We start from the raw sequence: 57,105 nt of genomic DNA on the forward strand, positions 1-57,105 counted from the left end.
GGCGGTGATGTGTGTGTCCGACCTTTCGGCCTTCGGCGCGCTGATGGAATGCGTGCGGCGCGGCATCCGCGTGCCCGAAGATGTCGCCATTGCCGGCTTCGGCGCCTATGACCTTGCCGAGCAGTCGGTGCCGCCGATCACCACCATCGATGTCGGCGCGCATGAGATCGGCATCCGCGCCGCCGAGCTGGTGCTCGACCTGCTCAATGGCCGGCGCGTGGCCGGGGATAGGGTCGTTGTCGGCATGACGCCGAAGGTGATCGTGCGGCAAACCGCCTGACAACAGGGAAATGCAAACGGCCGGCGAGATGATCACGGGCCGTGTTCTGCAGCCTATCCGGAGTTTCGGTCAGCCTATTTGCCCCAGATCTTCTTGTACTGGTCGCGGTAGCCGTTGCCCGGATCGAACCGGTTGTCCGGCCCGCCGTCGAATTCGACATTGTCCGACGTCACAACATGCAGCGGCGAGATGTAGCCAGACCATTTCTCGCCGGCCATGGTGCGGTTGAGCTCATCGACGAGCTGCCAACCTTGCAGGTTCAGGGGTTCGGCAACCGTCACCTTCTGGAACTGGCCGGAGCGGATGCGCTGGTAAGCCGATTCGGAACCGTCGCCCGCCGCCACGTTGATCGGAGCGTCGGTGCCGGACTTTCCGGCCGCCGCCAGTGACGGTCCCATGAAGTCGAAATAGAGGTCGTTGATCGCCAATGAGTGAGTCCACTGGTCGCCGTATTTCTGCAGCAGCGAGGTGGTGAGCTGCGGCATGCGTTGCGAGGTCTCGGCGATTGGCGTGTCGACATATTCGAGCACTTTGCCGCCGAGATCCTCGATTTCCTTCTTCATGCGGTCGGCCTTGGCGATGGCGATCTGGTAGGTCGAGTCGGTGAAGATGATGACGCCGGGCTTGCCCTTGGCGTCGACAAAAGCCCAGTCGGCGGCAGCCTTCGACACTTCCATCGGATCGGTCGAGACGTTGGCGATGATGCCGAGATCGTCGATCGGACCGACCGTCGGCGCCGCATGCCATGCCGCCATCGGAATCTTGGCCGCCCTGGCCTGCTCCAGCGCCGGCTTCTGCTCGACGGCATCGAACCCGTTGATAATAATGCCGTCGGGATTGAGCGCCAGCGCCTGGCCGAAGGCCGCGGTGCGGCCGCCGATGGAGCCGGCGCCGTCAAGTGTCTTGACGGTCCAGCCGAGGGCTGCCGCTGCTTCCTCGACGCCCTTGGTGACGCCAAGGATGCCGCCGTTCTTCATGTCGGCGCCAAGCACCACGATCGTCTTGCCGGCCGCGCCCTTCGGTCCGGTCGTCGGGCCATCCCATTTGTCGACCTTACTGGCATATTTGCCGACCACTGCCTTGGCGTCGGCCATCGGGTCGGCCCGGGCGGTCGAGGCGATACTGAGCGCCAGGCAGGCGACGCCGAGCTGAAGGACTGTTCTGCGATGCATGTTTCTTCTCCCATCAAGCATTGTCGGTTTTCTTTGTTGGTTGGTGCGCGGGTGATTGGCCGGTGGATGGCGGCGGCACGACAGCGCCGCGGCGGCGCTGCGCGTAGCCGGCGATGCCGATCGCCACGAGCAAGGTGACGCCGTTGAAGAGCGGCTCGACCCAGAACGAGCCACCGAACTGCTGGATGCCGGAAATGCCGGCGGCGAGGATGACGACGCCGATGATCGTCCCCCAGACATTGACGCGGCCGGGTTTGATGGTGGTCGATCCCAGGAAGGCGCCGACCAGCGCCGGCAATAGATATTCAAGGCCGACGCTGGCCTGGCCGATGCGGAGCTTGGAGGCGAGCAGCACGCCGCCAAGCGCCGTCAGCGCGCCCGAGGCGACGAACGCGCCCATGACGAATTTCTGCACCGGTATGCCGTTGAGCGCTGCAGCCTTGGGATTGGCACCGATGGCGTAGAGGTAGCGGCCGATCGGCATGTATTCGAGCACAAGCCACATCACCAGTGCCAGGACGATCACGTAGTAGCCAGTGATCGGCAGGCCGAACAGCATCGTCCCGTTGAGGGCGAGGAAGCCTTCGGGAAGCACGCCGACGACCTGCCGGCCGCCCGTGTACCACATCGCGAGTGCATAGAGCACGGTGCCGGTGCCGAGCGTGGCGATGAAGGAATCGATGCGTGCCACCTCGACCAGCAGGCCGTTGATGAAGCCGGTGACGACGCCGAGCAGCAGGACGATCAGCACCGCGATCGGCCAGGGGATGCCGAAGGCGGTCTGCAGGCTGATGGCCAGGATATGCCAGAGCACGATGCCGTAGCCGACCGTCAGGTCGATGCGGCCCGAAGCCATGGGGATCATCGCCGCCAGCGACAGCAAGGCGATGATCGCCTTGTCGGAGACGATGGAACGCAAATTGAGCAGCGTCGGGAAGGTGCGCGGCAGGAGCAGCGAGAACAGCAGGATGAGCAGCAGCGTCAGGATCGGCAGGCCGTAGACCGGCAGGTAGCGCGCCGCCCTCTGGCCAAAGCTGAGCCCGGAGAGTTCCGAGCGGGTCGGCTCCAGCGCAGTCGATTTGATCGAGTTCATGGACACTCCTCAGGCGGCTTCGGACACGGAGGCGGCATGGATAAGCGCCGCCGTCGTCAAGGCATCGCCGGCCAGTTCGCGCACGACGCGGTTGTGCGAGAAGACGAGCGCGCGATGGCAGATATGCGCTACTTCCTCGAAATCGGTGGAAACGACGACGACCGCCAGCCCGGCTTCGACAGCTGCCGCGATCAGCCGATAGATTTCGGCCTTGGCGCCGACATCGACACCCGCCGTCGGATCCTCGGCGATCAGCAGCTTGCGACCCGTCGCCAGCCAGCGGCCGACGACCACCTTCTGCTGATTGCCGCCGGATAGCGCCTCGATCGGCAGGTGCGGGTCGTTCGGCCGCAGCCCGAGCCGGGTACCGAGCTCCTGCGTCAGTTCGCTTTCCCGCGCCGGCGTCATGAAGGAGAAAAGCCCGCGGCCGACGGCGGACGGGTTGAGATACATGTTTTCGCGCACGGACAGCGACAGCGCTACCGACTCCTCGGTGCGGTCGCGCGCAATCAAGCCGACACCGGCGGCAAGGGCCGCACCGACCGAGGACAGGTCGAGGCGTTTGCCGTCGAGTAATACAGTGCCGTCGAAAGGCTCGGCGCCGAACAGCGCGCGGCCGACGGCCTCCTGTCCAGCACCACGCAGGCCAACCAGTCCCAGAAGTTCGCCAGACCGCGCCTCGAAGTGGACCGGTCCGACATTGCCGCAGCGCAAATCCTCGACCTTCAGCCGCTCGGGTCCGTCCTGCCAGCGCGACTTGGCGAACATCTGGTGCGCCGGGCGGCCGACGATGAGATCGACCAATTCCTGCGGCGTCGTCTCGGCGACCGGCTTGACCGCCACCATGCGGCCGTCCCGCATGACGGCGACCCGATCGGCGATGCGGAACACTTCATCCAGGCGGTGCGAGACATAGATCATGCCGACGCCGCGCTCGCGCAACGGTCGCAGTGCCTGGAACAGGCGTTCGACCTCATCCGCGGGCAAGCTTGCCGTCGGCTCGTCGAGTACCAGCACGTCGGCTTCGGTAGCGAGCGCGCGGGCGATGGCAACCAGCGATTTCTCGGTGCGCGAAAGATCCTGGACGCGCGTCGCCGGATCGAAGGCGCAGCCGACCAGGGCCAGGGCGCTCTCGGCACGACGCTCGGTGTCGCGCCAGTCGATCAGGCCCGAGCGGCGCGAGAAACCCTGCGCCATGCCGACATTCTCGGCCACCGTCATCCATTCGATGAGCCCGAGATCCTGATGGATGAACGCGACCTTTTGCGGCAGGTTGGGGCGAGGCGGGCGGTGATGATAGTCCTCGCCGCGAAAGCGGATCGCGCCCTGGTCGCGCTTGTAGATGCCGGCCAGCGTCTTGATAAGAGTCGATTTGCCGGCGCCGTTCTCGCCCAGCAGCGCAACGATCTCACCCTCGTGGATGTCGAGCGAGACCGACTTCAACGCCAGCGTGCCCCCGAAGCGCTTGGAGATGTCGATGAATTCTATGAGCTTGGGCCGCATCCATGGCCCTCCCAAGCCAAACAAACGGATCTGAATTGGCACTGATGTTATCGCTAACATTTTTGCGGGTCAAGTCTTGAAAATGGCTCGCCCCGAAGGCTATCGATAGCTCCGGTTTCGCGGAGGATGAAGCATGTTCGGAGACACAGAGGGCACTGGCTTCGAGGTTCTCGACGAGCGGTTCGAGAGCTGTTTCGTCGGCCATGTGGCGGTCGAGCGGCTGTGGACGGGCGGGCGCTGGCTGGAAGGTCCGGCATGGTTCGCGGCCGGGCGGTATCTGGTTTTCTCGGACATCCCGAACGACCGCATCATGCGATACGACGATACCAACGGCGTGGTCTCAGTGTTTCGTGCGCCCTCCAGCAACGCCAACGGCAACACAGTCGACACGGAAGGGCGGCTGGTTACCTGCGAGCATCGCGCGCGACGCGTCACCCGCACCGAGCATGACGGATCGATCACGGTGATCGCCGACCGTTTCGAAGGCAAGCGGCTGAACTCGCCAAACGACGTGGTGGTGCGATCGGACGGCACTGTGTGGTTTTCCGATCCGCCCTATGGCATCGCGACCGACTATGAGGGCGACCGCTCCGAGCAGGAGATCGAGGGCTGCCACGTCTACCGCGCCGACCCCCTAACGGGCGAGGTGGCGCGCGTCGTCTCGACGATGGCCAAGCCAAACGGTCTCGCCTTCTCGCCGGACGAGGCCATCCTCTATGTCGGCGACACCGGCATCACGCACCAGAAGGACGGGCCGCGGCACATCCGCAAGTTCGCCGTCGAAGGTGCGACGCTCGGGGAACTCGGCGTTTTCGTCACCTGCAGCGCTGGCCTGTTCGACGGGTTCAGGGTGGATACGGCCGGGCGTGTGTGGGCGGGCGCCGGCGACGGCATCCACTGCTTCGATCCCGACGGCACGCTGATCGGCAAGATCCGTATTCCGGAGACAGTGGCGAACCTCACCTTCGGCGGCGCCAAGCGCAACCGCCTGTTCATCACTGCGCGGCAGTCGCTCTATTCGGTGTTTGTCGTCGCCAATGCGGCAGCACGAGCGTGAGTTGGAAGAGAGGGATGTTTTGCGATGAAGTCAGACGCCTACGCGCTGCTTCCTGCGAGCTTGAGCCTGTTCCGCATGCGCTTCCCGCACCTGCGGCCTGGCGCTTACCTCGGGCACACCCACGTCCCACCAGGCGTCGCCTGGTGTCCAGGTGAAACCATCGGACACCAGCGTGATGACCGTCGTCCGGTCCGTTCCGAGTGCCCAATCGACGGCTTGCGGGAGGTCCGCGAGGCTGTCGACACGCCGGGTGAGCGCGCCCATCGATTCGGCGTGCTTCACAAAATCGACGCTGAACGGCTCCTTGACACGGCAATCCTTGATCAGGTTGTTGAAGGACGCCGCGCCCTTGGCATTCTGGAGACGATTGATGACGGCGTAGCCGCCATTGTCGCAGACGATCACCACCATCTTATGGCCCGACAGGACCGTGGAATAAATGTCTGAGTTCATCATCATGTAAGTGCCGTCACCGATCATCACGATCGGGGTTCGCGTGGGATCGGCCAGCGCGGCGCCCCAGCCGGCGGCAATCTCGTAACCCATGCACGAGAAGCCGAATTCACAGTCGAACGTATTGGGCGACTTGACGCGCCAGTTCTTCATGACCTCGCCCGGGAGGCCGCCCGCGGCCGTGATGACCAGGTCGCGCTCGCCTGCGCGTTCATTCACTATGCCGATGACCTGGGCGTAGCTGGGAACGGGCTGGTTGGTCGGCTGCTGATACCCGTCCAGCGCCTTGTTCCACTTGGCGAACTCTATTCGGCCCTTCTCGGTCCATTCGCGTGGTGCTTGCCACTGTGCGAGTGACTGCCCCAATTCGCTGAGCGTGGCGAGAGCATCGCCTACCACGGCCAAGGCACGATGCTTGGTCGCGTCCCAGCGGGCAGCGTTGATGGAAATGAATTTGGCGTCCGTTGCGAAAGCGCTCCAGGAGCCGGTGGTGAAGTCCATCAGCCGGGTGCCGACGGCAACGATCACGTCCGCTGAAGCGGCAAGCGCGTTAGCCGAGGTTGAGCCGACGATGCCGATTGGGCCGACATAAGCAGGATGATTGTGGCTTACGGTACTTTTGCCGGCGATCGTCTCACACAACGGAATGCCGTGGATGAGGGCCAGGTCGGCCAACACCTGCTCGGCGCCGGAGTAACGGGTGCCGCCGCCAGAAATGATCAGCGGGCGCTTGGCTGCCTTCAGCAGCTTCACCGCTTCAGCCAGCCGATTGGCGTCGGGGCGTGGTCGCGGGATCGCGTGCACCGTCTCTGCGAAGAATTCCTCTGGGTAGTCCCAAGCCATCTCCTGCACGTCCTGCGGCAGTGCAATGAATGCCGGACCGCAATCGGCCGGATCCAGCATGGTGGCTACTGCCTGGGGGAGGGAGGAAATTATGCCTTCAGGATGGACGATGCGGTCCCAATAGCGGGTCACCGCCTTGAAGGCGTCGTTGACGTTGATGGTCGGATTGCCGAAATGCTCGACCTGCTGCATGACTGGGTCGGGGCGGCGATTGATGAACGTATCGCCAGAGAGCATCAGCACCGGAAGACGGTTCGAATGGGCCACGCCGGCGGCAGTGACCATGTTGAGGGCGCCCGGGCCGATCGATGTTGCGGCCACCATGATCTGGCGGCGGCGCTTGGCTTTTGCGAAACCGATCGCCGCGAGGGCCATCGACTGCTCATTCTGCCCGCGCCACGTGGGCAACCGATCCTGGACCGCTTCCAGCGCTTCCGATAGGCACGTCACGTTGCCGTGGCCGAAGATGGCGAAGACGCCCGGAAAGAGCGGAACTCTCTCCCCGTCGACGATCGTGAACTGATTGCAAAGATAGCGGACCAGGGCTTGCGCCATGGTCAGACGGACGACTGACATTTGATTCCTCCGGGCATCGCGGCAACTCATGCCGAATGATGAATTCAATTCTTATTGCAAATTTTGATTTTTTGCAAGCGCCATTGCAGAAGGTAACGCAGACTCGGACCACCGGTTTTCAACGTGTAATTTCAACACTGGTAAACCAAGGGCAAAAAAGCCATCATGCAACGAAAATTGCAAGGATGTCGGTCGTGGAAGAGAAAGTCAAAGCCCCAAAGGACTACGAGGAACTCATCCGCTTGATCCACGATCGGTATGAGCAGATGAGTAAGTCATACCAGAAGATAGCGTTGTATCTCACGCAGAACCCGAATGATGTCGCGGTGCGATCCGTGAACGCGATCGCTGAAAGCAGCGGCGTTCACGCATCGAGCTTCGTGCGCTTTGGCCAGGCACTGGGCTATGAGGGTTTCAAGGATCTGCAAACCCTTTTCCAGAAGCGATTGTCCACCGCGGCGCCCGGCTTTGAGGCGCGCATCAAGGCGCTGGAGACGGAACTGGGGGCGCGAACCGACCGCAGCGAATTCGCTTTGATGCACGATCTGGTGGTCCGTGACATCGCCTCGCTGCAGGAGATGCTGACAGCTATCCCGCCGGAGGACTTGGCCGAAGCGGTCAATCTTCTGGAGAAAGCCGACGTCATATATTTGATCGGGCAATTGCGCTCGGCGCCAGTGGTGGAACTCCTGCGCTACATATTGACGATGCTGGGTAAGCGATGCACGTTGCTGGACCCTGGCGGCGGGCTGGCCACGCACATGGCTCGTGCGATCCGCCCGCAGGATGTGCTTTTCGCGGTGTCGTTTCGCTTCTATGCAAACGAGGTCGTGAATGTTGTGGAGGAGGTTGCCAGCAGGGGCATTCCCATCGTGGCGATTTCGGACAGCACCCTGTCGCCGCTGACCAAGGGCGCACGCGTGCTTTTTGCTGTCCCAGAGCACGAATACACGTTTTCAAGATCGCTCGCGGCCCCGATGTGCCTTGCTCAGGCGCTAACCGTGGCGCTGGCGGCGCGCTTGCAGAACAACGGCATTGACCCGCGTATCCCGATAGTCACCGGGCAATAGCCCTCTTACCTCGCCGGTCGGCTTCCAGTGCTATTTTTGCCCCTTACCATGGCAGAGATACACGCGGTGGCAGCATAAGTTCAATTGCAGAGCAGGCAGACAATGCGCTCTGCTCTCGCAATGAATTTTGCAGATCGGTTCTCTCCTAAAAGAAAATTGAAAGCGAATTGACTCACAGTTCGTTGCAGAATATGCATGATCTGCAATTATCGTTGCGGATCGATCTAAGGAGCACCGCTGGCTTAAGCGCGGGGCAATCCTTTTCTTTTGCCATCGAATATCGGGATAGTGGCTTCAAGACCGTAATGAGAGGCGGAGAGATTCCCCGGGGAGATCGGGGATTCCGGTTCAATCGGTGCAGCCGGACACCAATAGGTGGAGGAGTGACACAATGAAGAAACTGATTTTGGGCGTCGCCTTCGCGGCGCTGATGAGTTCATCGGCCATGGCCGCCAAGATCGGCGTCTCGATGGCCAAGTTCGACGACAATTTTCTCACCGTGCTGCGCAACGGCATGATCGAGCAGGCCAAGGGCATGAGCGGCGTCGAGCTGCAGGTCGAGGACGCACAGAACGACGTCGCCAAACAGCTCGACCAGATCAAGAACTTCGCCGCTTCGGGCGTCGATGCCATCATCGTCAACCCGGTCGACACCTCGGCCACCCAGGCGATGTCGGATGCGGCCGCCGCGGCCAAGATTCCGCTGGTCTATGTCAACCGCGAACCGGTCAACGTCGACAAGCTGCCCGACAACCAGGCCTTTGTCGCTTCCAACGAAGCTGATTCCGGCACGCTCGAAACCAAGGAAGTCTGCCGCCTGTTCAAGGAAGCCGGCAAGAAGGAAGCCAATGTCTATGTGATCATGGGCGAGCTTTCCAACCAGGCCGCCGTGCAGCGCACCAAGGACATTGAAGAGGTGATCGCCACGCCGGACTGCAGCTTCATCAAGATCATCGACAAGCAGACCTCGAACTGGGATCGCGACCAGGCCCAGAACCTGATGACCAACTGGCTGTCGACCGGCAAGAAGTTCGACGGCGTCATCGCTAACAACGACGAAAGCGCCATCGGCGCTATCCAGGCGATGAAGGCCGCCAACATCGACATGAAGGCAGTCGTCGTCGGCGGCGTCGACGCCACTCAGGACGCGCTTGCCGCCATGCAGGCCGGCGACCTCGACGTAACCGTGTTCCAGGACGCGGCCGGCCAGGGCGCGGGTGCGCTGGATGCGGCACTCAAGCTGTCCAAGGGCGAGAAAGTCGAACACAAGGTCTACATCCCATTCCAGTTGGTGACCCCCGCGAACATCGACAAGTTCCTGAAAAAGAACTGAGGTAGCAGACCGCTAGATAGGGGGCGGCGCTTAAGCTCAAACAACAACAGCGCCGCTCCGCCTTTCTCCTGTCGCGCGACCGCGACGGGAGGGCGATCTCGGCTGGCGGGAGGATCAAAGACGTGGCACAGACATCTCACGGCGTCGGCGGGGTCAGCTATGACGCCAAGAAGCGCACATGGCCGGCCGAATTCAACGTCTTCCTGGCGCTCGTCATCCTTGTCGTCATCTTCGAACTGATCGGCCGCATCTTTCTCGGCGACAGCTTCCTGTTCAACACCCGCAGCGACGTCTCCGGCATCTTCAACGAGGCCCGCCTGCAGATCATCATCCTGCAGGTGTCGATCGTCGGCATCATCGCCATCGGCGTCACGCAGGTGATCATTACAGGCGGCATCGACCTGTCCTCGGGCTCGATCGTCGGCGCGACCGCCATGATCGCCATGAGCTTCGCCCAGGTCGCGACCGTCAACGGCAACCCGAATCCCAAGGCGATGTTCCTGGCGCAGGGCTGGACCGACCTTCCTGTCATCGTGCCGGTGCTGGTGGCGATCGGCTGCGGCCTGCTCGCCGGCTTCGTCAACGGCGCGCTGATCGCCTACACGCGCATTCCGCCCTTCATCGCCACGCTCGGCATGATGGTGACCGCGCGCGGCATCGCCAAATGGTGGTCCAAGGGCCAGCCGATCTCGTTCCCGACAGACAGTTTCGCCGCGATCGGCAAGGGCCTGATGCCAGTCATCATCTTCCTGTCGCTGGCGGTGCTGTTCCAGCTGATCATGACCTACACCAGATATGGAAAGCATTGCTACGCGATCGGCTCCAATGAGGATGCCGCGCGCATGTCGGGCATCAAGATCGCCAACCACAAGATCCTCGTCTACGTCATCGCTGGCATACTCGCCGCGCTCGCCGCCGTGGTGCTCTCTTCCAAGAATCTCACCGCCCAGGCCGGCATGGGCGTGATGTATGAACTCGACGCGATCGCCATGGCGGTCATCGGCGGCGTTTCGCTGTCGGGCGGCCGTGGCTCCATCATCGGCACGGTGATCGGCTCGCTGATCTTCGGCGTCATCATCTCCGGCTTCACCTTCCTGCGCCTCGACGCCTACTACCAGGAGATGGTCAAGGGCGTGATCATCGTCGGCGCGGTCGTTCTCGATCAGTGGCGCCAGCGCATGCGGGCATTGAGGGCTTGACCATGTCAGATATCGTCCTGAAGACCGAAAACCTAACCAAGCGCTATGGCGGCGTGCATGCGCTGGAAGGCGCCAACTTCGAGCTGCGTAAGGGCGAGCATGTCGCCATCATGGGCGACAACGGCGCCGGCAAGTCGACCTTCGTGCGCCAGATCACCGCCGTCGAGCAGCGGACCAGCGGCCAGGTCTGGTTCGACGGCAAGGAAGTGAATTTCGCCGGCCCGATCGAGGCGCGCGAGGCGGGCATCGAGACGGTGTTCCAGAATCTGGCGCTGGCCGACGATCTCGACGTGCCGTCGAACCTGTTTCTCGGCCGCGAAAAAGTACTGTTCAATCTGGGGCCATTCTCCATCCTCGACCGCAAATACATGCGCAAGGCGACCGAAGCCGCGCTGGTGCGCACGGCGGTGAAGATCCCCAATCTGTCCAACACCATCCGCCACATGTCGGGTGGCCAGCGCCAGTGCGTGGCGATCGCTAGGACCGCGACCTTCGCCTCCAAGCTGATCATCATGGACGAGCCGACGGCCGCACTCGGCGTGCAGGAGACGGCGCAGGTCGAAAACATCATCCGCACGCTGAAGGACAATGGCGAGCCGCTGATCCTGATCAGCCACAATATGCGCCAGGTGTTCGACCTTTGCGATCGCATCGTGGTGTTCCGGCGCGGCCGCATCGTCGCCAATCTGCGCAAGGAGAATACCGACGGGCAGGACATCGTATCGTACATCACCGGCGCCAAGACCGGCGAGGCGGAGTTGCAGGCCGCCTGAGAATGGAAAAGACGTCTATGCCGCAAGAACCCCTGGCGCCGGCATCGACCAGATGGCGGCGCCCGGACCTTGCGTGAACTCGTTATGACGCAAGTCGGTCAGTCCGTCTGTTCATGGGTCAGCCCTCGACAGTGTAGCCCGCCGATGCCATGACGCGCAGCAGCTCGCGATGGCCGATCCTGGCCATTTCCAGCGGCGGGTTCTTGATCGGGTCCTGCTCGGCCTCGACGACAAACCAGCCTTCATAGCCGTGGCCGGCGAGCCGTTTGACGATGGCCTCGAAGTCGAGCGAGCCATCGCCCGGCACGGTGAAGGCGCCCTTGACGACCGCATCGAGGAAGCTTTCGCGGGAGCGATCCAACCCGTCGATGACGGGCTGGCGCACATCCTTGGTGTGAACGTGGCTGATGCGATGGTGGTGATTGTCGATCACGCGCAGCACGTCGCCACCGGCAAAGGCCATGTGGCCGGCATCGTAGAGAAGGGGTAGCGCCTCACCAGAATGCTCCATCAACAGGTCCACGTCCTGCTCGGATTCGATCGGTGCCGCCATGTGGTGATGGTAAGCGATTGGCATGCCCTGCTCGGCGCACCATTCGGCGAAAGCGGTTATCTTCCGGCCATAGGCCTTGATCTCCTCTTCGCTCAGGCGACGACGGGTGGCGAGGGGCGCCGAGCGGTCGCCCTGGATTGTGCCCGCGGTCTCGCCATACACGATACAGGGCGCGCCCACGGCCTTGAACAGCGCCATCTGTTTGGCAATGCGGTCCTTCTCGCGGGCAATGTCGCCATCAAGCAGCAAGCCCGAGAACCAGCCCCCGCAGACTTTCATGCCATAGGTGTCGAGGATCGGTCCGAGCACGCCTGCATCCATCGGGAATCGGCGCCCGGTCTCCATGCCGGAAAAGCCAGCCTCCCGCGCTTCGGCAAGGCATCCCTCGAGCGAAATGTCACCACTCAGTTCCGCAAGATCGTCGTTCCACCACGCGATCGGCGCGATGCCAAGCTTGGCTTTCATGCTCTAATTTCTCCTTCCACAGAGGACGCAAATGGCTGCGTTGCGATCTATTATGAAATGTCTATTGACAAATCAATAGATGCTGCAATGATTATTGCAATACGGTTTTAGGGAGGACTGCGCCAACTCGCGCAGGGCACGCGGTCCATCGGATATGCCGAGGATCAGCGCCGCCGGAGGGTGCTCCAAACGGAGTGAAACACCCGTCCCGCAATGCCGGAATCTTGTGACCGCCGCGCTGTCTGCGTGGCGTGTCTCGTGCTGTTTTCAGGATGCTCAGATGTATGGCGACTACGGACTTTTCATCGACGGAGCCTGGCATTCAACGGGCGGAGGAGGCCTAACCCCGGTATTCAGTCCGGTTACCGAAAGGGCGCTCGGCGAGGTAGCTTGCGCGAATGGGGAGGACACTCGCGACGCACTCGAAAGTGCCCAACGGGGGTTTCGTTCATGGAAAGCCAAATCCGCCTTCGAGCGGGCTGATGCCCTGCATCGCATTGCCGATGAAATGCTGCGCCGCAAGGACGAAGGGGCGCGGATGATCTCCAGCGAGACCGGCAAGCCGCTGGCGCAGTCTGAGCGGGAATGGGCTCTCGCGGTCGATCAATTCCGCTGGCACGCCGAAGAGGCGCGTCGCATCTACGGGCGTGTCATCGAGAGCCGTGTCCCGGGCGGGCGTTTCGAGGTCCTGCATGAGCCTGTCGGCGTCGCCGCGGCCTTCACGGCCTGGAACTTCCCCGCAGCACTCGTGGCCCGCAAGGTCGCGCCGGCGCTGGCCGCAGGCTGCTCGATCGTGGTGCGTCCCTCGAGCCAAACCCCGGGCACGGCCATGGTCATGATTGACTGCATGCGAGCGGGCAACCTGCCTGCGGGCGCGGTCAGCCTGCTGGTCGGTCCGACGGATGCCACCTACACGCCCATCATGGCGTCGAAAATAGTCCGCAAAGTGTCCCTGACCGGCTCAACGCGGGTCGGTCAGCAGATGATCCGCGATGCCGCCGATACAGTCAAAAAGGTCTCGATGGAGCTGGGCGGCAACGCGCCGCTGATCGTCTTCGACGATGCCGATCTCGAGACGACACTCGGTGTGGCCGTGCCGACCAAATATGCCAATGCCGGCCAGGTCTGCGTCACGCCCGACCGCTTCTTCATCCATGAAAGCCTGCATGACAAATTCGTTGAAGGGTTCGTCTCCCGGGTCAAGTCGCTGAAGCTTGGCGATGGTCTCGACCCCTCGGTGCAGATGGGGCCGCTGATCAACGGCAAACGGCTCTCCGACATCGAGGCCGTAGTCGCGGAGGCCGAACGGCAAGGGGCAACGATCGCCGCTGGCGGCCGCCGTGCGGCGACCTTCAACGCCGGGCATTTCTTCGAGCCGACGGTGCTGACCAACGTCAGCGACGACATGGCGGTCTTCGCCGAGGAGAATTTCGGTCCGGTGGCGGCGATCACCTCGTTCTCCAGCGACGACGAGGCGCTGCAGCGCGCCAACACCTCCGATATGGGGCTTTCGGCCTATGCGTTCACGCAAAGCCCGAAGCGTGCACGCCGGGCGATTGCCGAGCTGAAGGCTGGAATGGTCGGCATCAATAGCTTCGCACTTGCTGCCTCGGAGGCGCCGTTCGGCGGTACCAATTTTTCGGGCATGGGCAGGGAAGGGGGGATCGAGTCGATCACAGATTACCTCGATACCAAGCTCGCCCAGGTCGTTTTCTAAGGGTTGCCGCCATGATCCCCAATACCCTCAAGAAGCTCTGGGCCGAAGGCCGTCCGACCATCAATGGCTGGCTCTCCATAGGCAACTCATTCACCGCCGAGATCATGGCCGCGCAAGGTTATGACAGCATTGGCATCGACCTGCAGCACGGTGCGCTAGACTACAACGCCATGCTGCCCATGCTGCAGGCCATGCGTGCCTCGGGCGTCACCCCGCTGGTGCGCGTCCCCTGGCTTGAGCCGGGCATCATCATGAAGGCGCTGGACGCGGGTGCCTACGGGATCATTTGCCCGATGATCAACACCGCGGAGGAAGCCGCACGATTTGTCTCCTGTGTGCGCTATCCGCCGGCCGGTCAGCGCTCTTTCGGGCCAACCCGCGCCAATTTCGCGGTCGGCGCCAACTATGCAACGGAAGCCAATGGCGAAATCCTTGCCTTCGCGATGGTCGAGACCGCAGACGCGATGGCTAATCTCGATGCGATCGCGGCCACGCCGGGACTCGACGGCATTTATGTCGGGCCGGCCGACCTGACCTTCAGCCTGCACGGCGGTCGCCTGCCTCCGGCCTTCGATCGCGAAGAGCCGGAAATGATCGAGGCTTTGCAAGCCATTGTGCGGGCCTGCCGCAAACACGGCATTCGCGCCGCGCTGCACTGCGGCACTCCCGAATACGCCGGGCGCGCCGTGGCATGGGGCTTCGACATGACCACCGTCTCCAATGACGTGCGTTTACTCGCCGGCGCCGCAGAAACCGCCGTCAAGCGGTTCAGGGCCCTGATGGCTGGAGCCTCAGCCAAGAGCGTCAACGCCAAGGGGGGCTACTGATGCCTCACGTGCTTGTTGCCGGCAAACTGCATCCAAGCGGTATAGCCCTGCTCGATCGGACGCCAGGCGTAACCTACGACTATGTCGAGGAGGTTTCCGAGCCAAGCTATGCCTCGCTGATCGGCAAGGCCGATGGGCTGGTCATTCGCACCCAGCCGCTTTCCGCGCCGACGGTCGACAAGGCACGCAACCTCCGCATCGTCTCGCGGCATGGGGTCGGCTACGACTCGGTTGATCTGCCGGCGCTCAATAAGCGCGGGATCGCGCTGGCGGTCGTCGGCGATGTCAATTCGGTCTCGGTGGCTGAGCACGCCATGATGCTGCTGTTAGCTGCCAGCAAGCGCACGCTGCGCGCCGATCGGGCCGTCCGCGAAAAAGGATGGAACTGGCGCAACAAGCTCGAGGCGTCAGAACTTGCGGGCAAGCGGCTGCTCATCCTGGGTTACGGCCGGATAGGTCGGCATCTTGCCCGCATGGCTGCCGGCTTTTCTATGGAGGTTGAAGCCTACGATCCGTTTCTCGAAAAGATTGGCTGGCCGGATGGTCCGGTGAGGCCGGCCTGCGACCTCGCCGCTGCGCTGGGCCGTGCCGACGCGATATCCGTGCATGCGCCCAAAGGCGAGAGGCCGTTGATCGGTGCCCGTGAATTCGAGCTCATCAAGCGTGGCGTCGTCCTGATCAATACCGCCCGTGGTGGCGTGGTCGAGGAGCTCGCTCTGATTGAGGCGCTGCGAACCGGCACGGTTGCGGCCGCGGGCCTCGATGTTTTCGACCAGGAGCCGCCAACGCCGGACAACCCGTTGCTGGCGATGGATCAGGTCATCCTCACGCCCCACATCGCCGGTCTTACCGTTGAATGCGGGGAACGCATGGCGCTGTCGTCGGTCAAGAACGTCCTCGATTTTTTTGAAAGCAAGATCGATCCCGCGCTGGTCGTCAATGGGGCCGAAATCAATGGGAAATGAGAAGCCCAAGCTGCGGGTCGGGCTGATCGGGACCGGTTTCATGGGCAAGACCCATTCGTTTGGATTCGCCGCAGCGGAACGTGTTTTCGATCTTCCGTTCGAGCTCGAGCTTCATACCATCGCGGACCGTACCGAAGAACTTGCCGGCGCAGCCGCGCGGACGCTCGGCTTCAAGAACGCTACCGGAGATTGGCGCCGCCTTGTCGGCGATCCGGACATCGATCTCGTCGACATCACCGCGCCAAACGCGTTCCACCGCGAGATGGCGCTGGCCGCTATCGCCGCCGGCAAGCACGTTTATTGCGAGAAACCGCTTGCTCCGCGTGCAGCCGAGGCCGCCGAGATGGCAAATGCTGCCGTGGCTGCCGGCGTGCGCACCCAGGTCGGGTTCAACTACCTTTGCAATCCGATGATGGCCCTGGCCCGTGAACTCATCGCGACCGGTGAGCTTGGCGAAATCCGCAGCTATCGCGGAATCCACGCCGAAGACTACATGGGCGATGCTGAAAGTCCCTTCACCTTTCGCCTCGACCCGGTTGGGGGCGGTGCGCTGGCCGATCTCGGCAGTCATGCCTTGGCGACCGCCGAGTTCCTTCTCGGCCCGATCGAGCGCGTTCTTGGCGACGAGGTCACCGTCATCAACAGTCGTCCGGACGGCAAGGGCGGCCGTACCGCCGTCGAGGTCGACGACATCGGCCGGGCTTTCTTGCGCTTCGCCAGCGGCGCCACCGGCAGCATCGAGGCGAGTTGGGTGGCGAGCGGCCGCAAAATGCAGCACGATTTCGAGATATATGGCTCGAGAGGTGCGCTGACCTTCAGCCAGGAGCGCTTCAACGAACTGCAATTCTACACCAATGCGGACGCCGGTCGAGTTCGCGGCTTCCGTCGTATTGAGGCCGGGCCTGATCATCCACCCTATGGGCTGTTTTGCGTGGCCCCCGGCCATCAGCTTGGTTTCAACGATCTCAAGGCCATCGAGGTCGCGCTGTTTCTCGAAGCTATCGCCGGGATCCGCGCCGAGCCATTCAGCTTCCGCTCCGGACAGCGCATCCAGGAACTTGTGGAAGCGATCCATACCTCGGCGACTGCAGGCCGTTGGGTCAGCACAGTTTGATGGCAATTTCGAATGCGGCGCCCGGGCGGTCGCCGAAGAACTTCATTCGACGGGCTTGCGCGTTTTGCAGGGCAGGAACTTTATCCTGTGGGCGTCGCACGTAGCCAGAATCCATGAGATAGGTGGTATCGGCGCGTCCTATTTTGCCGATACAGGATGGATCGCGCGAAGCCGGATGACGGCGAATCCAATGCCGCCCCGAAGCGATTCATGCGTTTTTGCAAGGAATATTGCTCGATCGCAAAGTTTCGGTATTGTGGGTGATCGAAAAAGGATCAGGCATGGACCACTTACGATCGAAGCCTCAGTCTGCCGGCGAGTTGATGACTATCTTGAACTCAGCTCAGGATAACATGGGCAGAGGCGGGCGTCGCGTGGCGAATTTCTTCATCGCGAACCTTGGCGAGACAGCCCTTCTGTCAGGTTCCGAGGTTGCCAGTCGCTGCGGCGTGAACGCATCCAGTGTGGTGCGTTTTGTCCAGACCTTGGGATTTTCGGGCTACCGGGAATTTCAATCAGTTCTCCAACAGCATCTGTCCGCCTCAATTGTGGAAGCCAGGCAGTCCGGCGCGGGTGGAATTACCTTGCCCGAGATTTCAAAACCGCTTCGTCTCGTTCTTCTTGCCGACTCAGGACGATCGTTCAACGAGGCTGCGGAAGCCGCCGCCAAGAACTTCAGCGCGCAATATGCATCGACTGAGATCGAAACGGAGTCGTATGCTTCATACGACGTCCAGCCTGAGGACTTTGCGCGCCGGATCGAGAGCGCGGCTGAAAAGTCCGATGGCATTATTCTGGTCGCCAGAGAGCATCCAGCAATCAACGATGCCGTGAGGGCGGCCACTGGACGGGGCCTCCCGGTGATCTGCCTGACCACCGATCTCCCTTTGTCAGGTCGAGTAGCCTATGTTGGCTCGGATCAATATGTGTCGGGGGCTACGGCAGCCTGGCTGTGTGGCCGAATGCTCCCGCGTGGGACTGCCGGCAAAGTCCTATTTGTTTGCAGCGTGCCGTTTCGCTGCCACCAAGATCGGGAGCAGGGATTCCGGCACGTCCTGCGATCCGAATTCTCAACCCTCGCTATCGATGAGAGGGTGAGCTCCAATGAGAGTATTGAGGTCATATACGAGGCAGTCCGGCGATACATCGCAAAGAGCGGTCCGCCGGCAGCCATCTACAACGTTTCAGGGGCCAACCTCGGGGTTGGGCGCGCATTGGAGGCTGAAGGTCTCAGTAATTCGACCGTCTTTGTCGGCCACGAATTGAACGCGAATTCCCGCTCTCTGCTCGAGCGGGGAATCATGGATGTGACGATCGGCCACGACTTCGATCGCGAAATTGCGCTATCGGTAGATTGCATACGGACGGCGCGCCAAGGCATCCAGCCTGTAAATCGAATTACGCAAAGCCAGGTTTTTACCCGCTTCAACTGCGCCACCTTCTGATTGATCGCAGTGTTCTGCGGCGAGTTAGGATGATTGGCGACGAAGTGGCGAATCCTTCTGTCGCCAGGTCGCCTCTCTAGATGGCCAGCTTGGCGACAGGCGTTGGAGGGGCGAAGGGGTAGGCGCCCCAGACCGACTGGTCGAAATTGATCACCGAGCCAGTCATCATCCCGGCATCCTCCGAAGCCAAAAATGCGACGGCCTTGGCCACCTCCGCAGGAGCCAACAGGCGCTCAAAAGGTTGTTCGGCCGCAGCCTTTTCGAGCCAATTTGCGTCTGCGCCGTGATACTCGCGCTGGATGCGATCCTCGCCGTCGGAAGCCATCCAGCCGATATTCAGCTGATTGACCCGGATCTTGTTCCGCATCGTTGCAAACGCCGTGTTGCGCGTCAGTGTGGCAAGAGCACCCTTGGAGGCGCAGTAGGATGCGATAAACGGCTGCCCGGCGAGCGCTGATGTAGAGCCAATGTTCACGATCGCACCTTCGATACTGTCTCGGACCATCCGTCGAATTGCTTCCTGCATCAAGAAAAAGGGAGCGCGCGTGTTGATCGCGAACATCCGGTCGAAAAGCTCCTCGCTCGTGTTGAGGATGTCACCACGGTCCGTAAGGCCGGCGGCATTTACCAGGATATCGACGCGCCCAAAGGCCGTATCCGCGGCCTCAATCACCGTCCGGCAATCGGCCACATTCGCCAGATCGGCCTGAACGAAGCGCACGACGCAGCCCGTTTTAGCCTCAATCGCTGCAGCGACGGCGCCGCCCTTGTCGGCGTTGCGCCCACAGGTGACAATTCCGGCCGCGCCCGCGTCTGCGAGATGCATGGCGATCGCAGCGCCCAGTCCCTGCGTCCCGCCGGTGACCACCGCGAATTTCCCATCGACTCTGTTCATTTTCAAGGCCTCCTCGGTCTGCAATGAATTTTGCAGAAGAAATCAATGCGGAATTAGTATTGACACACGTGCGGAAATGCAAGATATTTTGCATCGTGCACGCAAAGATTGGTGCTTGGCTTGCACGATAGGCCGCAGGGAGGAAATTGATGTTGCGTATCGCCGTGCTCGGCTGTGGCCGAATTGGTCAAATGCATGCTGCCAATGTCGCGCGGCATCCCCGATCCACGTTGGCGGCGGTATTTGATGTCAATTCAGAGGCGGCCGAAAAGGTCGCGGCGGCTCAAGGCGTTAAGGCCGCGGCCAGTGCAGAGGAGATTTTCGCCTCCGACACGGTGGACGCCGTTCTGATCGCCACGGCAACTCCCACCCACGCCGACTACATAGAAATGGCAGTCGCTGCGGGTAAGGCGGTGCTATGCGAGAAGCCGATCGACCTTAGCCTCGCCCGCGTCGAGGCGTGCGCCGCCAACATCGGCAAGACCAAAATCCCGATCCAACTCGGCTTCAACCGTCGTTACGATCCTGGGCACAGCGCAGCGCGAACTGCGATGCTGGCCGGCGATATCGGCGAACTGCACCAGGTCGTTATCACGTCCCGTGACCCCGCGTTGCCTCCAAGAGCCTATCTGGAGGCTGCGGGTGGGCTGTTCCGCGATATGACGATCCACGACTTCGATTTGGCTCGCTTCATGCTTGGCGAAGAGCCGACCGAGGTCTTCGCGCTAGCCAACGCACTCATCGATCCGGCGCTCGGAAAGGAACTCGATGAAGTCGACAGTGCGATGTTCATCCTGAGGACCGCGTCGGGCAAGCAGTGCCACATCAACAATTCGCGCACGGCGGTCTACGGCTACGATCAGCGCGTTGAGTTGATCGGGAGCGCCGGTATGCTTCTTTCCGACAACCGCAAACCCCACGAATTGCGACGCTTTACCGGCACGGCCGCCGAGGCAAGCCAGCCGTACCAGTTCTTCTTCCTAGAGCGCTACCTGGAAGCCTTCATGGCGGAGATCGACGGGTTCGTGGACTGTGTGGAGAAAGGCGCCGTTCCGCTGGCAAGTTTCGAAGATGGGCGCCGTGCGCTCATCCTGGCGGAAGCGGCTTACAAATCCATGAAAGAGGGACGTTTGGTGCGCGTCTCCGAGGTGGCTGCATAAGCATTCGGCGGCGGATCCGCAGGAGGATGAAAGATCCGCGCAGTGGGAGGAGTGGCGTTTGGTGAAGTATGGGCTCGCACGGATCGTCGTGTCGGGAAATGACCGAGACCGGCCCCGCGATGGCGCGGGCATCTTGGCTCCGCCTTCCTTGCGATCACGATCGAAGGAGAATCCCGACAGCGTGCCCGCACTCCAACTTCTCCAGCAGGGCTTCTTTCAGTGCTGCCGGCACTGCAATTGCATTTGCGCGTGACGACATCGCGAACGGTGTCTCATCGCAAGGTCGAACCTTTCTGTGGTGAGCACAGAAGGCCTAAGCGGTGTCAGGCCCCGCTCAACGGGCAGTCGGACCGCGCAACAAAAGGAGGAACCAATGAAATTTCCAAGTCTCCCCATTTCTCGCCGCAGGGCCGCCAGCACAGTGGCTTTCGGCGCGCTGTTCCTTGCAATAACCGCTGGGACCGCGCTTGCCGAATACAAAGCCGCGGACGTGAGGATCGGTTTCACCCCGAAGTTTCTCAAGGATGATTTCCAGACCCTGATGCTGGATCTCTCGAAGAAGGCCTTCGATGCAAAAGGTTTCACCCTGGTCGGTGCTCCTGATCCGAATGGCGATATCGCTGCCGAAGTCGATGCGCTCCAGAACCTGATTGCCAACGGCGCAAACGTTCTGGTCTTCGCTCCCATTGACGCAGCCGGAATCGTTCCCGCGGTCAAGAAGGCGAATGACGCCAACGTCCTCGTTTTCTCGATCGATGACGCCCCCGCGGGCGGCAAAGTGACGGCAACGGTGCGCGCGGACAATGTCGACGCCGGCGTTCAAGGCGCCAAGGAGATGGCCAAGCGCCTGCAGGCGAAGCCGTGCTGGACCGATAACAGCTGCATCGTGCTTGAGCTACAGGGTGCCCTGACCACACCAAACGGCCGCGATCGATCCGATGGTTTTTCCAAAACGCTGCATGAACTCGCGCCCAAGGTAAACCTGATACAGCGCCCGACCGAATGGACTGCCGATATGGCGGCCGATGCTGCGCAGAACGTCCTCACGCAGAATCCCTCGTTGAGCGGCATCTTCATGGCGTCCGAACTCATGGCCTCGGCCGTGAACGCGCAGCTCACCAACGGCGGCAAGGGCGCTCCGGTGGGTGACCCGAACTCGGTGATCCGCATCGCAATCGATGGAACGCCTCAAGGGCTTCAGCTGATCCGCAGCAAGGCCCTCGACGCGACGGTGTCACAGCCCCTGAGCGCCTATGCGACCAAGACGGCCGAGCTGATCGAACTCGTCTCCAAGGGTGGCAAGATCGAGATCGGGCCACGTGACGACGGCCAGGTCATCGATACACCCGTTGGACCGCAGTACCAGCTCAAGGCGACGCTGGTGACAGCCGACAATGTGGACTCACCTGATCTGTGGGCGAACAAGATCGGCAAGTAAGCAGGACCCAAGGGGAGGAGCCGAAGATCATGGACAACGCGCGACCCATCGTCGAGATGCGTGACATCGCCAAGACCTTTGGCTCGACCCGGGCTCTTCGCGGCGTGAATTTCACCGTCATGCGTGGTGAAGTTCACGCCCTGTTGGGCCGCAATGGCGCGGGAAAGAGCACGCTCGTTTCCACCTTGAGCGGATATGTTTCGGCCGATACCGGATCGATCAGAATCGGAGAGGTCGAGGTAGAAGCGGTCGGCCAACACTATGCGCCCAGCATTCGCAAGCTGATCGCCCACGTTCAACAAACCCCTCAGCTGTTCAACCTGCTGACGGTGGCGGAGAACCTTTTTGTAGAGAACCCTCTCGTCCGCAGAGGGTTCGGCGTGGTGAGCCACAAGCTGATGTTGGAGCGCGCCGCTGAGCTGCTGAGCGAATGGAATATGGACATCCAGCCCCGCTCGCTTGCAGGAGAGCTGGGCGCCGGGACGAGACAGCTGCTCGAGATCATGAAGGCCCTCAGTCGGGGTGTGCCCATCATGATTCTGGACGAGCCAACCGCGGCGTTGAGCAATGCGGAAAAACGGATTCTGTTCGAGCATGTGCGGGCACTCAAAGCCAAGGGAGTCTCGTTCGTCTATATCTCGCATCACCTGGACGAGGTTTTCGAGATTGCCGATACAGTCACGATCTTGAGGGATGGCAAGGTCGTGAAGGAACGCGAGCCAGTGGGGGGTCTCGACGTAGAGACCATCGCCGACCTTATGATGGGTGAAAAGACGGTCCGAAGCACGCGACAGGACTTCCTGACGGAGGAAGCCCCTGTTCTGCTCCAGGCCAAGGGAATTCGGCTCGACAGCTTTTCGGAAAAGGATATCAACTTTGCCGTTAGGGCGGGCGAGATCGTGGCCCTGGCAGGTCCGGTGGGTGGCGGGAAGGAAGCACTCGCGATGGTCCTTGCTGGCCAGCAAAGGCCTGAAAGAGGCGAGGTGATCAGCCCGCGTGGAAAGCTACCGACTATCGGGCTGGTTCCGACCGACAGGCATGCCAGCGGCTACGTTGGCATTCTGGGTGTTCGTGAAAATGTGGCGATCGGTGGCCTTGACGTCCTGTCCGGCAAACTTGGTTTTATCAGCAAAGGCAAGGAAGCCAAGCACGTCGGGCGCCTTGCCCAACAGACGAACGTAATCGCATCGTCTCTGGAGCAAGCGGTGAGCCAGCTCAGTGGCGGCAATCAGCAGAAGGTTGTTTTCGCGCGCGCGCTTTGTCGAGCTCCCGAGGTCATCATCGCTCTCAGCCCAACCCGCGGCGTCGATGTAGGAGCCAAGGAGCAGCTCTATTCGCTGTTACGGGATCTTGCCAGCAAGGGCTTAGGCGTTGTGGTGGTCTCGGACGAAGAAGACGAAATTGATCAACTGGCAAACCGGGTCGTTATCGTGTTCGAGGGGCACGTCGTTGATGAACTGGTGGGCGGATACACAATCAAAGATCTAATCCTGCGAATGGAGGGCGTCGTATGAGCACCGATATCGTGAGCAAATCCACGCCGAAGAAGGAACATTCCGGACAGTCACGACTATCCGTCTTTGGAAGCGCCTTTGTGGCCGGTGGTTATACGATGTACCCGGTCCTTCTCATACTGGTGATCGTTGGTGCCATCGTTGCTCCTCGGTTCGCCACGGCGGCCAATCTGCTGAATATCCTCGACCAGGTCAGCGTTCTGGGCCTGACGACAATCGGACTGACTTTCGTAGTCCTGATAGGTCGACTGGATCTCTCGCTCGAGGGAATTGTCGGCTTCGCTCCGATGTTGGCGGCTGTCACACTCGTGCCTGCGGCGGCTGGCGGGCTTGGATTGGAGTTGCCGAGTTGGACTGGCCTATTCGTTGCCCTGGGTACTGCGGGGTTGATCGGGTTTTTCAATGGTTTCATGGTCGTCAGGGTGGGTCTAAACCCGTTCATCTCGACGCTCGGGCTGCTTGTGCTGCTTCGCGGCGGAGTGCTGATCATTTCGAACGGGCGATCGATCTACTCTCCCGGCAAAGCGCTGACCTATCTCGGTTCCGAGAGTTGGCTCGGTGTTCCAGTGTCTGTGATCGTATTTATTGTGGTAGCGGCCGTGGTCGGCCTTGTCTTCCACTACCACCGCTATGGCCGCGCCTTGTATGCTATAGGCGGCAATGAAGACGCTGCGAGGGCCGCCGGCATTAACGTGGACAAGGTTATTTGGTCGGCGTTTGTCTTCGCGGCTCTCTTGGCGGGCTTAGCCGGTGTTCTGATGACGGGGCGCCTTGATTCGACGGTGACAACCCAAGGGCAGGGGATCATTTTCTCCGCCTTTGCCGCCGCGGTGATCGGGGGCGTAAGTCTTGGCGGCGGCAGAGGGACGATCGTCGGAGTTGTTAGCGGAGTGCTCTTGATTGGCGTCATCAACAACTTGCTCACGTTGGCGCAGGTTCCGTCCTTTTACGTTCAGGCATCGACCGGTGCCGTCATCATAGTGGCAGCGGTGCTGACGACGATCGCGAGCCAACGCTCGAGCGGCGTGCGAACCCGAACGTGAGATATTATGCCGGCAGGGACCAAGGGTTTCTGCCGGCATAACTGCCAAGCTCGAACGTGGAGGCGGCGGTGAAACGGAGACCAATCGGCCGGACTGGATTGGAAGTTACCGAAATCTGTTTCGGAACAGCTCCTCTCGGCGGGATGCCGGACACGTACGGCTATAGCGTCGACGAAGCGACGGCCCTTGCGACCATCCGAGCGATTTTCGACGGCCCGGTCAACTTCATCGACACTTCTCGCAACTACGGCTTTGGCCGTAGCGAGGAGCGGATTGGAACTGTGATCAGGGAGCGTGGTGGTCTACCTCCAGGATTTGTGCTTTCGACGAAATTAGACCGGGATATGAGTACAGGCCGCTTCGACGCCGTTCACGCCAGGCAGTCGCTCGAGGAGAGTCTTCTGGCTCTCGGTCTCGATCGCGTTCATATACTGCACCTTCATGACCCTGAGCATTCCGTGGATCTCAACGAGATCACGCGGCCAGGCGGTGCGCTCGATGAATTGTTTCGGATAAAAGAGGAAGGGCTCGCGACCGCCGTGGGGCTGGCAATGGGCCGTCTCGATATCATGTTGCCGATGGTCAAAGACTGGCCCTTTGATGTCCTGCTCAATCACAATCGCTTCACGCTTTTGAACCGATCGGCAGGTCCTCTCTTCGAGCTAGCCAATGAAAGAGGGATAGCTGTGTTCAATGCGGCTCCTTACGCTGGGGGCGTCTTGGCAAAGGGCAGTTCGCGGGTGTCTCGGATTACATATCAAGAGATTGATGAAACAATGCTCGCACCTGTGCGCCAGATCGAGGGGCTGTGCAGAAAGCATTCCGTGGCCCCTGGCGCGGCAGCACTGCAGTTCTCACTAAATGAGCCGCGGATAACCTCGACCGTTGTGGGTGTTTCAAAACCCGAAAGGATCGCCCAGACGCTTGAGTGGGCCACCGCGGCCATCCCTGAACAGGCTTGGGAGGATCTTGGGAAGATTGGGTATTCGGTGGATGATCCCGAGGCCCGGCGGATTTACAAGCCGGGCTAGTCTGCGTCATCAAAGGCGCACTGCCAAACGTTTGGCCGCGACCACGAACAGCAAGATCACCCCCCAAGCTGTGAGCGCCAGATGAGGGCTTAGTCCGATGATGTTGAAGCCGCTGGCGATGACTTGAAGAATGATCAGCGCGACGAACAGGCCAGCGATCTTTCCAAAACCGCCATACGGATCGATCCCGCCCAAGATGGCCGCGAGAACCGTTATCAATAAATAGGATTGTGCGATCTCGGCGCCGGCTGAATTGAACCGGGCCATCATGACAATGGCCGCAAGCCAGCACAACAGCGCCGACAGTACATAGACCCAGATTAGAACCCGGCCCGTGTCGACACCCGAATACCTGGTCGCCTCCGGGTTGGATCCGATCATGTGCATGCGGATGCCAAGCGGCGTGCGGGTAAGCAGCACATGAATGATTATCGCCACGACCGTGAACAGCAGGAACGAGGTCGGTACGCCCAGCACGGTTTCGTTGGACACCGCGATCAGAGCCTCGGGAAAGCCTGACACCGTGCGTCCGCGCGTGCAGTAAATGCTGATTCCATGAAGAAGCGTCATCGTGCCAAGCGTGACCAGGATGGGGTGAACGCCGGCGTACGCGACGAGGAAGCCTGTGATCAGGCCGGTCAGCACACAAAGCGCCAGCCCTGCCAGCAAGGCAGCTGTCATCCATAGCGCTAGCTCAAGGCCAGCGGCGTCCGGGGGCATCAGCGAAGTTAAGATCCAGGCCATCAGAAGGCCCGCCAGATTGGCGGTCGCGATAATTGCCAGATTGATGCCGCCCGATATCAGCGGAATTGCCATCGCCAGCGAGAGAAGGCCGAGTTCGGGCAGTTGGAACATCATCGCCTGCAGCGTCGCGGCGCGCAGGAAGATGCCCGGTTCCAGGACCGAAAAGACAGCCATCAGTGCCACGAGGAGCACAAGCAGGCCACCCTTGCCGATGATCGGCTGGCGCAAAAGCGCCATCACGCTGTCGAACTGGCTGTTGAGCTGTCGCACCCTTTGCTCCGACATCGGATTCCTCTCAACCGGCCTGGATGTGTTGCCGTCGAGTGGAACGCTTTTCAGCGTATCCGGTCATCACGATCGAGACCAGGATCGCCAGCCCGGTGACGACGCCGAAGAAGTACGAGGAAATACCGAGAAGATTGAGCCCGTTCTGCAGCATGGCCAGGAAGAGCACACCTAGCAGGACACCGGCCATCGATCCCTTTCCGCCGACGAGGCTGGCGCCGCCGAGGATGGCTACGGCAAGCACATTGAGCTCCTGCCCGGCCATCGCGGTCGGAACCGCCTGGTGAACGCGATAGGCCTGGATGAAGCCGCCGACTGAGGCGAGAAACCCAAGATAGCCATAGGCAAAGAGCTGGACGCCGAGCACGTTGATGCCAATACGGCTTGCCGCTTCCGGATTGCCGCCAAAGGCATAAACCTGCCGGCCGAGCCGTGTGTGCTTCATCAGAAAGTGCGTGAGCAGCACCACCGCCAGCATAACGAGGGTGGGCAGGCCGATCTTGACCACGTCGCCCGAGGCAAGGATTGTCCGGTAGACAACGACAGGCTCGGCCCACCAGTCGGGCAGATTGTAGATCTCATGCGCATCGGTGATGTAGATCAGGAGCGCGTAGTAGATGCTCGACGTCGCGATAGTGACGATGATCGAGCCGACGCGCAGAAAATGCACGAGCACCGCGTTCAGCGCCCCAAGTGCGGTACCAAATGCTGCCGCGATCACCAGCGTTGGAATGACCGGCATTTCGTAGGTGGTGGCAAGCGTCGCGGCCAGATATTGGGCGGCCGCCGCCGTGGCCGTGAACGAAATATCGATGCCGCCGCAGACCAGGACGACGAACACGCCGGCGGCGAGGATCGCTATCACCGAATAAGCCTCGACCAGGTTCACAAGGTTCGACGCCGTCAGAAAGTGTGGAGACGACGCGGTGAGAATGATGGCCGTCACGATGATGGCTGAGCCAAGGGCGCGTTCGGGCTGTCCGAAGATGGTCGCCACCAGTCTAGGCATGCACCGCCTCCGAGAGCTGGGCCTCGGCGACCGAGCCGGGCAGGAACTCGCCGACGATGCGGCCCTGTCGCATGTGAAGAACGCGGTCGCTGTTGAAATAAACTTCCGGCACCTCGTCCGAGATCAGCAGGATGCTCATTCCCTCCCGCGCCAGCGACCTGATCAGCGCGTGGATGCCAGCCTTGTTGCGGATGTCCACGCCGATTGTCGGGCCGTCGAGGATGAGTACTTTCGGATTGGTTGCCAGCCATTTGGCAAGCACGACGCGCTGCTGGTTGCCGCCCGACAAGGTCTGACTTGCATCCTCGATGCTTGCCGCGCGAATCTTCAATTGCTCGACCCATGATTTCGCCAAGGCTGCCCGGCGACGGAACGGCACCATGCCGAACCGGTCGCTGAGCGATTTCAGCACGGTGATCGCGATGTTGTCTGCTATCGACTGCCGCAGGTTCACCCCCAGTGCGAGCCGGTCTTCCGAGGCATAAGCAATGCCTGCGGATATGGCCGCCTTGTTGGAGCGCAGCCGCACGGGAGTTCCACCGACCAGGATCTCGCCGCGATCGAGTTTGGTCATGCCGAAAAGCGAGAGCGCCAGTTCGGTCCGGCCGGCACCCAGAAGGCCGATCAGGCCGAGGATCTCACCTTCGCGGATAGTGAAGGATACGTCCTCAAATTCGCCGACACGGGTCGCGCCCCTTACTTCGAGCACCGGCTTTCTTTCGTCGACGGGGCGCGCCGAAACCTTGTTCTCCAGGCTTTCGCCAGTCATTAGCTCGGCGATGCGGTTGTCGTCCATCTCGCGGGCGGGAAAGGTGCCGACCTTCTTCCCATCGCGCAGCACGGTGATACGCTCGGCGATTTCGGTGACCTCTTCCAGCCGGTGGCTGACAAAAACGATGCTGATGCCCTGCGCCTTCAGCCTGCGGACGGTGGCCAGCAGCAGGTCGACCTCGTGGCGCGTCAGCGAGGCGGTCGGCTCATCCATGAACAGGACGCGCGCGTTGGAAGCGATGCCCCGGCATATCGCCACGATCTGCCGCTGCGCGACCGACAGCCTGCCGACCAGCAGATCGAGGGGAAGTTGAGTATCCAGGCGCTCCAGCGCCGCGTTGGCGACCTTGTGCATTTCGGCCCGGGGCGGCAGCTTCAGCGGGGCTGACAATTCCAGTCCGATGCCGATGTTTTCCTCGACCGTGAGATTCGGAAATAGCGACAGGTCTTGGAAAATCACCTGGATACCAAGCGTCCTTGCCTGCTGGGGCGTCAGGCGGGCATGCGTTGTCCCGTCGATCGTGATGGAGCCGCCCGCATCCGGCGCGTGGACGCCGGAAAGTATCTTGATCAAGGTGGACTTGCCGGAGCCGTTCTCGCCGACTAGGCAATGGACCTCGCCAGCGGCGATCGACCAATTGATCGCGTCCAATGCCCGCGTCCCGCCAAATTGCTTGCTGATCGTGGTCAATGTGAGGAGGCTTGCGTCGCCGGCGGAAGGGCTATTCATCAGCTGACCTGCTTTTATCCACCGCAGGATTCTCGAAAGGCAAGCGAACACAACGTCCCATCCCCGACTGGAATGGGATGTTGCCGACTGCCCACCGGATACCGTGGGTCCGCTCCGACCTCTGTCTGGTCAGATCACCTTGGCCCATTCATCGATGGTCTTCGGGTTAAGATCGATCTGCTTGTTGGCCCGGATGACATGGCTCGAGGCGTCCACCTCACAGGGCCCCATGCCCGGGATGTCGACGCCGTTCTTGATCTCCGTGCCGGCCGCGACCGTCTTGCCGAGCGCGACCATCGCATACCCTGAATCGACCGGGTTCCAAAGGAAACCACGGGTGATGGCGCCGGACTTCATCAGCTTCTGGCCCTGGCTCGGGATGAATGGCCCGACAACGATGACCTTGCCTATCTGGTCGCGGTCGCTGACGGCATTGCCCGCACCGATCGGCCCGTTCGCGCCGAAGATGAGGAACCCCTTCAGGTCGGGATTTGCCTGCATCTGGTCCATGGCGGTCTTGTAACTGTCGTCGACGCTATTCGAGACACCAAAGCGGTCGCCGACCTGTTGCATCTTAGGATATTTCTGCTTCTGAAGTTCAAGCGCAAAATCAGCCCACAGATTGTGCTGCACCACAGTCAGGCCGCCGACGAAGACGACATACTTGCCCTCGCCGCCGATCGCCTCGGCGAAGGCTTCGAGATGGGCCTCGCCAAAGGCCTTGTCCTGGATGAGTTCGATGTCCCAGTCGGCATTCTTCTGGCCGGGCGATTCATTCATGATGACCTTGATGCCGGCGCTCTGCGCCCGCTTCAGGACGGGCTCGAGCGCCTTGCCGTCATTCGGCACGACGCCGATCACGTCGACCTTCTTGGCGATCAGGTCCTCGATGGCCCGCACCTGCTCGGCGGGATCGTCAGTCGTCGGATTGATGATCGACGCGTCGACGCCAAGATCCTTTCCGGCCTTGAGAACGCCTTTCTCGACGTTGTCGAACCACGGGATTTTGACCTTGCCTACGATGCCTATCTTGGCCGGTTCGCCGGCTGCCCGGGCGGCGGCAGGTGCTAGGGCCGTTATCACGCCTAAAGCCGTCGCGCTCTTCATGAACGTGCGGCGGGAAATGTCGCGCATGGAAAGTTTCCTCCCATTCCAAAGTGGACAGGCCACTTTAGCCCGACCCACCTTCGAACGCAAGTGTCGCGTGTTCGAGTCAGCGTCGCAGCGCCGATATGCGTGAGAGTGCGGCGACGTCGGACTCGATCATCGCGCGGGTGCTTTCCTCGATATGGTCGAGATGCGCCGACATGGCCTCCGCCGCGCCTACGGCGTCGTGATCGGCAACGGCGCGAACGATCCTTTTATGTTCGCCAAGGCTCCGGCGGATGAGGGCAATGTCCTCGGTGGCGCGGCGGCGCACATCGAGCCCCATGTTGTAGAGCCCGTAGGCTATGCGATCGAGAACCGTGTTGCCGGACATATGCCAAAGCCTGCCATGAAACTGCGCGTCGAGAATTCTGAAACCCACGGGGTCAGCCAACACGTTCTCATGCGCCACCAGCATGCCGTTGAGCGCCTCGACATCGGCATCGCCAGCATTGACTGCCGCCTTGCGCGCGATCTCGATTTCGATGATGCGGCGGCTCTCGAATACATCCGCAAGGTTGGAGGGTGTGAGTGACAGGAAGAAGTCGAGCGGCGCAAGCAGGGTTCGCGCATCGAGGCTGGTGATGTAAGCGCCGCCGCCGTGGCGGCTGTCCACCACGCCTAGCGTCGACAGGGCTCGTATCGCCTCGCGCAGACTCGGCCGGCTGATATTGAGGATCTCGATCAGCTCGCGCTCGGAAGGCAGCCGGTCTCCGGATCGCAACATGCCAGTTCGCACTAGGTCGAGGATTCGATTGACGACTGCCTGGGCAACGCCGGTGTTGGCGGCCTGCAGCGTCTCAGCTATGGGGTGCAGCTTCGTGCCTGCCCGCTTCGACGGCCTGTCGGAACGTTGTGTCATGAGCTTTCCCATGCCTCCGCGGGTTTGAATTCGCCCCAGCTCGGTATGGGCAGTTGTAGCCCGTTTTTGATCCAGAGAAATCGCCCGTTTATGTGGGCGGCGTTTTCGCCCATCAGCCTTTCGATGAGCTCGCTCGCCTTTTCGGGATCATCGCCACCCGTCCGCTCGACCCAGGCCGCCCACTCGCGATAGCGTTCGGCGACAGGTCCGAGATCCGACACGCCATCGCGGATATCGGCCCACATCTCCGTCTTCACGTCGCCCGGATGGATCACATTCGCCGTTACCCCGGTGCCTTCGAGCTCTGCGGCGAGATGGCGCGTGAACTGATTGAGCGCGGCCTTGCTCGTGCCATAGGCGCTGTTGATCGGCCCCGGCTCATGCAGGGCAGCGGCGGAGGTAATGTTGACGATGCGCCCCCAGCGCTTGCGGACCATGTCTTCGACGAAGGCGCGGCTTGTCAGATAAGGGCCGATCGTATTGATCATTACCGTGTTGATCCAGGCCGCCGGATCGGTTTTCCAGACCAGTTGGATGGGGCCAAAGATGCCGGCCGCGTTGACAAGGATCGAAGGCGATCCAAGGCGCGCTTCGACCTCACTTTTGATCGAGGCGACGGACTCGGCGGATGCCACATCGCCAGCGATGACAATGCCGGATCCGCCCCTAGCTTCAATGTGCTCCAGTGTATCGTTGAGCTGGTCCATGCTTCGCGAGACCAACGCAACCCTTGCGCCGCCTCGGGCAAGCCGCAGCGCAGCCAATCTGCCGATACCTCTGCCGGCGCCGGTGATCAACGCAACCTTACCTGCCAAGCCTTCCATGCTGTCCTCCAGCGATTGCGCAGAAAGGGATAGCGAAATTGAAGTGGTCTGTCCACTTTGTCGTTTCGCATCCCTTACTCGGATTTGGAAGGCCGCTTGGACCCGTCGCTTGGAGTCCGATTGAATGGAAGAAAGTTGGGGCGGCCGCGGGCGTCCCGGGACTGCCGACAATTATGGCTCGTTGAAAGCTGCGTCCAGCATTACTCGCGGGCCCCGGCTCGGCGCAGCTTGACTGCCGCCGGTCGCCGTTAAGGCCGTCCGAGTTCGTCAAGCGCATGGCGCAAGTTGACCGAAGTGACCTCCTACTGACGTCTTGAACGTCTGCTTCGCGCCCAATTTCCGCCCGTTGGGGTCAACTCTGCTACTCACCATAAGTGGACAGTGCCCGGGCAGGGCTCGTTCGTTGGAGTTCTGACCCGAAGCAGCCAGAGCCAACGATCGAGCTCAGCCATCACCCCCTTCGGGCAACAATCTCGACCGGCGCGATCAGGCCGGCCTGAAATACTTTCGCTCATGTTTTTGACGATCTCGGGGCCCCGCGCTCCCATGAGTGTCTGGACGCCCAGTACTGCTCGCCCTGTAGTCGCCTGGGCGCGCTGCCGCGCGAAATGGTCAAGCGCAACATCGCGCCGCTGGCGCTCTGACAAAATCTCGAACCCCGCCGCGGAAAGCGTGTCACGGTACTGCTCTGGCGCGGCGATCGCGTTCGTGTCTGCCGTACTCGCCCATGGCAGCGGATAAGCCAGCTCGCCCGCCCCGGCGCGCATGACGTCGAAGACACCAAAACGCGCACCCGCGCGAAGCACCCGCGCAACCTCCGAAAACAGTGCGCCCTTGTCGGCAATGTTCATTCCAACGTGCAACATGTAAGCGGCGGTGAACGATCCATCTGGGAAGGGCAGCCTCAAACGCATCGCCTTGCTGCAACGAGACGAGCTCCTCGAGATGGAGCCAACTGGAAAGGACATTGCCGGCGTCAATGTAGTCGCGAGTAAGATCTATGCCAGTCACCTGGCAGCCGTATTGCGCAGCAATTTGTCTGGCCGGTCCGCTGAGGCCGCAGCCGATGTCGAGCACTCGATCCTCTGCGGTAAGCGCAAGTTGCCCTGCCAACTCTCCCGTGGCGGCGCGGCCGCCAATATGAAACTCGTCCACCGGCGAAAGGTCCTCGGCCGTGACCGTGCTTTCGGTTTTCCCCAGGCAAGACCATCACGGATGTCTGCGATCAGGGTGCCTCGTGCGTAGTGGTCAGCAACCTGTGAACGCGGCGCTGCTTCCATGATCATCGCCCCCTTTTTGGTGGCAGCTTCGTGGATCATCTCAGCCGACCATCGACATTCCCGAACTCGGTCGGTCCGACCATCATACCATTCGATCCGATGAAGCCAAATGCGGCGACACGCCCAGTACGGCTATGGCCCAGCGATCGTGAAGGGTGGCCCGGTAATCTCCATGTCGAACTGGGCCGCGATCGCCTTGATTGCGGCCAGATCTCGCGGAATCTCCAGTCCCTGCCCGGCAACCGCCGGGAAAAAGCCTTCGAGACCTCCCGGGGACAGGAGGGCGATCCATTGCGCAGGCTCGACGACGACGAACGCGTGCTCAACGCCAGCGGGAATGTGGAATATTTCTCCGGCGCTGCGTTCGGAAGTTTCCCCGGCGCGCCAGAAGCGCAGCCGTCCATGGAGAATGACGAAGATTTCGTCGGCCTCGAAATGGCGGTGGCGTGGCGGTCCGTCGCCCGGACCAGCATTGGATGCAAATGCCCCGAGCTTGCCGCCGGTCTCGCGCGCCGTCAGGAGCGTTTCGTAGTGCGTACCGTTCCAATCGGTCTGAGTACCAGGTGCTGCCCGCGTTTGCATCTTCGCCACATGTGGTTGGAGTGAAGCTTGATGGCGTCACGATAGCTACACGCTGACCTCGGGCGGTCGCCTCGTATGAACATATGAGATGCGGGGAGAATGGTTGTCAGCAAAGCCGGCTTCCGGCAGACTGCAGATCCCTTCAGGTGAGGGAGCGGTGAAACCGGCACGCATGCACGACTTCGACGGCATGGTCGGACAGATCTACGATGCGGCGGTCGAACCCGGCCGCTGGCCGCAGGTTCTCGAGACGCTGTCGGATTTCCTCGAAGGCGCCGCCACCAAGCTGACGTTCCAGAACGCAAGGACGTTGCGCAGCGAAGCGAATTCGGTGCGCATGCCGCCGGAGGCGGACCTCACCTACGCGCAGTATTACTACAAGACCAATGTGTTCCTGCCGCGCATCGCCAGGCTGCGCGCCGGCGCGCTGATTCCGGTGTGGGACCTCCTGCCGCGCGAAGTCTACCAGCGCTCCGAGTTCTATAACGACTTCTGCCGGCCCGGCGACATGTGCCACCCGATCGGGGTCGTGCTGGCCAACGAACCGGACATGCGCGTCGTTTTCACCTGCGGGCGCTCCAGGACAGCCGGCGAGTTCGAGCCCGAACATCTCGACCGGCTGCGCCGCGTCGGGCCGCATCTGGTTCGAGCGGCGAGCGTGGGATTGCGCCTCTCGCGTTCGGAGATCGCCAGGAGTGCCAATGTCGAGGCGCTCGACCGCGTCGCCCAGGGCGTGCTGATCGTGGCGGCGAATAGCGAAATCCTGTTCGCCAACCGGGCGGCCGAAGTGCTGCTCACCGAAGCCGACGGAATCAGGATCGAGAAATCGGCGCTGCGCGCAAATAAGCAAGCGGATGCCGCGCAATTTCGCCGGTTGATTGCCGCGGCCGCAGAGCGGTCGGAGAACGCGGGCGGTGTCATGGCGCTTACGCGCCCGGCGCCGCGTCGGCCGCTGAGCGTGCTGGTGGCGCCGCTCAAAATCGAGTCGACATGGTTCATGCCCGGCCGCCCAGCCGCGATCGTGTTCGTGGCCGATCCGGACAAAGCACCGCGGACCATGCAGGCCCAGTTGCGCGATCTCTACAGGCTGACCCCGGCCGAGGCGGCCGTGGCCACCGCGATCACCCGTGGCGAAGGGCTGCAGGCGGTCGCAGACGAAGTTGGCATCAGCCTGACCACGGCGCGCACCCACCTGCAGCACGTCTTCGAAAAGACGGAGACACGGCGACAGGCGGAACTGGTGCGCCTCATCGCGGCCAGTGGGTTTTACGAGCGACAATCGCTGGAGCGCAGCAAGGCTCGCCCAAGCTGGTCGCAAGAGCCTTCTGCAACTCGACGACATAGCACGCCCGCGGATCCGGGGGGCTGATCCTCACTATCCCTCTGCAGACCTGCCGGTCCGCTTGTGATGCGGTGGACGGCTCTCCTCCCGCCCTGCGGTATGATCGTGGGGCCAGAACTGGAGGAGATCTATGATGAGCAACGTTACGACGATTGGTCTGGATATTGCGAAGTCAGTGTTTCAAGTCCACGGGGTGGATGCGGCGAGTGAGGTTGTCGTTCGCAGGAAGCTGACGCGTGGGCGCGTGCTGGCATTCTTCGAGAGCCTGCCACGTTGCCTGGTCGGTATCGAAGCCTGCAGCTCGTCGCATTATTGGGCGAGAGAACTGACTGCACGTGGCCATGATGTCCGGCTGCTGCCGGCACAGTATGTGAAGCCTTATCTGAAGCGACAGAAGAATGATGCCGCAGATGCAGAGGCGATCTGCGAGGCGGTCACTCGGCCGACCATGCGCTTCGTGCCTGTGAAATCACCCGAGCAACAAAGTGTGATGATGCTGCACCGGGTCCGGTTGATGCTCAACCGCCAGCGCACGCAGATATCGAACGCGTTGCGGGCACACCTATCCGAGTTCGGGATCGTAGCGCCGATCGGGCGGAATGGGATTGAGCAACTGCTCGTGGTCGTCAACGACGAGAACGAGGCCAGGATACCAGCTGACGCGCGGCTATGCCTTCGCATGCTCGAGGCGCAGCTCAGGGTCGTGAAGAAAACGATCGTAGGGTTCGGGCGAATGCGCGTGGGACCGAGCTTGGTCGCAGGTTGATGGAAATCCCAGGCGTCGGCCCGCTGCTGGCAAGTGCATTCGTGGCTACGGTCGCGGATGCGCATCCGTTCAAGTCGGGGCGCTGTCTATCGGCTGGATCGGACTCGTGCCGAAGCAGAACTCGAGCGGGGGAAAGGAGAGGCTCGGCAGTATCTCCAAGGCCGGCAATCGCTACTTGCGGCAGTTGCTCGTGGTGGGTGCGATGGCGGTCATGCGCTATGCCGAGCGCAACGGTACCAGGAGGCCATGGCTCGTGCAGTTGATGGCGCGGCGAACAGCCAAGGTTGCGGCGGTTGCGTTGGCCAACAAGACCGCCCGGATGGTCTGGGCACTGATGACGAACGGCGAGCGCTACAGGGAGCCGGTCATCGCATAGAACAAGATAAGGCGAGCGATCGCTGACGAGGTTGGAAAGGGCGGACAGGAGCTAATGCACAAAGCCGGTTGATACCGCCGGATCAGGAAAACCCACTGGGGCCGTGCACCTCGAGTGCGAGCTTACGATCGGGACCTGAGACGCGCGAATGGCATTATGGCCAGCGGCACATGATAGGCCGCACCTACAGGTCGGATACATGGCCGCACCAACCAGCAAAGGCAAAGCTTAAAGAATCCCTTGCCAACGGAGAGCCGTCCATACACGGCCCCATTCCGGTCGAAGCAGGGCAAGGGATGCATTGAATCAGCTTTGCCGCTGCTTGAACGCGTACATCATTGGGAATGCCGATCTGAGGCGGAATTTCCACTTATCGTCAATGTCCAGATTTCCGGGCCGGGCTCTTTTGCAACCAAAACATCACGGACACGTTGTATTTCGGTCCGCAATCAGGAGAGGATGCCGTGAACGGAATAATCTATCTTATTGGCCTCGTCGTGGTCGTTTTGTTCATCCTATCACTTTTTGGACTTCGGTAAGATCATGGCCAAAATAGCCTCAACGGAAAGCGCTGCAGTGACCCCAAAAGCGGCTACATCGTCCTATCTTGAGTGGGGAGGCATATTTGGCGGGGGTGTCATCGCTTGCGCCATTTCGGTGGTTCTCCTGCAATTCGGATCGAGCGCTGGTTTGGCGCTGGGTTCTCCGACTCTTCCCAACGGTGGCGCCTCCTGGAATGTGCTCGTGGCCGGGCTGTGGGTAGTTATCGTTGCTATAGCAAGTTCCGCAGCCGGCGGTTATGTAGCTGGACGAATGCGAACGCGCTGGGAAGATAGCAATCAAAGTGAAAGCGAATTCCGCGATGGCATACACGGCATCGCAGTCTGGGCCCTAGCGACACTTGGAGCAGCGTTTTTCTTGGCGATGATTGGTGGCCACGGCGCGGCCGCCGTGGTCAATCGCCCCGACGCGCAACTCAACGAAAGCACGGTGCGCCTTTCAGCGCACATAACTGCCATTTTTAGCTTCGCGGCTGCTGCAGGCTCCGCGCTTGGCGCTGCGGCAGCATGGTTTGCAGCGATTACCGGGGGTGAACACCGCGATGAGGGAATCGCTTTTCACCACGTCGTACCGGTTTTCTTGCGCAAGCGTTAGTGCGCAACAATGCGCTCGCCCGGCCGGCAAAGCCGACCGCAGCTGTTCCAAGATCTGTTGAGATCCGTTGGAGAGTGTCAACTTGTCGCCAAGCTTGTCCAAAACCCGACGAACTGGAAACGGCCCCATACCGGTCTTCCAAGAATATCTATCGGATCGCAATTCCTTGGGATGCTGGCATTCAGTCACGAGGCGACTGGACAATCCAATCCGCCATCAGATGGCCGCAAATCTCTATGTTGCCTCGTCCGTTCCTTGCGCTGGGACCACGTCAGGTAGGAATGAGCGCAAGTACGACACCGCCGCTCGAGCTGATTCCTCTGCATAGTGGGTCGTGACCTTGCCGTGCATAGCGTACGAGAGGGATTGGATGCCATCCACTAATGCAATGGCGGTTGCAACCTTGTCAGCCAGGTCATCGGTCCTGACCATTGAGCATCCGGCCCAGTCCGTCCGGAAGGAACCGGGGCAGGGCGCAGTCACGTAGACGCCGAACGGCGCCATCTCCGCGCGCATGACTTTCGAAATGCCCTGAAGAGTGAGCGGGTCCGGCCACTAGTGCAATCGCATTTGCCGTCTACGGAATGCCGCTTTGCGCCTAATATCGGACGTTAACCTAACCTTCTGTTTCATCGGGAAGCGGACATTTCGGAACCGAACAGAGGCAACGCCGGTTCTGCCGAACGCAGACGCAGGGCAAGTGGCAAAATCTTCGCGGCGTGACCACGCTCGTCAACAGCAAGTCGATGCTGACCGACGAGTGTGCGATGGGCAGCCATCTCAAGCAAAAATGCGAGGTGTACTGTGTGACCGGTGAGCCGAGCCCGCTGCGCGACAGCATCGATGAAGACGCCCGGTATCGCCGATCCCGGTGATCGCTCGAGGCCGGCGGCCTGCAGTGCTTCTGCGACGCGCTGTGTGGTTCGGAATTCGCACACCGGCCCAATTCCGGATGGCTGTGCAGGTCGTGCCGCGTCAGCTCGGGGACGAGATCAGCTTATCATGGCGAGTATGCACCTTGCACTCCGTTATCGAGAATCGGCGTCGCTTGCCGTTCCGGGCTGCTTACGATATTCACTAAAGTGAATGACGTCACTATCCTGGCCTGCGCCGTCGGATAGCCTGGGGAGCGGCGCACCTGCGTCCGGCGAACTCGGGATTGCATAAGAAGGTTCGGTACAATGAAGGCCACGAAGACGGATGCGGAGCAGATCGCGGCCATGACGCCCCGATCTGAATCCATTGCCGAAGCTGTTTCTACCAGCGCCGTCTCTCTTGGCGAACGGGTGCGCAGCCTCAGGACGGCGCGCGATCTGACGATTGCCGAGCTCGCTCAGCGCGCCGGGCTGTCATCCGGCATCATCAGTCAGATCGAGCGTGGACGATCAAACCCTTCGATCCGTACGCTACAGCTGCTGCGGGCAGCCCTCGGGATGAATCTGTGGGAGTTTCTCGAACCACCGGGCAGGGCTGTGACCGTAAGTGGCGCCGAACGGGAGATTCCTGACTTCATATGCCGCAAATCTCAGCGCCAAACGTTGGTTGTCGGCAAGACGAAGCTTGTCAAAGAGCTGCTTTCGCCACGGAACGACCAGAATCTGCGCTTCATGATTGTGACGCTGCCCCCAGGCAGCGAAAGCGAGGATGTGCTGCAAAGTCCGGGGCAGAAAGGTGGTTACATGCTGTCCGGGCGCGCACGCCTACAGGTTGGCGACCGCTCAGGCGATCTGGAGGAGGGCGACAGTTTTCAGTTTCCCGCCGATATTTCCCACAAGATCGACAATCCTTATGAAGAGCCCGCGCAGCTGATGTGGATCATGAGCATCCTGGATGCGCATCTCTAAGGCTTTGCTGCGGACCCCATCAATGCAGTGATACGGAGGCGTTGCATCGACGTTCACTCTATGCAACCAAATGAACCTGTCAGCATTATGGTGAACAAAGGAGGCTAAAATGCCCGCGAATGGGACCGGTACTCAAGTTTCTCGCCGTGATTTTCTCCGACACACAACTGTCATCGGCGCCGGCTTGATGGCCGCGCCGCTGCTCAGCCGAAGTGCTTTGGCGGCGGCGCCCAAGTTCAAGACGGCTGAAGACGGCTTCATCACCATCGCCATGAGCGGCGCGATGCCGATGACCGGCTATGAAGGCGGCAAGTTGATGGGCAGCGACGCCGAGATGATCGCCGCAATCGCCAACAAGCTTGGCCTCGCCGTAAAGCCGGCGATCATGCAGTGGTCCGCGACGATCGAGGCGATCAAGTCCGGCCGTGCCGACATCATGGTCGGCAACATGTCATGGACGCCGAAGCGGGCGGACGCCATGCTGTTGACAGATGCCATCTACTACGCCGGCAACCTCGCCACGATGCGCGCGGATATGCCCTTCAAGGACTCGATCGGTATCGCGGACTTCAAGGGCTACAGCCTGGGCACCAGTGTCGGGTACAATTTCGTCCCCGATCTCAAGAAGATCCCCGACACCAAAGAAGTGAAGCTCTACGATACGGACGACGCGGCGATCCGCGACGTGCAGGCTGGGCGCCTCGACTTTGCCTTCCTCGACGGTCCGGAAGTCGACTACATGGTGCTAAAGAATGGCGACCTGAAGCTGAAGCAAGTGCCGCTCCGCTCGACGGAAGGCTATCCGCTCCTAACGGACAAGGGTATTGCTGTGATGGGCATGAGTCTCGACAACCCTGATCTCTTCGATGCATTCAATGCCGGCGTGAAGTGGCTGTGGTCTTCCAAGACCAACGGCACGATCCTGACGAAGAACGGCATGACGAGTCCCGATTACCTTGTGGCGCCGCAGGCAAATCCGCGTATTGGCGTCGACCGGGATGAAAGCGGCAAGATTCTCGGAGCGGCCGCGCACACGCCGAAGGATTTCTCGTCGCTGTTCGGATGAATTTGCGCGCGCTCGCGGCTGGTGGGCCGATGGGTCCGCTGGCCGTTGCGCATCGGGGCTGTCCGTCAATGCCTTCGCTGCGGTCGATGACATGCCGGACGAGAGGAAATTACGCCCATGCATGACGCAGTTCAGGTAACCGCGGCAATCGAAGGCGCAACGGGAGGGACTGCTTGGGATCAGGCTATCGTCAGGATCGAAGGACTCCGCAAGTGCTATGGCGCCCTTGAGGTTCTGAAGGATATCACTCTCGACGTCATGCGCGGCGAGAAGATCTCCATTATCGGCCCAAGCGGCTCCGGCAAGACGACCCTGCTCCGCTGCATCAACTGGATCGAGAAGCCAAGCGGAGGCCACGTTTACATCGACGGCAACCTCATCGGTGAAAAGCTTGTGGGTGGCCGCCACGTCGCAATGGACGACCGCGAGCTTGCACGCCTTCGGGTTGGCACGGGCATGGTCTTTCAACGTTTCAACCTGTTCCCACACCTGACCGCGCTGCAGAACATTACGATCGGGCCGCGCAAGGTGCTCAAGATGCCGGCGACCGAGGCCGAAGCCGGGGCGATGACGCTGTTGGATAAGGTCGGACTGACGGCCAAGCGAGACGCCTATCCCGAGATGCTGTCGGGCGGCCAGCAGCAGCGCGTCGCGATTGCGCGCGCATTGGCGATGCGCCCGAAAGTCATGCTGTTCGATGAAGCGACGTCGGCGCTTGATCCCGAGTTAATCGGCGAGGTCCTTGCCGTCATGCGGCAACTCGCCGGGGAGGGCATGACGATGATCATCGTCACCCACGAGATGAAGTTCGCGGAAGAGATTTCGGACCGCGTGATCTTCATGGATCATGGAGTGGTGGTTGAGCAAGGCAAGCCCGAGCAGTTGTTCCGCTCGCCGGCTCAGCAGCGAACGCAGACTTTCCTGCGTGCCGTCCTTGGCCGACAGGCTTACCAATGACGGAGACGGACTGGGCCGCGGCCATCGCGCATCTTCCTCATTTCCTCAGTGCTTTGCTGACCGGGGCGGTAATGACCGTCATTGTCACGGTCGGCGGGTTTGTCGGATCGATCGCCCTGGGTGTTTTGTTCGGTGCGTTCTCGACCTCGCAGATAAAGCTGCTGCGTGCCGTTGCCCATCTCTACGTCGAGATATTCCGCGGCCTGCCATTGCTGACATTGCTGTTCATCATCTTCTTCGGATTGGCGAGGGTCGGCATTAGGCTTGACCCGATCTCCGCTGCAATCGTCGGTTTCAGCATCAATGGCGGCGCCTATCTTTCGGAAGTATTCCGCGCCGGCATCGAGTCGGTTCACGCTGGCCAGAGCGAGGCCGCTCTCTCAATCGGCATGACGCGAATGACGGCGTTCCGCTACATAATCCTGCCGCAAGCCATCCGCGTGGTTCTGCCGCCGCTCGCCAATTTTGCCATAGGTCTGCTCAAGGACACGTCACTTGCGTCTGCGGTAGCGGCGCCGGAGATGATGTTCAACGCCGGCAAGCTAGTGTCCGAAACCTTCTTCGCGACGGAGGTGTACCTGTTGGTAGCGACGATCTATCTGTGCATGAGTTTGCCGCTGTCCTTCGTTACCCGAATGCTTGAGCGCAGGATGCGCCAGGGAAGCGCGCAATGAGTCTCGCCGAGCTTCAGGCTATTGCTGCCGACTGGACGCCCCAGCTCCTGGCGGCAGCAGGCTACACGCTCAAGATGACCTCGGTGGCCTACATTATCGGCGCCGTCGCTGGCCTGCTCCTTGCCTTGGCGAGGCTGTCGCAGCGCCGCGTCATCTCGCTGCCTGCCCTGGTCTATATCGAGTTCATCCGTGGCACGCCGACCCTCACGCAGCTCTTCCTGGTGTATTTCAGCCTTGCACTGGTCGGCATTGTCCTTCCCGCGTTTGAAGCCGCCGTGATAGCCCTAGGCCTACACTATGCGGCCTACATGGCGGAGACCTATCGCGCGGGTATCGAGGCCATTCATCGCGGACAGCATGAAGCCGCGCAGGCGATCGGAATGACCCGCGCGGAGACGATGCGCTACATCATCTTGCCGCAGTCCCTGCGGATCATTCTGCCGCCGATGGGCAATTCCGCCATATCGCTGATGAAAGACACGTCTGTCGCTTCTCTCATCTCAGCACCCGAGTTGATGTTGCGGGCGCATGATCTCACCAGCGAATACTATATGCCAATGCAGCTCTACCTCATCGTCGGCGCAATGTATCTCATCATGACCTATCCCCTTTCGATGGCGGTTCGCCACCTAGAGCGCATGGCGGGGAAGGGTCGCCTATCCGGAAGGCGCCGATGACGGTCGATATCCCTGTTTGGACGGGCCGAACGCTCCGGCGGCGAGAAAGGTTTCACCCATAATGTCGCCTACAGTCCTGCGCATTCCCAGCGATGACGTTCTTCCGGTCGCGGTGGATGCCGTCGTGATTGGCGGCGGCATTGTCGGTTCGGCCGCAGCCTATTTTCTCGCCAAGCGCGGCATCTCCGTCGCCCTGATTGAGAAGGGGCATGTTGGCGCAGAGCAATCGTCCCGCAACTGGGGTTGGTGCCGCCAACAGAACCGCGACGAGCGCGAACTGCCGCTGGCGGGCATATCCATGCAGTTATGGGACGAACTGAGGCAAGAGACAGGCCGCGATCTCGGCTTCCGGCGATGCGGCCTCGTCTATGTGACGAACGATCCTCGTCAGTTGGCAGAATGGGACCACTGGCGCACGACGGCCGCGCGCCAGTTCGAGGTGAATACACGAATGCTGTCCGGCGCTGAAGCGACCGCTGCGACGGCCGGAACCGGCCGCAGCTGGCTGGGCGGCGTTCATTCGATCGACGACGGAAAGGCGGAGCCGTCGCTTGCCGCTCCGATCCTCGCCGAGGCGGCGCGTGGCGCCGGCGCGAAGATCATCCAGAATTGCGCTGCTCGGGGACTCGACATCAGCAAAGGCCGGGTCACCGGCGTGGTGACGGAACGCGGGTTGATCAAGGCCGATGCAGTGCTCTGTGCCGGCGGGGCGTGGGCTTCCGCCTTCTGCCGCCGGCATGGGATCTCCTTCCCGCAGGCCAGCGTGCGGCAAACCATCCTGCGGACCAAGCCGGCACCGAAGTTGCCCGAGGCGGTCTATACACCGGACTGCGCGCTCACCCGTCGGCTCGACGGAAGCTACACGATGGCGATCAGCGGAAAGGCGACGCTTGAGATCACGCCGCAAGGGCTGCGCCACGCGCGGTCTTTTCTGCCGATGTTCAAGCAGCGCCTGAAATCGATCGAGATCGGCATCGGCCGCTCGTTCTTTTCGGGACCGGAGGCGATCGGAAACTGGCGCCTCGACGCGGAGACGCCGTTCGAGCGCGCACGCGTTCTAGATCCGGTGCCGAACCCCCGTACCGTCGCCAAGATCCTCACACGAGCCAGGGGCCTTTATCCTGTGCTGGCCGGCGTGGACGTCGCCGAGAGCTGGGGCGGTTTCGTCGATTGCACACCCGATGCCGTTCCGGTCATCTCACCGGTCGAGGCTCTGAAGGGCTTCTTCCTGGCCGCGGGTTTCAGCGGCCATGGCTTCGGAATCGGTCCCGCGGCCGGCAAACTCGCCGCCAATCTCGTTGCCAACGATGTCCCGATTGTCGATCCCAGACCGTTTCGTCTCTCGCGACTGTTGGACGGCTCGAAGGCCGAGGTTGGCGCGGTCTGATGCCATGCGAAGGGACGAAAGCGCTGATCTTGAGTATCGCGAGAGTCTTGAGGTCTGCCGCTCAGGCGACGCCGAGAAAGCGTCAGCCCTCCTTTACGCGCATATTATTCATGCCTGCGAGTCTTTGCTCATGGCCTAAAAGCGGGAAGTGAGAAAGGTGCAACATCGCGCAATCCTGAATCACAGCGATTTCGGCAAGGCGCATTGCGTCGAACCGATCGAAGATGAACCAAGATATGGTGTATTGGAGCGGCGAAGCCTGCCGATGAACCGCGCGCGGCTGCGGGACCATACGGAACGATACGGGAAGAGTTGCTGAATTGGTCCACGAAAAGACCAATGAAATCAATGGCCAGAGCGCACCCTCCGGGCCCACCATAACCATTGATTTCGTTGATGAAAACTGGCCTCGGCCCAAAATGTTTTGGGCCCGTTATGGCCCGGGTATGCTGTGGCGGCCACCTTTTGTTCCAGCTCGATCTGATCACTTGACGACTCGCACGGCCGCTCGGCGCTTCATGGCGTCGCGTTTGGCCTCGCGCTCGTTGATCGCACGAGCGATGTCGACCGCGATCCGCTTCTTGTTTGCCTCAAGCACGTAGTCGTCCGTTACGGTCATAGAGGAATGCCCCATTGCCTCCATGATGGCGTGCGCCTGAACGTTGCATTCCGCGAGGTATGTGCCGAATGTACGGCGCAAACCGTGAAGCGTGTACCCGTGGGGAATTTCCGCCTGGCGCGTCCAGTGCTGCATCATCCCGCTCAGGCTCTTCTCCGAGAAGGCCCGTCCGTAAGCATTTTTCAGGACGGTGCCACCCGCCGAGCGATCGAGCGGTTCCAAGGCCGCCGCCAGTTTGTCAACGATTGGAATGAACATCTCTCTTCCGCCGTGGCGATTGCGATTCTTCTTCTGACGAAAGCCAAAGGCTTCGATCAACTCGAGCGAACCGTCGAACAGTTCAATCTCCTCGGCTACGAGATCCTCCCACTCCAAGGCGGCGACGTCGCCGCGACGGTTTCCGAGCCAAAAGCCTAGGGCATAGCAGGTGCGCGCGGCCGTGCCGACTGGATGCCGTGCCTCGAACTTCTCGCGAACCGCAATCGGCCAAGCGGGATTCTTGGTGGATCTAGGCACCCGCACGCGGATGGACAATGCGGGATCGTTTTGCGGCTTGATCCACTTCTCGACCTCAATCGCGACCCATAGCAGTTTCTTGATGGCGACCAGCATGTGTTTGGCAACCGTGCGGTTTGTCGCAAAGATGCCTTCCGTTAGGCGGTTCGCCACGGTCGTGCCTTGCGCGAATGTCGTATCACCCCTCTTTGCCCTGGAGCCGTACAACTACAGCTATCAAGGATTGGCCAGTGGCCGAACTGCAGACCGTGCGGCGCCGGATATCATGGCGCGAACTCTATGCGCTGCGGCCCGACCTGCGGCCGGTGAATGAGTGCCATGCTCAAGCTGTCAGCCACTCATCAGCAGCACGTGCCGCCGCCACTTCGAGCGCGTCGGGCGCGAGGATGCCGCGGGCAAGCGCAAAAGCTTCGAAGGCAATGCGCGCTGTTTCGACGTCTTTGTCACCGACCAAAGCAGATTGGCAGACACAGAGCGCGGCTGTGAATGTCGGGCTGCGGCTGCCCGGCCACTCATTCAGCATTTCGTAGGCCTCCACTACCGACACAATATCGCGCGGGAAGCCCATCCCGACAAATACTGGAACGGGCTTTGAAAACAGTTCGGGTCTCATCGGTGACTCCGTTGATTTGCGTGCCGAAACAACACGCAAATTGTAGAGTGGTTGCGATGACCTCGACAGTAGACCAAACGGGTGTATTGACCACTTCCCACCTGCGCCCAATGGAGGTCTCCCTGCGCCAGCAACGCCTTTTTGGAGACCGCGTCTGCCGCTTCGCGCACACTATTTAGAGTGAAATGTTGAGGCCAAAAGCGCAGGAGGCGAGGCTAGGCTTTGAGCGAGTGCGGGCCATTGGATCATGGCGGCTGTCGGTCGCAGCGCATCGATTTATCGATCGACGCAGGCGCGCGTCTTCACACGCCGCAGTCACGTCAGGAACGATGGCAGGTCGGGACTCAACAGGCTGGCCAAATCAGCGGCCCGGTTGCATCGGGGGGACTAGCTTCTTCGGGGAAGTGCAAACGGGCCACACCGGTTTCCTCCCGGCAATCCAACCATGATGGCGAAGCGGGATGAATACAAGCCATCTCTACAAGAGTTGCGGTGCCGACCAGGCATGCCACCATTCGGCGGCGGAGCTATCCGGAAGACTTACTTGCATACCCGTCGAGCCTGGGACCTCCTCTAGATTGTGCAGTCTCCTGACCCGGAGCACCGCCTCGCCTGAGCCCGTGTTCCAAGAAGGAGGAAGCCCGCTGCGTGTAGCGTACTGGAGCGGGTCTTTGCGTCCTCGGTCATTGCTTTGTCGATCTTAGGGAATGGTCGGTTCCTGAACGCGCCAGGGCTGTAGTGCCACTAACCCTGGATTCCGTGAGGATGCCGAACGACGTTGTCTCGGAACCTTGACCACAAGATCGGCGGGGCCATAATGGCCGTATGGCTCGCACTTCCATGAGCCATACTGGGAGGAATTATGAAAAACAAAATAGACGATGACCGACGCAATCTTCTGACCTTAGCGGCTGTTGGCGGTGCCGCTGCACTTCTGGGCGGCTTCGGGATCAGCCAGGCTCGCGCCGCCGCCACGGCCTCCGGGCGTTCCGAAAAACCGCTCAAGGCAGCGTTCTCCAACGCCGGACTTCAGGCGACATGGTGCGCCCAAGGTAAGGCAGCGGCGGAATACTGGGGCAAATTATTCAACGTCGAGGTGACTTGGTTCGACGGGGAACTCGATGCCGTAAAGCAGCGCGCGGCGATCGACAACATGGCTTCCCAGAAATGGGATTTCGTGGCGATCCAGGCCTTTGGTATCGGCACGCTGGTGCAGCCGGTGCAAAAGATGATCGACGCCGGGATCCCTGTCATCGACATGGACACCCTGATTGCGCCACTCGACAAGATCAATGTGCACAGCTTCCTCGCGCCTGATAATGAATTCATGGGATCATCGGTGACCCAGGCGCTCATCACCGCCATCGGCGGCAAGGGCAAGGTCATCACCACGCAGGGCGCGCTCGGCCACACGGGCGCCCAAGGGCGAAACCGGGGCTTCGAATCAATCGTCAAACAGCATCCCGACATCGAGGTTCTGGAAAACCAGCCGGCCGACTGGGACGTCACCAAGGTGGCGCGGCTATGGGAGACCTATCTTACGAAATATCCGCAGATTGACGCGGCCTATTTCCACAACGACGACATGGCGCTTGCAGCGTACAACGTCATGAAGGCCCATAACCGTATCAACATCAAGATCGGCGGTTGCGACGCCATGCCCCCTGCCATAGCCGCCGTTGCCGAAGGGCGCATGCACGCCACCGTGCGCAATCCGTCCTGCCGTATTCATGGCGGCGCCATTGTAGCCGGCGTCGCCGCGGTGACAGGTGGCGAGAAGTCAGGCGAAGGAATTCCGAAAAGCGTCGTAACCGACGGTCCCGTGGTTACCAAGGAGAATGCCTCCGGCATGCAATGGATGGAAGACCATTTCCTGATCTGATCTTCGTCCCAACTGGCTGGCGGATCATCCGCCAGCCATTCGCGCAGCACTGGAAAATCGCCACGCGGACAGAATGAACGCTCAAGCTGAAGCCTCCTTGCGAGCGGTCGCGCCGCGCCTTCGCATGGATGGGATATCGAAATCCTTCGGCGGCGTGGTGGCGCTGCAGGATGTGGATTTCGTGTTGCGCGCCGGCGAGATCCATGGGCTCGTTGGGGAAAACGGCGCCGGCAAATCAACCCTGATGAAGATCATCGCCGGTGTGCACGCCGAATATAACGGCCGCATGTTCATCGACGGAGAGCAGGTCCATTTCCGCTCGGCCCGTGATGCGCTTGCGGCGGGCATCGGCATGGTGCATCAGGAACTGAGCGTCGTTCCCGATCTCACAGTTGCCGAAAATGTCTTTCTTGGAAAACAGCCGACGAAGGCGGGACTGATCGATTGGTCCGGTATGATGGCCGCAGCCCGGGAACAACTCGCCAATCTTGGCATCGAGGTCGATCCCCGCGCGTCGATGGGATCATTGTCGATCGGCCTCCAGCAACTGGTCGAACTCGCCCGCGTGCTCTTCTCGGGAGCGCGGATCATCATACTAGACGAGCCTACCTCGGCGCTGTCGCCGCCAGAGGTGCATCGCCTGTTCGAGGTGCTTCGCGGTGTTCGTGCGAGCGGCCGCAGCATGATCTTCATTTCCCATTTCCTCGACGACATCCTATCAGTTTCCGATAAGGTGACCATCTTCCGCAACGGGCGCCGTGTTGTTACCGAAGCCGCGGCCTTGATCGACAAAGGCTGGGTTATCGAACGTATGATCGGCAGCGGTCACGAGGAGCTGGAGGAAAGTTATACCGGCGCGATCGCACTCAATAGCAAGTCCGCGGCGCCCGTAATCCTCTCGGCGCGAGGTCTTGCGGTGGGGCGCGCCTTCGCCGATGTGTCGCTTGACGCGCGGGCCGGCGAGATTCTCGGCATCTATGGTTTTATGGGCTGCGGCCAGGTCGAACTGGCGCGGACATTGTTCGGCAAGCTCAAGCCGAGCACCGGGACGTTGTCAATTGAGGGCGCGGCGAAACGTTTTCGCAACACGGCGCACGCTCGCCGCGCGGGAATCGCCTTCGTGCCGGAGAGCCGCCGTTCCATGCTGTTCTACCAGGAACCGGTCTATAAAAATGTCTCGATCAGCGTGCTTGGCCGCATCTCGCGCCTCTGGTTGAAGCCGGCAGCGGAGCGCGAGATCGCCAGCCGCCATGTTGAACTGCTGAATATCCGTCCGTCGAATGTAATGGCGCTGCTCGCCAGTCTTTCCGGCGGCAACCAGCAGAAGGTCGCGCTGGCGAAATGGCTGACATACATCCCTAAGGTGCTGATCTTGAGCGAGCCGACCCGAGGCATGGATGTTGGCGCCAAAGACGATGTTGTGAAGATCGTACGGGCGCTGCGCAACCAGGGCCTTGCTGTCATTGTTGTCTCGGCCGAGCCCGAAACCGTCCTGTCGCTCGCCGACCGTATCATCGTCATGAAGAAAGGCCGGATTGTGCACGAGTTCGCCGGCGAGACGATCAGCAAGGACCGGCTGCTCGACGCGGCTTGAGGGAGAACGCCAAATGACAATGCAGGTTCAGGAAGCCGTAAAAGGGTCCCCGTCGCGGGCTGGCGCCTTCCTGCGCAACCGGATGCGCAACATTGCGCCTTTCGCGACGCTGATCATCCTGCTCGCGTTCTTCAGCATCGCCAGCCCATCTTTCCTCAGCGTCGACAACGGGGTCAACGTGCTGACGCAGATTTCCGTCACGGGCGTCATCGCGGTGGGGCTCACTTTTGTCATCCTCTGCGCCGAGATAGATCTTTCGGTAGCGGCTATCGCCAATGCTACCGGCATCGCCGTTGCCTATTTCACGATGCAGGAATCCTACGTCAACATTCCCAACCTCCCCCTGCCGGGCTATGCGGCGATCGGGTTGGCGCTGCTCATCTGCGCCTTCCTGGGCCTGGTCAACGCCTTCGGCACGACGCTGATTGGAATTCCCTCGTTCATCATGACACTTGCCATGATGCAGATCGGCGCTGGCATTTGCGCGCTTCTGGTGCGCGGTCAGATCGCCTATGCGGTTCCCGATCTGGTTACGATGATGGGTTCCGGCACGATAGCCGGCTTTCCGTGGATCATCATCGTGCTGGCCGTATTCCTGCTGGTCGGTCATATCGTTTTGACCTACACGCGCTTCGGCCGATACGTCTACATGGTCGGTGGCAACCGCGAAGCAGCGGAATATTCTGGTGTCAACGTTAAACTGGTCTTGGGCGCGGTGATGGTCATTTCGGCGGTCTGTTCCGGTGTCGCCGGGATGATTGGTGTGGCCCATTTCGGCAGCGCCCAGCAGAACGAGTTCGACGGCTATCTGCTTGACGCCATCGCAGCGGTGGTGGTCGGTGGCACCAGCCTCTTTGGCGGCCGTGGCGGGATCGGCAACACGATCATCGGTCTGTGCATACTGGGCGTCCTCAACAATGGCCTCGATCACGTTCAGATCGACAGTTTTTTGAAAATCCTCATCCGCGGCATCATTCTGCTCGTCGCACTGATCATCAATGTCTATGTGCAGAATCTGCGTGATCGTCAACGCATCTGATTACCGGCGGTTGCCAAGGCACCTAAATGTGCAACTTCCTCCAGACACTCGGCGGCGCGAGAGCTGCCGGGATTTGCGCCCAGGTATGGAGCTTCGGCCGGCCTGCACCTCTGCCAGACGTAGCAGGGCGATCATAGGAGCGATTTCAGTTCCGGAGCTGCGTGAGTGACTTAGTGGTGGTCAATCGAGTTCGATCCAAGCTGGCGCAGGGTCGCTTGGCTTGTCCCACCCGCGCAACTCGACGTCCACGCCGGCATTGCGGAGCTTGTCCGAAAGGGAAGGGCTCACGAGCAGATGGTCCATTCGGAGGCCGGAGCTTCGATCGTAGCCGCCCCGGTATGAGAAGTTCCAGTAGGTGCTGCTTGCGTATCGGCTAACGGCAGCTCGTCTTACCTGGATCACCAAAAGCGGGCGGACTATTTTCCGCCAAGAATGCGCCATTCCGATTTTGCGATGGCAGGTGCTGCTCATTTTGACCGCAGCCACGGGCACGTTGCCCACTCTTAGGAAAAGACGCTTGGGGCAATCGCTCGCTCCCGCAGCTGTGAGCAAAGTTCGGTCCACGACGGATCAGAAACGAAACTGCTCAGACCTCCACAGGCATCAGCGAAAGGCATATCGCCGAAGCGGTCGATGACCTCCCTGGTTTCGCCTATGCTGCCCTTTCGGATTGACTCGAATGGATCCTCATCGCATTCAATGACGCGATGCCCCCAAGCTCCTGGCACATCATCGCTCGCGAGAGCGCGTCGAAGGTCCGCATCCATGTCTGCGGTCTCTAGCCCGACAAATGACGTAGCGCATCAGGGGATAGTAGACCGGCTGGTGACTGCCTCCGAGCGCGCGCACGCCGGGCAGGATCGACAGGACCAGAAACATAAGGAGCAGGTTGGGAATAAGGCTGCGGTTCGCCAGCCGCTCAATGATATCGGGAGCCGCGAAGCGAGCTACCTTCGTTCTGGTCGCCAGATTGATGAGTTCTCCACCCAACATGCGCAGCGGCAGGCGCTTTCCGTTTTCATAGTACCAAAAGAAATCGGTACCGCGCGCGAGCCAGCCACCCCAGGGGCCAGCCGCCAGCCTGTCGATCTCGTCAAGGATATTCAAAGCCAGCTTTGGGCTTTCATGTACTCGCCCAACAGACCCAAGCAGATCGAGTTCGTGACCCAGCACCTCAAGGAGGGTGGCATCTTCGTCTTCGTCGAAAAATTCAGGGCGGCCGATGAAAGCGACTACCAGCGTCGAGAGTACCAGAAGGATTATGGCTTCAAGGCGAGGTACTTTCCCCCGGACGAAATCGCAAAAAAGAAGACGGACGTCCTCGGGACCATGCTCAACAATGAGGTGACGCTGGCAGAGATGGCGCGCTCCGTAGGTGCGCATTTCAAGTACTGCACTATGACGTGGAACAGCGGCAATTTCTGCAGCCTTGCGGCGAGCAACAGCAAGGAAAATCTCGACCTCTACGCTTCACAGATGTCAGCGCCCGCCATTCCGCATGAATATGTCTACGAGACCAGCGTATCTGACGCAGCGACGATCGCCATAACGGACAATCCGATGTGACGCAGCCATGGGGTGGCAGCTGCGCGAGGCTCCAGGCGGGCAGGCGAGACTGTTGATCCGCCTGAGTGCCGCCTGTCCGCAATACGGATCCGATCGCATGGCGGTGGGACAGGCGCCTCCTGCAGCGATGGTCACGAAGCTCGAGGGACATGACGCGGAACGGGAACGCCATCCAGTTGCTGACCTATGCTTTTGCGGCCATGGATCACGGCAGCTTGCGTCAGGCCGCAAGAGCCCTGAGAGTCCAGGAATCCTCGGTCAGCCGCAACGTCGTCAAACTCGAACAGCTTCTCGACATGCAGCTGTTCGAGCGCGATGTGCGCGGCGTTCGCTTGACGAAGACAGGCCGCGCCTGGATCGAAAACGTGCGGGCTCACTACGACGGCCTGCTCGATGCTTTCGCCGAGGGTGTGCGCGATAACAAGGATGCCAAGACACTCAGGATTGGGCTGTGCTGGGTGACAGGAGGAGAATTCCTCAAACGCCTCATCGAGCGTTTCGGCAAGCTGTACCCGGACGTAAGGCTGACCATTGAGGATGTCCCATCGGGCCAATACCTTTCTGCAATACGCCGCAGGCGCTTCGACCTTATGTTCACACATCACATTGGCACCTCCAAATTCTGCAGCAGCGAAGTGTTCTGGCAAGAGCGCCTCTTCGTGCTCCTGCCGTCCTGTCATTCTCTTGTCGAGAGGCCGGTGCTCAGATGGTCCGACCTCGCGGACATGCCTCTGCTCGTCCCGGTTGGGGTGGAAGGGCCGCCGTCGGACCTGTGCCTGCTCGAACGCATTGCGGCCGATGGCGGGCCGGCCATTCATACGTGTCGCGCGAACCAGGCGACAGTCATCTTCCAGGTGGGACTGGGGCAAGGCGTCACTTTAGCCGCGGCGAGCTATGCCAGGACAGTCGCCACCGATTCTGCCCTGTGGAAGCCGCTTCGCGGGAAAAACAGCGTCAGTTCGATCAGGGGCGTGTGGCTAGAATCGAATCCAAAGCGTGCCGTCCTCCGGTTCGTCGGGCTCGCCAAGAACATGGCCGAGGGAAGTCCAAGACGGCGACGCGCGAAGCCCGCAAGGTTTATTCCGGGGGCTACGCCCAGCTAGGGTCAGGACTCATTGATCCAGAAGATGAAGACTGCAGCGAAAAGTCGACATACCTAGGTTAACCGCGCTCGGGTCGTGCGCGGTGTGGCCAGGAGAAGGCTGGTTTCGCTGCCTGTTATCCCGGCAATGAGCCGGATGCGGCGCAGCACCGCATCGAAATCAGTCAGCGAGGCGGTCCCAAGCTCGACAACCAGATCCCAGCGGCCATTGGTGGTATGGATAGTCGAAACTTCGGGGAAGCCCCCCAGCGTCCGGACCACGCGGTCGGCGGCATGCCCCTCGATCTCAATCATCATGATACCGCGAATGCGCTGGTCGACAGCGTCAGCGCGCAGCACCACCGTGTATCCGATGATGTCGCCGGACCGTTCCAACCGCTCCATACGTGCCCTGACCGTAGCGCGCGAGACGCCGAGATCGACGGCGAGATCCGACACGCTGCGCCGAGCGTCATGCCGAAGCAAGGTAACGAGCCGTTCGTCCAGCGCATCCATCGAGTTACCATTTTGACCAATTTTGCTGCCATTACAATTAGACATTGTTCCCGAATTGCCAATTCTGCCCGTTCATATCGCCGGCTCGCCATGATCTCCTCGCGGGTTATCAGAACTTGGCCGCGGGAAAAACAATGCGTTGCAAAATCGTCGGGGCGCCGGTGCAAGACGGCGCTGGCAGAATGGGATGTGAGATGGGGCCGAGCGCGCTGAGAACCGCCGGACTTGTCGAGGTGCTGTCCAGCCTCGGCCATGCGGTGGAGGATATGGGCGCCGTCCAGGCAATCCCGGTAAGACGCGTCGTGCACGGCAACCTGGCGCTGAAGGCTCTGCCTGAAATCTCGGCGTGGACATCCGCCATTTCCGAGGCCGCCTATGCGGCGAGCGAAGATGCCATGCCGATCTTTCTCGGCGGCGATCATTCAGTCTCAGCAGGAACCGTATCGGGCCTTGCCCGCCGCGCCGCCGCGACCGGACGCCCGCTGTTCGTGCTGTGGCTGGACGCTCACCCGGACTTCCACACGCTCGACACCACCGCGAGCGGCAATCTGCATGGTGTTCCGCTCGCCTACGCCAGCGGCCAGCAGGGCTTCGCCGGTTATTTCCCGGATTTGCCGGCAGCGGTCGATCCGTCGCGTATCTGCACGATGGGACTTCGAAGTGTCGATCCGGCGGAGCGCAGGGCCCTCAACGAGGCAGGCGTGATCGTGCACGACATGCGCGCCATTGATGAGCATGGCATCGCGCCGCTGCTGCGGGACTTCCTGGCGCACGTGTCTGCGGAAGCCGGACTGCTGCATGTCAGTCTCGACGTCGACTTCCTCGATCCTTCGATCGCTCCGGCAGTCGGCACCACGGTTCCCGGAGGCGCGACGTTCCGCGAGGCGCATCTGGTGATGGAGATGCTGTCTGATAGCGGGCTCGTCTCCAGCCTGGACCTGGTCGAGCTGAATCCCTTTCTGGACGAGCGTGGCCGAACCGCGACGCTGATGGTCGACCTGACGGCCAGCCTGATGGGCCGCCGCATCATGGACCGCCCGACCCGCAGCCATTCCGGGAGCTTTTGATTATGACCACGGCAAAGCTGAACGTCGTACCCTTCGTCAGCGTCGATCGCATGATGAAGCTGGTGATCGCAATCGGCGTCGAGCGCTTCCTGACCGAGCTCGCCAGCTACATCGAGGAGGATTTCCGGCGCTGGAACCTGTTCGACAAGACGCCACGGATCGCCTCGCACAGCCATGACGGCGTTATCGAACTGATGCCGACAAGCGACGGGCGCCTTTACGGCTTCAAATACGTCAACGGCCATCCGAAGAACATGCGCCAGGGTTTGCAGACGGTCACCGCCTTCGGCGTACTTGCCGACGTCGGGAACGGCTACCCGATGCTGCTCACCGAAATGACCATCCTGACCGCCCTTCGCACCGCCGCCACGTCTGCGGTCGCCGCCAAGTACCTGGCGCCGAGCGGAACGCGCACTATGGCCATCATCGGCAATGGCGCCCAGTCGGAATTCCAGGCGATCGCCTTCAAGGCGCTGACCGGCGTCGATACGCTGAAGCTGTATGACCTGGATCGGTCCGCGTCACAAAAATGCGCGAAGAACCTGGCTGGCAAGGGCTTTGACATCACCATCTGTGGGACTGGACAGGAGGCGGTCGAAGGTGCGGGGATCATCACCACCGTCACCGCCGACAAGCAGTGCGCCACCATTCTCACCGACAACATGGTCGGTTCCGGCGTCCACATCAACGCCGTCGGCGGCGATTGCCCCGGCAAGACCGAACTGCACAGGGACATCCTGCTGCGCTCCGACATTTTCGTTGAGTTCCCGCCACAGACCCGCATCGAGGGCGAGATCCAGCAGCTGGATCCAAACCATCCGGTGACCGAGCTCTGGCAAGTGATTGCCGCCAAGGCGCAAGGCCGCCGAGACGCCAAGCAGATCACGCTGTTCGATTCAGTCGGCTTCGCGATCGAGGATTTTTCGGCGCTGCGCTATGTGCGCGACCAGCTGCAGGCGACCGGCCTCTATGAGGAACTCGACCTGTTGGCCGACCCCGACGAGCCGCGCGATTTGTTCGGAATGCTGCTGAGGGCGGCTCTGCAACCCGCTGCGTGAGGAATTTTGCCATTCGATGGGTCGGCGCAACCGATGGGAAGCCGACCTCAGCGGTCATTCCAAGTCAGCGGTCATTCACGACTGTCGCGGGATCTTTCATTCATATCGACTCATTACCGACTTCATGCGGCGGGGATGGCTCGCGCTCGTAGCGTAGCACCGGCTCGGCCGGCTCCAAGTCCGTCAGTCGCGAAAGTCCGCACGCGCAAGCACCCGGCTCACCGTTGCTGGCGAACGCCAACCTCATGCGCGATACCCTGACCGGTGAGGCGCTGGCGCCGCAGCGCCACGATCCGCTCAACGATCGGCGATTCGGTGGCGCTGGGGATTTGCTCGGGTCGCGACGAGTGGTCGGCCATGCCGGCCCGGCCCTCAGCTTTATAGCGCTCGACCCAATGCGCCACGATCTTCGCCGTCACCGCATACCAACGCCGCTTGGGCTTGAGAAAGGCCGCCTTGTATCGCCGACAGCGCCATCTCCTCTCGACGCAGCGGCGTCAGACGGGCATTCTTATGGATGCTTCATTCGGACCCTCCGGTGAATCTAGACTTGGTAACTCCAGTCTTCACAGTCGGGACGAATGGATGATCTATGGAAAGCTCACAACTAGATGACTGAGCAATTGCTTAGCGGCGCCTGCCTCTTAACCGCTGCACTACTTATCCTTCCTCTGCCTGCCACGGCCGCGCCGCTGTCAGGCGTCCCCTCTGTCATCGACGGCGACACCATCAAAATTCACGGGCAGCGAATTCGCTTGAACGGCATTGACGCGCCCGAAAGCGCGCAGCTGTGCCTTGACGCCGCCGGCAAGAAATATCGTTGCGGGCAAAAGGCATCTCTCGCGCTGGCGGACTTTCTCGAGGCGCATCGCCCGACATCCTGCGTCGAGGTCGACCGCGACCAGTTCAGGCGCATGGTGGCCGTCTGCACGGCAGGCGGTGTCGATATCGGCGAATGGGTGGTCAAGAAGGGCTATGCGGTCGACTGGCCGAAATACGGTGCTGGCTTCTATGACAAGGCCGAGACTGACGCCAGGAAAGCCAAGTACGGCCCATGGGCAGGATCGTTCGACAGGCCTTGGAAGTGGCGCAAGCAAATGACTGTCAACTAGGTCAGCCATTCGACGGAGATCGCGTCCTCCCGGCTCAAGCAGGGAGGGCGCGTTCGCGCGACTTGCGGTTGGCGGCTTCGAGGAAAACCGTGAAGGCTTCGATCTGGCGGATGCTCAGCCAGTTGCGGTTGTCGTAGCGAAGCAGCCGCTTCACTACATGCCCGCCGCGATTTTTCAGGGCACCGGCAAGGCTTATCATGCTCGACCTCCTGCTGCCCGCCGCAAAACCGTCATATCCCGCAAAGCGTACAACGGAACGACGGTGTGTGTGAGCCGGCGTTAACGCGCCGGCTCACACAGTCGGAAGCTCATCAATAATTGCCGTTGTAGTAACGGTCGTCGCAAGGCGCGGTGTAGATGCGGCCGTAACGGTCCTGGTAGCGGCAGAGCTGGTCCTCCCGGCGCTGCGGGGTGGTGGCGGAGCCGACGACGGCGCCAAGCAGCGC

Annotated in this window: 52 protein-coding genes and 3 pseudogenes (2 of these 55 only partly in view); 34 read left to right on the forward strand and 21 right to left on the reverse strand. The window is 61.0% G+C overall.

Annotated elements, in window-relative coordinates; translation table 11 throughout:
* Window positions 1–280, forward strand: the 3' end of a protein-coding gene (locus FJ960_RS13155) for a LacI family DNA-binding transcriptional regulator (RefSeq protein ID WP_181166113.1). 740 nt of this gene lie to the left of the window's left edge; the window shows 280 of its 1,020 coding nt (coding positions 741–1,020); the start codon falls outside the window, past its left edge; it ends in the stop codon at window positions 278–280.
* 74 nt (window positions 281–354) lie between these two features.
* On the opposite strand, the gene FJ960_RS13160 is transcribed toward FJ960_RS13155, so the two are convergent.
* Genes FJ960_RS13160 through FJ960_RS13170 form a run of 3 tightly spaced genes read right to left on the reverse strand, consistent with a single transcriptional unit; the run spans window position 355 to window position 4,048 of the window.
* Complete coding sequence (locus tag FJ960_RS13160; RefSeq protein ID WP_140714433.1) at window positions 355–1,452, reverse strand: substrate-binding domain-containing protein; 1,098 nt, start codon at window positions 1,450–1,452, stop codon at window positions 355–357.
* Window positions 1,453–1,465: 13 nt separating this feature from the next.
* On the reverse strand, window positions 1,466–2,545 hold the full coding sequence (locus FJ960_RS13165; RefSeq protein ID WP_140714435.1) for an ABC transporter permease: 1,080 nt from the start codon (window positions 2,543–2,545) through the stop codon (window positions 1,466–1,468).
* 9 nt (window positions 2,546–2,554) lie between these two features.
* Window positions 2,555–4,048, reverse strand: a complete 1,494-nt coding sequence (locus tag FJ960_RS13170) for a sugar ABC transporter ATP-binding protein (RefSeq protein ID WP_140714437.1) — start codon at window positions 4,046–4,048, stop codon at window positions 2,555–2,557.
* Window positions 4,049–4,181: 133 nt separating this feature from the next.
* On the opposite strand from FJ960_RS13170, the gene FJ960_RS13175 reads away from it, so the two are divergent.
* Window positions 4,182–5,105, forward strand: a complete 924-nt coding sequence (locus FJ960_RS13175) for an SMP-30/gluconolactonase/LRE family protein (RefSeq protein WP_140714438.1) — start codon at window positions 4,182–4,184, stop codon at window positions 5,103–5,105.
* Window positions 5,106–5,135: 30 nt separating this feature from the next.
* Here the strand turns inward: FJ960_RS13175 and iolD are convergent, their stop codons facing one another.
* Window positions 5,136–6,977, reverse strand: coding sequence for a 3D-(3,5/4)-trihydroxycyclohexane-1,2-dione acylhydrolase (decyclizing) (gene iolD, locus FJ960_RS13180; RefSeq protein WP_140714440.1), 1,842 nt, complete (start codon window positions 6,975–6,977; stop codon window positions 5,136–5,138).
* Between the two features lie 35 nt (window positions 6,978–7,012).
* Between iolD and FJ960_RS13185 the strand changes: the two genes are divergently transcribed.
* From FJ960_RS13185 to FJ960_RS13200, 4 genes are all read left to right on the forward strand, one after another.
* Window positions 7,013–8,047, forward strand: coding sequence for a MurR/RpiR family transcriptional regulator (locus FJ960_RS13185; protein WP_246672771.1), 1,035 nt, complete (start codon window positions 7,013–7,015; stop codon window positions 8,045–8,047).
* Window positions 8,048–8,438: 391 nt separating this feature from the next.
* Window positions 8,439–9,380 carry a sugar ABC transporter substrate-binding protein gene (locus FJ960_RS13190; protein ID WP_140714442.1) on the forward strand — a complete coding sequence of 314 codons (942 nt, stop codon included), beginning with the start codon at window positions 8,439–8,441 and terminating at the stop codon, window positions 9,378–9,380.
* 122 nt (window positions 9,381–9,502) lie between these two features.
* Complete coding sequence (locus tag FJ960_RS13195) at window positions 9,503–10,579, forward strand: ABC transporter permease (protein ID WP_140509604.1); 1,077 nt, start codon at window positions 9,503–9,505, stop codon at window positions 10,577–10,579.
* A gap of 2 nt (window positions 10,580–10,581) precedes the next feature.
* Window positions 10,582–11,352: an ATP-binding cassette domain-containing protein gene (locus FJ960_RS13200; RefSeq protein WP_140661259.1), complete on the forward strand. Its 771-nt coding sequence runs from the start codon at window positions 10,582–10,584 to the stop codon at window positions 11,350–11,352.
* Window positions 11,353–11,470: 118 nt separating this feature from the next.
* Here FJ960_RS13200 and iolE read toward each other — a convergent pair whose 3' ends face one another.
* Window positions 11,471–12,370, reverse strand: a complete 900-nt coding sequence (gene iolE, locus FJ960_RS13205; RefSeq protein ID WP_140714443.1) for a myo-inosose-2 dehydratase — start codon at window positions 12,368–12,370, stop codon at window positions 11,471–11,473.
* Window positions 12,371–12,650: 280 nt separating this feature from the next.
* Between iolE and FJ960_RS13210 the strand changes: the two genes are divergently transcribed.
* The 5 genes from FJ960_RS13210 to FJ960_RS13230 all read left to right on the forward strand — a co-directional run bounded on the left by FJ960_RS13210 (window position 12,651) and on the right by FJ960_RS13230 (window position 18,438).
* On the forward strand, window positions 12,651–14,087 hold the full coding sequence (locus FJ960_RS13210; protein WP_140714444.1) for an NAD-dependent succinate-semialdehyde dehydrogenase: 1,437 nt from the start codon (window positions 12,651–12,653) through the stop codon (window positions 14,085–14,087).
* An 11-nt stretch (window positions 14,088–14,098) separates the two neighbouring features.
* Complete coding sequence (locus tag FJ960_RS13215) at window positions 14,099–14,914, forward strand: aldolase/citrate lyase family protein (RefSeq protein WP_140714446.1); 816 nt, start codon at window positions 14,099–14,101, stop codon at window positions 14,912–14,914.
* Window positions 14,914–15,879: a hydroxyacid dehydrogenase gene (locus tag FJ960_RS13220; RefSeq protein WP_140714448.1), complete on the forward strand. Its 966-nt coding sequence runs from the start codon at window positions 14,914–14,916 to the stop codon at window positions 15,877–15,879. Before FJ960_RS13215 ends, FJ960_RS13220 begins: the two co-directional genes overlap by 1 nt.
* On the forward strand, window positions 15,869–16,993 hold the full coding sequence (locus FJ960_RS13225; RefSeq protein ID WP_140714450.1) for a Gfo/Idh/MocA family oxidoreductase: 1,125 nt from the start codon (window positions 15,869–15,871) through the stop codon (window positions 16,991–16,993). The genes FJ960_RS13220 and FJ960_RS13225 overlap by 11 nt, the downstream gene beginning before the upstream one ends.
* A 323-nt stretch (window positions 16,994–17,316) precedes the next feature.
* Entirely contained in the window at window positions 17,317–18,438 is a 1,122-nt protein-coding gene (locus FJ960_RS13230) for a substrate-binding domain-containing protein (protein WP_181165902.1), read from the forward strand.
* Between the two features lie 76 nt (window positions 18,439–18,514).
* Here the strand turns inward: FJ960_RS13230 and FJ960_RS13235 are convergent, their stop codons facing one another.
* Window positions 18,515–19,333 (reverse strand): SDR family oxidoreductase, encoded by an 819-nt coding sequence (locus tag FJ960_RS13235; RefSeq protein WP_140714454.1) that lies wholly within the window; start codon window positions 19,331–19,333, stop codon window positions 18,515–18,517.
* Window positions 19,334–19,479: 146 nt separating this feature from the next.
* On the opposite strand from FJ960_RS13235, the gene iolG reads away from it, so the two are divergent.
* From iolG to FJ960_RS13260, 5 genes are all read left to right on the forward strand, one after another.
* Window positions 19,480–20,493, forward strand: coding sequence for an inositol 2-dehydrogenase (gene iolG / locus FJ960_RS13240; RefSeq protein WP_210243283.1), 1,014 nt, complete (start codon window positions 19,480–19,482; stop codon window positions 20,491–20,493).
* A 373-nt stretch (window positions 20,494–20,866) separates the two neighbouring features.
* Window positions 20,867–21,931, forward strand: coding sequence for a sugar ABC transporter substrate-binding protein (locus FJ960_RS13245; RefSeq protein ID WP_140620354.1), 1,065 nt, complete (start codon window positions 20,867–20,869; stop codon window positions 21,929–21,931).
* A gap of 29 nt (window positions 21,932–21,960) precedes the next feature.
* A complete protein-coding gene (locus FJ960_RS13250) occupies window positions 21,961–23,445 on the forward strand; it encodes a sugar ABC transporter ATP-binding protein (protein WP_140714458.1) in 1,485 nt (494 codons plus the stop codon).
* Window positions 23,442–24,488: an ABC transporter permease gene (locus tag FJ960_RS13255; RefSeq protein WP_140714460.1), complete on the forward strand. Its 1,047-nt coding sequence runs from the start codon at window positions 23,442–23,444 to the stop codon at window positions 24,486–24,488. The genes FJ960_RS13250 and FJ960_RS13255 overlap by 4 nt, the downstream gene beginning before the upstream one ends.
* A gap of 68 nt (window positions 24,489–24,556) precedes the next feature.
* The gene (locus FJ960_RS13260; RefSeq protein WP_140714462.1) at window positions 24,557–25,519 is read left to right on the forward strand and encodes an aldo/keto reductase; all 963 of its coding nucleotides are present in this window, start codon (window positions 24,557–24,559) and stop codon (window positions 25,517–25,519) included.
* Window positions 25,520–25,528: 9 nt separating this feature from the next.
* On the opposite strand, the gene FJ960_RS13265 is transcribed toward FJ960_RS13260, so the two are convergent.
* The 8 genes from FJ960_RS13265 to FJ960_RS13305 form a co-directional block, all read right to left on the reverse strand.
* A complete protein-coding gene (locus FJ960_RS13265; RefSeq protein WP_181174230.1) occupies window positions 25,529–26,500 on the reverse strand; it encodes an ABC transporter permease in 972 nt (323 codons plus the stop codon).
* Window positions 26,501–26,558: 58 nt separating this feature from the next.
* A complete protein-coding gene (locus tag FJ960_RS13270) occupies window positions 26,559–27,557 on the reverse strand; it encodes an ABC transporter permease (protein WP_140714466.1) in 999 nt (332 codons plus the stop codon).
* Entirely contained in the window at window positions 27,550–29,058 is a 1,509-nt protein-coding gene (locus tag FJ960_RS13275) for a sugar ABC transporter ATP-binding protein (RefSeq protein ID WP_140714468.1), read from the reverse strand. Before FJ960_RS13275 ends, FJ960_RS13270 begins: the two co-directional genes overlap by 8 nt.
* A gap of 129 nt (window positions 29,059–29,187) precedes the next feature.
* A complete protein-coding gene (locus FJ960_RS13280) occupies window positions 29,188–30,192 on the reverse strand; it encodes a substrate-binding domain-containing protein (RefSeq protein ID WP_246672774.1) in 1,005 nt (334 codons plus the stop codon).
* Between the two features lie 79 nt (window positions 30,193–30,271).
* The gene (locus FJ960_RS13285) at window positions 30,272–31,066 is read right to left on the reverse strand and encodes a FadR/GntR family transcriptional regulator (protein ID WP_181165900.1); all 795 of its coding nucleotides are present in this window, start codon (window positions 31,064–31,066) and stop codon (window positions 30,272–30,274) included.
* Entirely contained in the window at window positions 31,063–31,890 is an 828-nt protein-coding gene (locus tag FJ960_RS13290) for an SDR family oxidoreductase (RefSeq protein WP_246672801.1), read from the reverse strand. The genes FJ960_RS13285 and FJ960_RS13290 overlap by 4 nt, the downstream gene beginning before the upstream one ends.
* Before the next feature lie 365 nt (window positions 31,891–32,255).
* The gene (locus tag FJ960_RS13295; RefSeq protein ID WP_140714474.1) at window positions 32,256–32,858 is read right to left on the reverse strand and encodes a methyltransferase domain-containing protein; all 603 of its coding nucleotides are present in this window, start codon (window positions 32,856–32,858) and stop codon (window positions 32,256–32,258) included.
* A gap of 444 nt (window positions 32,859–33,302) precedes the next feature.
* Complete coding sequence (locus tag FJ960_RS13305) at window positions 33,303–33,752, reverse strand: cupin domain-containing protein (protein ID WP_140714476.1); 450 nt, start codon at window positions 33,750–33,752, stop codon at window positions 33,303–33,305.
* A 172-nt stretch (window positions 33,753–33,924) separates the two neighbouring features.
* On the opposite strand from FJ960_RS13305, the gene FJ960_RS13310 reads away from it, so the two are divergent.
* The 3 genes and pseudogenes from FJ960_RS13310 (at window position 33,925) to FJ960_RS13320 (ending at window position 37,391) form a co-directional block, all read left to right on the forward strand.
* The gene (locus tag FJ960_RS13310; RefSeq protein ID WP_181174233.1) at window positions 33,925–35,121 is read left to right on the forward strand and encodes a LuxR C-terminal-related transcriptional regulator; all 1,197 of its coding nucleotides are present in this window, start codon (window positions 33,925–33,927) and stop codon (window positions 35,119–35,121) included.
* A gap of 106 nt (window positions 35,122–35,227) precedes the next feature.
* Window positions 35,228–36,236, forward strand: a pseudogene (locus FJ960_RS13315) (IS110 family transposase).
* 543 nt (window positions 36,237–36,779) lie between these two features.
* On the forward strand, window positions 36,780–37,391 hold the full coding sequence (locus FJ960_RS13320; RefSeq protein WP_140714480.1) for a hypothetical protein: 612 nt from the start codon (window positions 36,780–36,782) through the stop codon (window positions 37,389–37,391).
* A 417-nt stretch (window positions 37,392–37,808) separates the two neighbouring features.
* Here the strand turns inward: FJ960_RS13320 and FJ960_RS13325 are convergent.
* Window positions 37,809–37,928 (reverse strand): annotated as a pseudogene (locus tag FJ960_RS13325) (short-chain dehydrogenase/reductase); the annotation flags it as partial.
* A 182-nt stretch (window positions 37,929–38,110) separates the two neighbouring features.
* Between FJ960_RS13325 and FJ960_RS29490 the strand changes: the two are divergent.
* From FJ960_RS29490 to FJ960_RS13355, 7 genes are all read left to right on the forward strand, one after another.
* Window positions 38,111–38,266 (forward strand): hypothetical protein, encoded by a 156-nt coding sequence (locus tag FJ960_RS29490; protein WP_181165895.1) that lies wholly within the window; start codon window positions 38,111–38,113, stop codon window positions 38,264–38,266.
* 306 nt (window positions 38,267–38,572) lie between these two features.
* Window positions 38,573–39,235, forward strand: a complete 663-nt coding sequence (locus FJ960_RS13330) for a cupin domain-containing protein (protein WP_140714482.1) — start codon at window positions 38,573–38,575, stop codon at window positions 39,233–39,235.
* Window positions 39,236–39,344: 109 nt separating this feature from the next.
* Window positions 39,345–40,301: an ABC transporter substrate-binding protein gene (locus tag FJ960_RS13335; protein WP_140714661.1), complete on the forward strand. Its 957-nt coding sequence runs from the start codon at window positions 39,345–39,347 to the stop codon at window positions 40,299–40,301.
* A 186-nt stretch (window positions 40,302–40,487) separates the two neighbouring features.
* Window positions 40,488–41,258 (forward strand): amino acid ABC transporter ATP-binding protein, encoded by a 771-nt coding sequence (locus FJ960_RS13340; protein ID WP_140714663.1) that lies wholly within the window; start codon window positions 40,488–40,490, stop codon window positions 41,256–41,258.
* Complete coding sequence (locus FJ960_RS13345; protein WP_140714484.1) at window positions 41,255–41,932, forward strand: amino acid ABC transporter permease; 678 nt, start codon at window positions 41,255–41,257, stop codon at window positions 41,930–41,932. Before FJ960_RS13340 ends, FJ960_RS13345 begins: the two co-directional genes overlap by 4 nt.
* Entirely contained in the window at window positions 41,929–42,609 is a 681-nt protein-coding gene (locus FJ960_RS13350; protein ID WP_140714486.1) for an amino acid ABC transporter permease, read from the forward strand. Before FJ960_RS13345 ends, FJ960_RS13350 begins: the two co-directional genes overlap by 4 nt.
* A 61-nt stretch (window positions 42,610–42,670) precedes the next feature.
* On the forward strand, window positions 42,671–43,996 hold the full coding sequence (locus tag FJ960_RS13355; protein WP_140714488.1) for an FAD-binding oxidoreductase: 1,326 nt from the start codon (window positions 42,671–42,673) through the stop codon (window positions 43,994–43,996).
* Between the two features lie 484 nt (window positions 43,997–44,480).
* Here the strand turns inward: FJ960_RS13355 and FJ960_RS13360 are convergent, their stop codons facing one another.
* Both FJ960_RS13360 and FJ960_RS13365 read right to left on the reverse strand, forming a co-directional pair.
* Complete coding sequence (locus tag FJ960_RS13360; protein WP_246672778.1) at window positions 44,481–45,227, reverse strand: site-specific integrase; 747 nt, start codon at window positions 45,225–45,227, stop codon at window positions 44,481–44,483.
* Window positions 45,228–45,453: 226 nt separating this feature from the next.
* A complete protein-coding gene (locus FJ960_RS13365; protein WP_140714492.1) occupies window positions 45,454–45,744 on the reverse strand; it encodes a DUF982 domain-containing protein in 291 nt (96 codons plus the stop codon).
* 862 nt (window positions 45,745–46,606) lie between these two features.
* On the opposite strand from FJ960_RS13365, the gene FJ960_RS13370 reads away from it, so the two are divergent.
* The 5 genes from FJ960_RS13370 (at window position 46,607) to FJ960_RS13395 (ending at window position 52,928) form a co-directional block, all read left to right on the forward strand.
* The gene (locus tag FJ960_RS13370; protein ID WP_140714494.1) at window positions 46,607–47,626 is read left to right on the forward strand and encodes a sugar ABC transporter substrate-binding protein; all 1,020 of its coding nucleotides are present in this window, start codon (window positions 46,607–46,609) and stop codon (window positions 47,624–47,626) included.
* A 124-nt stretch (window positions 47,627–47,750) separates the two neighbouring features.
* Complete coding sequence (locus FJ960_RS13375) at window positions 47,751–49,220, forward strand: sugar ABC transporter ATP-binding protein (protein WP_140714665.1); 1,470 nt, start codon at window positions 47,751–47,753, stop codon at window positions 49,218–49,220.
* Between the two features lie 13 nt (window positions 49,221–49,233).
* Entirely contained in the window at window positions 49,234–50,259 is a 1,026-nt protein-coding gene (locus tag FJ960_RS13380; RefSeq protein WP_140714496.1) for an ABC transporter permease, read from the forward strand.
* 765 nt (window positions 50,260–51,024) lie between these two features.
* On the forward strand, window positions 51,025–51,825 hold the full coding sequence (locus FJ960_RS29495) for a hypothetical protein (protein WP_181174234.1): 801 nt from the start codon (window positions 51,025–51,027) through the stop codon (window positions 51,823–51,825).
* Window positions 51,826–52,001: 176 nt separating this feature from the next.
* Window positions 52,002–52,928 (forward strand): LysR family transcriptional regulator, encoded by a 927-nt coding sequence (locus FJ960_RS13395; RefSeq protein WP_181174235.1) that lies wholly within the window; start codon window positions 52,002–52,004, stop codon window positions 52,926–52,928.
* Window positions 52,929–52,981: 53 nt separating this feature from the next.
* Here the strand turns inward: FJ960_RS13395 and FJ960_RS13400 are convergent, their stop codons facing one another.
* Window positions 52,982–53,422, reverse strand: coding sequence for an Lrp/AsnC family transcriptional regulator (locus FJ960_RS13400; RefSeq protein WP_140508126.1), 441 nt, complete (start codon window positions 53,420–53,422; stop codon window positions 52,982–52,984).
* 134 nt (window positions 53,423–53,556) lie between these two features.
* On the opposite strand from FJ960_RS13400, the gene rocF reads away from it, so the two are divergent.
* Both rocF and FJ960_RS13410 read left to right on the forward strand, forming a co-directional pair.
* Window positions 53,557–54,489 (forward strand): arginase, encoded by a 933-nt coding sequence (gene rocF / locus FJ960_RS13405; protein WP_140714500.1) that lies wholly within the window; start codon window positions 53,557–53,559, stop codon window positions 54,487–54,489.
* A gap of 2 nt (window positions 54,490–54,491) precedes the next feature.
* The gene (locus FJ960_RS13410; RefSeq protein WP_140714502.1) at window positions 54,492–55,547 is read left to right on the forward strand and encodes an ornithine cyclodeaminase; all 1,056 of its coding nucleotides are present in this window, start codon (window positions 54,492–54,494) and stop codon (window positions 55,545–55,547) included.
* A 139-nt stretch (window positions 55,548–55,686) separates the two neighbouring features.
* Here FJ960_RS13410 and FJ960_RS13415 read toward each other — a convergent pair.
* Window positions 55,687–56,024, reverse strand: a pseudogene (locus FJ960_RS13415) (leucine zipper domain-containing protein); the annotation flags it as partial.
* 146 nt (window positions 56,025–56,170) lie between these two features.
* Here FJ960_RS13415 and FJ960_RS13420 point away from each other — a divergent pair.
* The gene (locus tag FJ960_RS13420) at window positions 56,171–56,659 is read left to right on the forward strand and encodes a thermonuclease family protein (protein WP_140714504.1); all 489 of its coding nucleotides are present in this window, start codon (window positions 56,171–56,173) and stop codon (window positions 56,657–56,659) included.
* A 34-nt stretch (window positions 56,660–56,693) separates the two neighbouring features.
* On the opposite strand, the gene FJ960_RS13425 is transcribed toward FJ960_RS13420, so the two are convergent.
* Both FJ960_RS13425 and FJ960_RS13430 read right to left on the reverse strand, forming a co-directional pair.
* On the reverse strand, window positions 56,694–56,858 hold the full coding sequence (locus tag FJ960_RS13425; RefSeq protein WP_348642357.1) for a hypothetical protein: 165 nt from the start codon (window positions 56,856–56,858) through the stop codon (window positions 56,694–56,696).
* Window positions 56,859–56,970: 112 nt separating this feature from the next.
* Window positions 56,971–57,105, reverse strand: partial view of a YMGG-like glycine zipper-containing protein gene (locus FJ960_RS13430; RefSeq protein ID WP_140508130.1) — the 3' end only. It continues 183 nt past the right edge of the window; 135 of the gene's 318 nt are visible here — the last part of the coding sequence; the start codon falls outside the window, past its right edge — the gene reads right to left on this strand; its stop codon occupies window positions 56,971–56,973.

This window comes from Mesorhizobium sp. B2-3-11 (genome assembly GCF_006442215.1).
GTDB lineage: Bacteria > Pseudomonadota > Alphaproteobacteria > Rhizobiales > Rhizobiaceae > Mesorhizobium > Mesorhizobium salmacidum.

Bases quoted from the DNA above. Each gene is read 5' to 3' on its own strand.
- FJ960_RS13160 (WP_140714433.1), bottom strand. From the start codon at position 1,452: ATGCATCGCAGAACAGTCCTTCAGCTCGGCGTCGCCTGCCTGGCGCTC.
- FJ960_RS13165 (WP_140714435.1), bottom strand. From the start codon at position 2,545: ATGAACTCGATCAAATCGACTGCGCTGGAGCCGACCCGCTCGGAACTC.
- FJ960_RS13170 (WP_140714437.1), bottom strand. From the start codon at position 4,048: ATGCGGCCCAAGCTCATAGAATTCATCGACATCTCCAAGCGCTTCGGG.
- FJ960_RS13175 (WP_140714438.1), top strand. From the start codon at position 4,182: ATGTTCGGAGACACAGAGGGCACTGGCTTCGAGGTTCTCGACGAGCGG.
- iolD (WP_140714440.1), bottom strand. From the start codon at position 6,977: ATGTCAGTCGTCCGTCTGACCATGGCGCAAGCCCTGGTCCGCTATCTT.
- FJ960_RS13185 (WP_246672771.1), top strand. From the start codon at position 7,013: ATGATGAATTCAATTCTTATTGCAAATTTTGATTTTTTGCAAGCGCCA.
- FJ960_RS13190 (WP_140714442.1), top strand. From the start codon at position 8,439: ATGAAGAAACTGATTTTGGGCGTCGCCTTCGCGGCGCTGATGAGTTCA.
- FJ960_RS13200 (WP_140661259.1), top strand. From the start codon at position 10,582: ATGTCAGATATCGTCCTGAAGACCGAAAACCTAACCAAGCGCTATGGC.
- iolE (WP_140714443.1), bottom strand. From the start codon at position 12,370: ATGAAAGCCAAGCTTGGCATCGCGCCGATCGCGTGGTGGAACGACGAT.
- FJ960_RS13210 (WP_140714444.1), top strand. From the start codon at position 12,651: ATGTATGGCGACTACGGACTTTTCATCGACGGAGCCTGGCATTCAACG.
- FJ960_RS13215 (WP_140714446.1), top strand. From the start codon at position 14,099: ATGATCCCCAATACCCTCAAGAAGCTCTGGGCCGAAGGCCGTCCGACC.
- FJ960_RS13220 (WP_140714448.1), top strand. From the start codon at position 14,914: ATGCCTCACGTGCTTGTTGCCGGCAAACTGCATCCAAGCGGTATAGCC.
- FJ960_RS13225 (WP_140714450.1), top strand. From the start codon at position 15,869: ATGGGAAATGAGAAGCCCAAGCTGCGGGTCGGGCTGATCGGGACCGGT.
- FJ960_RS13230 (WP_181165902.1), top strand. From the start codon at position 17,317: ATGACTATCTTGAACTCAGCTCAGGATAACATGGGCAGAGGCGGGCGT.
- FJ960_RS13235 (WP_140714454.1), bottom strand. From the start codon at position 19,333: ATGAACAGAGTCGATGGGAAATTCGCGGTGGTCACCGGCGGGACGCAG.
- FJ960_RS13245 (WP_140620354.1), top strand. From the start codon at position 20,867: ATGAAATTTCCAAGTCTCCCCATTTCTCGCCGCAGGGCCGCCAGCACA.
- FJ960_RS13250 (WP_140714458.1), top strand. From the start codon at position 21,961: ATGGACAACGCGCGACCCATCGTCGAGATGCGTGACATCGCCAAGACC.
- FJ960_RS13255 (WP_140714460.1), top strand. From the start codon at position 23,442: ATGAGCACCGATATCGTGAGCAAATCCACGCCGAAGAAGGAACATTCC.
- FJ960_RS13265 (WP_181174230.1), bottom strand. From the start codon at position 26,500: ATGGCGCTTTTGCGCCAGCCGATCATCGGCAAGGGTGGCCTGCTTGTG.
- FJ960_RS13270 (WP_140714466.1), bottom strand. From the start codon at position 27,557: ATGCCTAGACTGGTGGCGACCATCTTCGGACAGCCCGAACGCGCCCTT.
- FJ960_RS13275 (WP_140714468.1), bottom strand. From the start codon at position 29,058: ATGAATAGCCCTTCCGCCGGCGACGCAAGCCTCCTCACATTGACCACG.
- FJ960_RS13280 (WP_246672774.1), bottom strand. From the start codon at position 30,192: ATGCGCGACATTTCCCGCCGCACGTTCATGAAGAGCGCGACGGCTTTA.
- FJ960_RS13285 (WP_181165900.1), bottom strand. From the start codon at position 31,066: ATGACACAACGTTCCGACAGGCCGTCGAAGCGGGCAGGCACGAAGCTG.
- FJ960_RS13290 (WP_246672801.1), bottom strand. From the start codon at position 31,890: ATGGAAGGCTTGGCAGGTAAGGTTGCGTTGATCACCGGCGCCGGCAGA.
- FJ960_RS13295 (WP_140714474.1), bottom strand. From the start codon at position 32,858: ATGTCCTTTCCAGTTGGCTCCATCTCGAGGAGCTCGTCTCGTTGCAGC.
- FJ960_RS13305 (WP_140714476.1), bottom strand. From the start codon at position 33,752: ATGCAAACGCGGGCAGCACCTGGTACTCAGACCGATTGGAACGGTACG.
- FJ960_RS13310 (WP_181174233.1), top strand. From the start codon at position 33,925: ATGCACGACTTCGACGGCATGGTCGGACAGATCTACGATGCGGCGGTC.
- FJ960_RS13320 (WP_140714480.1), top strand. From the start codon at position 36,780: ATGGCCAAAATAGCCTCAACGGAAAGCGCTGCAGTGACCCCAAAAGCG.
- FJ960_RS13330 (WP_140714482.1), top strand. From the start codon at position 38,573: ATGAAGGCCACGAAGACGGATGCGGAGCAGATCGCGGCCATGACGCCC.
- FJ960_RS13335 (WP_140714661.1), top strand. From the start codon at position 39,345: ATGCCCGCGAATGGGACCGGTACTCAAGTTTCTCGCCGTGATTTTCTC.
- FJ960_RS13345 (WP_140714484.1), top strand. From the start codon at position 41,255: ATGACGGAGACGGACTGGGCCGCGGCCATCGCGCATCTTCCTCATTTC.
- FJ960_RS13350 (WP_140714486.1), top strand. From the start codon at position 41,929: ATGAGTCTCGCCGAGCTTCAGGCTATTGCTGCCGACTGGACGCCCCAG.
- FJ960_RS13355 (WP_140714488.1), top strand. From the start codon at position 42,671: ATGTCGCCTACAGTCCTGCGCATTCCCAGCGATGACGTTCTTCCGGTC.
- FJ960_RS13360 (WP_246672778.1), bottom strand. From the start codon at position 45,227: ATGCTGGTCGCCATCAAGAAACTGCTATGGGTCGCGATTGAGGTCGAG.
- FJ960_RS13365 (WP_140714492.1), bottom strand. From the start codon at position 45,744: ATGAGACCCGAACTGTTTTCAAAGCCCGTTCCAGTATTTGTCGGGATG.
- FJ960_RS13370 (WP_140714494.1), top strand. From the start codon at position 46,607: ATGAAAAACAAAATAGACGATGACCGACGCAATCTTCTGACCTTAGCG.
- FJ960_RS13375 (WP_140714665.1), top strand. From the start codon at position 47,751: ATGGATGGGATATCGAAATCCTTCGGCGGCGTGGTGGCGCTGCAGGAT.
- FJ960_RS13380 (WP_140714496.1), top strand. From the start codon at position 49,234: ATGACAATGCAGGTTCAGGAAGCCGTAAAAGGGTCCCCGTCGCGGGCT.
- FJ960_RS29495 (WP_181174234.1), top strand. From the start codon at position 51,025: ATGTCTGCGGTCTCTAGCCCGACAAATGACGTAGCGCATCAGGGGATA.
- FJ960_RS13400 (WP_140508126.1), bottom strand. From the start codon at position 53,422: ATGGATGCGCTGGACGAACGGCTCGTTACCTTGCTTCGGCATGACGCT.
- rocF (WP_140714500.1), top strand. From the start codon at position 53,557: ATGCGTTGCAAAATCGTCGGGGCGCCGGTGCAAGACGGCGCTGGCAGA.
- FJ960_RS13410 (WP_140714502.1), top strand. From the start codon at position 54,492: ATGACCACGGCAAAGCTGAACGTCGTACCCTTCGTCAGCGTCGATCGC.
- FJ960_RS13425 (WP_348642357.1), bottom strand. From the start codon at position 56,858: ATGATAAGCCTTGCCGGTGCCCTGAAAAATCGCGGCGGGCATGTAGTG.